This is a genomic window from Campylobacter magnus, assembly GCF_028649595.1.
GTDB lineage: Bacteria > Campylobacterota > Campylobacteria > Campylobacterales > Campylobacteraceae > Campylobacter > Campylobacter magnus.
This window is the reverse complement of record NZ_JAQSLK010000004.1, coordinates 1-57,671: the sequence shown is the minus strand read 5'-3', so window position 1 is coordinate 57,671 and position 57,671 is coordinate 1. Positions and strand designations below refer to the sequence as shown.

Genomic DNA, 57,671 nt, shown 5'->3' with positions numbered 1-57,671 from the left:
TTAGCAAGTGCTAAGCAGATTTTAGCTGATGTGCTAGCAAATAAACCAGAAAAAAACCGCTGGCAAGAAAATCAAATCAGCGAGCGAGGCTTTTACCAAACCGGCGGTTAAAATCTAGAATTCCTAATGTAAAATCTAGAATTTCCTAAGAAATTTTAGCGTAGCTAATTCTAGAATTCCTAACCACTTTAAATAAGAATTCTAGAATTCCTAACTACTTGTGTCATCATTTTTAACTTTTTTTACAAGTTCATCTAAATATTTTTCTAAAATTTTTTCTCTTTTATATAAATCTTCAAATTTATCAATATCTAAATTTAGCGCGAAAGCCTTATATTTATTTTCATCTTTTAAATACACAAAACCTACAATCCAAGCAATTTTTTGCTCATCATTAAAACCTGTTTTTCCAAAAAGCTCTAAATTTTCCATATTTTTTAAATAAATCATTTCCTTAACACTATTCATTGCTTCTTGAGAAAAAGGTAAGCTATTTTGTGAAAGTCTAAAAAGCAAAATTGCTTGTTCTTTAGCGCTTATTTTTAGTGAGTTGTCAAGCCAAAAAGTATCGATCTTGGAAATTTTAGCATTACCATAATGAAGCTTGTTTAAATATTCTTGCATAGTTTTGATACCAATTCTTCTTGCCACTTCTTTAAAAGCAAGAACATTAGAATATTTTATAGCTGAACTTAAATTCATATCTTGCGCCCAAGAAGATAAAAATACTTTTTCACCTCTATAGTGATAAAAAATTTCTTTTTTAGTTTTTATCACACCACTATCAAGTGCAATTAGAGCATTAAAAATTTTAAAAGTGGAAGCGGGAGAGAAAGTCTCCATAGCCCTTGAAAAGTCGTTACTCGCCCAAGTTTTTCCATCATAAAAAACAAAAGTGCCGCTTGTATTATACTCTTTAAACCAATTATTTAATATCTTATCTTGCCCAAACACTAAATTTAAGAAAAGTAAAAATAAAGTTATTTTTTTCATAAAATATCTTTCTATTTAAATAATTTTAAACAAAATACTTTTTAAAGCTTTATTTTATTTAAATATCCTTTAACATGAACTGAAATTTTCTAAAATTGTGACCGGACAATCTCTATAAAAATTCCCCAACTTGCGTATTTTTGTCATCCCCCGACTTGATCGGAGGATAACATCACAGAAAAATTTAGAATTCCTAGGGGCTTTTTGTGTTTATATCATTTAAGAATTCTAGAATTCTAGAATTCCATATAGAGATCCTCGGGTCAAGCCCGAGGATGACACAAGGCAGGCTGGGGGATGACATAGTAGGGAATTCTAGAATTCCCAAGGATAAATTTAGAATTCCTAAGAATAAATTTAGAATTCCTTAAAGATTGCTTCGCTTCGCTCGCAATGACGAGATTTGGGAATTCTAGTTTTGGGAATTCTAGTTTTAGGAATTCTAAATTTAGGAATTTTAGATAAAAAATACCCCCTAACCCCCAAAAAACCTAGGAATTCCACTCTTTACAGCTCTCTAAAATCACGCTTTTTGCGCTCTCAAAGCTTAGTTTTTTAGCACTAAATTGAGAGTTAAAAAAAGTGCGCTGTCTTTTAGCAAGCTGCGCTGTGTGCGTTATAATAAGCTCTTTTAGCTCATTTTCATTTAAAATCTCGCCACGCAAAAACTGCCCACACTCTTTTAGCCCCACTGAATTTAGTGGCTTTAAGCTGTGATCAAAAGAGCCAAAAAGCCCCTTTGCCTCGCCCAAAAGCCCAGAGCTAAGCATTGCGCAAGTGCGCTTTTTAATGCGTTCTTTTAAAAGCTCTTTTTCCCAGCAAAGCTCGTAAATTTCAATATTTTTTATCAAAGGCTCTTTTGTATTTGCCTTTAAAAACTCGCTAGGAATTCTAGAATTCCCCAAACTAGAATTCCCTAAAAAAGAGTAAATATCAAACCACTTTTGTAATCTAAAAGTATCATTTGTGCTGTATTTGGCGCAAAACTCGCTATCACAGCTTTTTGCAAGCGCAAAAATCTCGTTATTTTGCGGATAAAAACTAGCTCTAGGCACTCTCGGCGCAAGCCCTGAAATCAGTGCTTTTAGATAAAAGCCAGAACCGCCTGTGATGATGAGGTTTTTGCCCTGCGCTTTACAAAACTCGGAGGCCCTTTTATACTCGCAAAAAAACTCGCCTGCGCTAAAATCTTCATCCACGCTTTTTAAATCCACGCCAAAATGCTTTATGCTAGCTAGCTCATCAGGGCTTGGTTTTGCTGAGGCGACAGAGATTTCTTTATACACGCATAGCGAATCAAGGCTTAAAATCACAGTATTTAGCAAGGGCGCAAGCTCTAAGGCTAGGGCTGTTTTGCCACTTGCGGTAGCCCCTATTATTGCGATTTGCTTCAAGCATTTCCTTTAAATTTTTGCCAAAATTATACTTAAATATCAAAGAATTTTGCTAAAATATAGGCTCTAAAAGGATAAAAATGACACTAAAAGCCCTAAAAGACACACTAGAACTCATTGTTTTTAAGCATTCTATTTTTGCTTTACCTTTCATCTTTACAGCGATGTTTGTAGCTAGCAAAAGCCTAAATGGTACGGCGTGGTTCGGCTGGCATTTGCTGATTTTTGGCGTACTTTGTGCGGTATCAGCTCGCAACTTTGCTATGGGAGTAAACCGCTACCACGACGCAGCGATTGATGCTCTAAACCCACGCACAGCAAGCCGCCCTAGCGTGGATGGCAGGATTGGCAAGAGCAATATGAAAATCTTTATTGCCATAAACGCCCTTATTTTCGTGCTTAGCTCAGCTTTTATAAACTCGCTTGCTTTTTGGCTGTCTTTCCCCTTTTTGCTAGTTTTGGCAAGCTACTCGTATTTTAAGAGCTTTTCTGCACTAGCGCATGTGATTTTAGGACTTTGCCTTGGGCTCTCGCCTATAGCTGGGGCTGTGGCTGTGCTAGCTGAAATTCCGCTTTGGAGCGTGCTACTTTGCTGTGGAGTGGTGTTTTGGGTGGCTGGCTTTGATGTGCTTTATGCTCTTCAAGACATGGAATTTGATAAAAAAATGGGGCTTTTTAGTATCCCATCTCGTTTTGGGCATGATGCTAGCATGGCAGCAGCAGCCTTGTTTCACGCATTAGCGGTGCTGTTTTGGCTGCTTTTTGCTGCTGCGGCTGGACTGGGGGGCTTTGCTTACGCAGGAGTTTTAGTTTGTGCTTTTATACTTTATAAAGAGCATTTGATCGTGCGCAAGGACTTTAGCAAGATTGATAAGGCGTTTTTTACGCTAAATGGCTGGGTGAGCGTAGCATTTATGGTATTTGTATGGGTGAGCTTATGAATGAGATGAGATTTGTTAGTGCTGAATTAAAGGTGAGTTTTTGCCTTGATGATGGTAGCTTTGAGAGTGAGTTTTCTAGCTCTCACAATGGCCTTGATGAGTGGATGAGTATGCTAAAGGCAAAAGAAGGCGGAGAAAACACCGACCCACTTACACTAAAGGTGCTAACAGAGGTGCTAAGAAAGCTTGAAAACATTGAAAATATGCTTAGTGGCAAGGACAGTTCTGCTAATCTAGGCAATGAAAAAAATGCTAATAAAATCGGCTATGAGGGCTTTGGCTTTGAAAATGCGTGCTTAGAAACTGGCAAAAAATACTTTGCTAGAGTGATGATAGGCGGTTTTGTACATAAAAATATTAAACTCTTTTTTGAGGCTGTGGATGAAAAAACAGCTAAAATCACTCGCATAAGCAAATTTGATGAAAAAGAGTGGGCTTCAAATGTCGCCAGATATGAAATGGGCGCAATAAGAGCCAAAAAGCAAAAGGATAATGATGAGTATTGATTTGCTAATTATGATAAGTTTGGCTCTGTTAATCCTAGCAGGACTTGCGTGGGGCTGGATGACGATACAAGGACTACAAAACAAGCTCTCAAATCACACAAAAAGCTTTGATAAACTAATGCAAATCAACTACCAGCTAAACAAAGAACTAAGCGAGCTAAAAAAAGAGCTAAACTCAGTGGCGATGGCGTCAGCTAGTAGCTCTCGCAGTGGGGCTGCCTTTAGCCTAGAAGAGATCACGCGCCGTATAGATGCTCGCATAAACGAAGCCCTAGCAAGCCGTGTGATGCCTATGCTAGAGAGCCTGCGCCGCTTAGAGAGTAGCGTAGATGACTTTACAAATGACCACGAAGAGCGTATGCTAGACCTTGAAGAGCGCACCAAAAGCATAGGCAAGATAACGCCACCAAGCTTTAGCGCTGAGGAGGATAAGATAGAAAGTCTCTTTAACGCTGGCAAAAGTGCTGAAGAAATCGCTCGTGATATGCACATAACGGTAGGTAAGGTAAATATGGTGCTGAGGTTAAGAAAGCTGATTTAATCTTTGCCCTACGGCGGCTAGCTGCTGGAGCGAGTTTAGAATTCGCTAGTCTTTGTCATCCCCCGACTTGATCGGGGGATCTCCACTCTAGGAATTCTAGAATTCCTAAGGATAAATTTGGAATTCCTAGAGATTGCTTCGCTTCGCTCGCAATGACGAAAATTCTAGAATTCCCTAGTCTTTTAACAGCCGCCACCGCAAAACCCAAAGGACAGCGCGAGTTAGAATTCCCTAGGAATTCTAAAATTCCGTCCAAAATTCCGTCATTGCGAGAGAGAATTTTAGAATTTGGGCATTTGTGTATTTGGTGTGGGCTAAATTCTAGAATTTGGCTTTTTGGTGTTTTGAATTCTAGAATTTCAAAGAAAGTTATAATAGAAAACCATTAGAATAGTGGTTTTTTAAGAGGGAGATATTGTGGGTATATTTCTATTGCCGTTTTTTATTTTTATTTTTGTTTATTTTTTTCCGTATTTTTGGGCGATGGCGATAAGCTCTGCGATGAGCTTAAATATTAAGCTTAAATTCCAGATTTTACTCTCTGTGTTTTTGTTTGTTTTTGTGGGGTTTTGTGCTGTTTATTGTTACGCTATAGATACCGATCATACGCTTTATTTATTGTTTCTGGCTGGATATGTGATAGGTACACCGCTTTGGGTGCTTCGTTTTTATTTAAACGAAAGGACTAGCAAAGTGCGTTTTTATATAGGTTTGGTGGCTACGCTTTTTATCATTTGGGAAATGGAAGTGCCTCAAAGGATACTTTTTCACTCTCTTACAAAAGATAAAACTATGTATGATATAGAGATTGTAGATGAGCTTTTTGATGGTAATACAACTAGTGTGACTTATGGTTATAGTGAAAATAGAAAAAAATGTATTAAAGATATTTTTAGCTGTCCTTTTATGCCACTTCCAAGACAACTACAACATCATTTCTTTACTACAAGAAATGGCGAAAAAATCGTGGTAGCAAATGTATATGCACCTTATTATGGCAAAAGTTTATTTCTAAATTATTTTGAAAATTTAAATACTACACACTCACCTTATAGAGCTTTTTCTTTAAAATCTTTAACAAATAAAGAAGTATTTGAACATTTAAGAAATCTAAAATCTAGCCAAAAAGGAGAAAACAATGGCAACAATTAAAAAAATCAAAATGTTTAACGAAAACGGAAAACCTACACCTGAGGGTCAAATAATTATTAATGATGGTGCGTATTTAGCTGATATGGCGTATAAAAATAGAAAAGAGTTAAAGAAGGTATCTTTAAATCCAGACGCAAAAGATGATGAAATAATTATAATCCAAAACTAGGGGATCTCATCACAAAGAATTTAGAATTCCTTAGCTTTTATTATCGCTACCGCGAAGTTTAAAGGGTAGCAAAAATCTAGAATTCCTTAAAGATTGCTTCGGCTTTTTCAAGCCCCGCAATGACGAAATTCTAGAATTCCCCATAGAGATCCCCCAAAAGGAGCTGGGGGATGACACAAAAAGCAAAGCCCGAGGATGACATAGTATGGAATTCTAGACAACCTCGCCTCTAGGGAATTCTAGAATTCCTAAGCCTATTCAAGCTCGTCGCTATAATCCAAACTTGCTAGGCGTTTTAGCTCTTTGTATCTGCGCCTCGCGTCTTTTTTATTTGCTTCATACAAAGCCGCTGCGTGCTGTGGATTTAGCTTTTTAAGGCTTGCGTAGCGAGTTTCGTTCATCAAAAACTCATCATAGCTATCCCATTTTGGCTCAGGGCTTGTGATTTTTAGCGGATTTTTACCCTCATCAATGAGCCTTGGGTCATAAATATATGTAGGCCAGTAGCCGCACTTTGTGGCTAGCTCGCCTTGTTTGCCGCTGTGGCTAAGACCGCCTTTTATACCATGAGCGATGCACGGACTATAAGCGATGATGAGACTTACGCCATCATAAGCCTCGGCGGCTAGTAGAGCCTTTATCATAGCGCTTTGATTTGCGTTTGAGTTGATTTGAGCGATAAAAACCTTGCCATTACTCATAGCAATTCGCCCTAGATCTTTTTTAAACCCAGCCTTACCAGAGGCGCTAAATTGCGCAATAGAGCCTGTGTGGCTTGATTTTGAGCTTTGTCCGCCGGTGTTTGAGTAGACTTCGGTATCTAGCACTAGGATATTTAGATTTTCGCCACTTGAGAGAATGTGATCAAGCCCACCATAGCCTATATCATACGCCCAGCCATCGCCACCTATGATCCACTGAGAGTTCTTGGTTAAGAAATTTTTAAGCTCAAAAAGCTGCTCACAGGCTTTATTATCCTTATTTGCTTGCAAAAGCGGCACGAGTTTGTCTTTTATTTGGCTAGCTAGCAGGGCGTCATCTTTATTTTCTATCCAGTCGGTAAATAGCGCACTAAGAGCGTTTGGCACGCTATCTTTGCTCTCAAGCATGATATTTTGTATGCGAGCGCGCATGGTATCATTTGCTATTTTCATACCTAGTCCAAACTCAGCATTATCCTCAAATAGCGAGTTTGCCCACGCTACGCCCTTGCCGTTTTGGCTGGCTTTATACGGCATGCTAGGGGCTGAGCCACCATAGATCGAGCTACAGCCTGTGGCGTTTGCTACTATCAAATTTTCTCCAAAAAGCCTAGTTATCGTTGTGATATAAGGCGTCTCGCCACAGCCCGGACAAGCTCCGTGAAACTCAAATAACGGCTCGGCAAACATTGCGCCTTTTACGTTTTCTTTGCTAATGAGATCATCTTTATATCGCACTTTGTTAAATAAATAATCAGCATTTTCTTGCTCGTATTTTTGCTCCTCAAAAGGCACCATGACAAGAGATTTTTCTTTGCTAGGGCAGTTTTGGGCACACAGCTCACAGCCGGTGCAATCAAGCGGACTTACTTGAATTTTGTATTTTAGCTCTTTTAGCTCTTTGCCCTTAGCATCTAAGTAGTTCTCTTTTACGCCTTGCGGTGCTGCTGCCATCTCGTCTTCGTTTATGAGAAATGGCCTTATTACAGCATGTGGACAGACAAAGGCACACTGGTTACATTGGATACAATTTTCTTTTATCCATTTTGGTACCATGACGCCAACACCACGCTTTTCATACTGCGTAGTGCCGCCAGGGAAGGCTCCGTCCTCATATCCTTTAAACGCTGAGACTGGCAGCTCGTCGCCTTTTGCAGCGTTCATTACTTTTGCGATTTTTTCTACAAACTCGCTGCCTTTGTAGGAATTCAAGTTTGCGCTAGTATCATCTAAGCTCGCCCACGCTGGATCTACTGCTATCTCTACTAGCTCGCTAGCACCCTCATCGATTGCTTTGTAGTTCATCTCTACTATATCATCGCCTTTTTTGTGATAGGCTTTAAAGGCGTATTCTTTCATGTATTTTTGAGCCTCGCTGTATGGTATGATATCAGCTAGCTTAAAAAATGCTGATTGCATTATAGTATTTGTGCGACCTTTTAGCCCTATTTGCCTAGCTAATTTGGTAGCATTTATGATAAAAAACTTTGCTTTGCGCTGGGCTAGGATTTTTTTTACGCTATTTGGGATTTTTTCTATGGTTTTTTTAGCATCCCAAATAGAGTTTAGTAGAAAAACTCCACCTTCTTTTATCCCACCTACTACATCATAGATATCAAGGTAAGCTGGGACGCTACAAGCGATAAAATCAGCGTTTGATACTAGATAGGTTGAGCGAATAGGCTTTTTGCTAAAGCGTAGGTGAGAGCGAGTGTAGCCGCCTGATTTTTTGCTATCATAGGCAAAATACGCTTGTGCGTAAAAATCAGTTTTATCACCGATGATTTTAATAGAGTTTTTGTTTGCCCCCACAGTGCCATCGCTGCCAAGTCCGTAAAATAAGCACTCCACGCAATCATCATTTGCTAGGCTGATTTTCTCGCCAAGCTCTAAGCTAGTAAAGGTTACATCATCGTTTATACCTATTGTAAAGTGGTTTTTGCTCTCATTTTTAGCTAGGTTTTCATATACTGCGATGATTTGGTCTGGGTTTACATCTTTTGAGCTTAGACCATAGCGACCGCCTATTATTTTTGGGGCGTTTTGCTTGTTAGCAAATAGAGCACAAACATCAGTATATAGTGGCTCGCCTACGCTGCCTGGCTCTTTGGTGCGATCAAGCACTGCTATGCGTTTTACGCTTTTTGGCAGGGCCTCAAAGAAGTATTTTTCGCTAAATGGGCGGTATAGATGAACGCAGAGAATTCCTACCTTTTCTCCCTTAGCTCTTAGATGATCTATTACTTCTTTTGCGCACTCGCATACTGAGCCCATAGCTACTATTATATCGCTAGCCTCAGGGTCGCCGTAGTAGACAAAAGGAGCGTAGTTTCGCCCTGTAACCTCGCTGATTTTTTTCATATAATCAGCCACAATATCAGGCAAAGCATTATAATAGCTATTTTGTGCCTCGCGCATTTGAAAATAAATATCATCGTTTTGCGCTGTGCCTTTTGTTTGTGGGTTTTCTGGACTTAGAGCCCTAGCTCTAAAATCAGCCACCGCTTGTCTATCAAGCAGTTCATCAAAGACTTTGTAGTCCATTACTTCTATCTTTTGTATCTCGTGGCTGGTGCGAAAACCATCAAAAAAGTGCATAAAAGGCACTCTGCCTTTAATCGCACTTAAATGCGCCACACCAGCTAAGTCCATGACCTCTTGGACGCTGTGAGAAGCTAGCATAGCAAAGCCTGTGCCACGACATGCATAAATGTCTTGGTGGTCGCCAAAAATGCTAAGAGCGTGCGTAGCAAGGCTGCGAGCCGTAACATGCATCACGCAAGGCAGTAGCTCGCCAGCGATTTTATACATATTTGGAATTTTTAACAAAAGTCCTTGAGACGCTGTGTAAGTCGCAGTAAGAGCCCCAGCTTGAAGGCTGCCGTGTACTGAGCCTGCAGCACCGGCCTCGCTTTGCATCTCTACAACCTTTACTGGCATATTAAAAAGATTTTTCATCCCAGCTGCTGCCCAAGCATCCACATACTCAGCAATCGGCGAACTAGGAGTTATAGGATAAATACCAGCAACCTCGGTAAATGCGTAGCTTGCATAAGCTGCAGCCTCGCAGCCATCCATGGTTTTATAAACTTTTTTCATGCAAAAATGTCCTTTAAGTAAACTGTGAATGTATAATTATAGTGAAAATAAAATAAATTTTTGATTATTACAGAAAAAAATTGAAAAAATAATATAAAATCAAAATTTTTTAAATTTTTTGTATATTTTGTTACATTTTTACACAAAGTTATTTTAGCTTAAAAAAATATTAAAAAATTGACTTAATTTTATAATTTAAGTTTTTATGAATTTAATGAATTTTGGCTACTAAGTTACGAAAAGTAACAAAAATTTAAAAATTTTATACTTTTTGTAACAAAACCACTCTAGAATTCCCTAAGTTTATCCTATACTTCGCTTAGCCAAAAAAGGCAAAGTAACAAAAAGGAGTAGCATGACAAGTGCAGGTAAAAAATTTCGCGAAGCGGTAAAAAACAACAACCCACTTCAAATCCTAGGTGTAATCAACGCTTATAGCGCAATACAAGCGCAAAAATCAGGCGCAAAGGCTCTATATCTAAGTGGAGCTGGCGTAGCAAACGCAAGTATCGGTCTGCCTGACCTTGGTATGACAAACCTTGAAGATGTATGTATTGATGTGCGCCGCATCACAGCAGCTAGTGATTTGCCGCTTTTAGTAGATGCTGATACTGGCTGGGGTGGAGCGTTTAATATCGCTAGAACCATAAAAGAACTAACAAGAGCAGGCGCAGCAGCATGTCATATAGAAGACCAAGTAGCCCAAAAACGCTGCGGACACCGCCCAAATAAAGAACTAGTAAGCAAAGATGAAATGTGTGATCGCATAAAAGCAGCCGTAGATGGTCGCATTGATAGCGAGTTTGTGATCATGGCTAGGACCGATGCTCATGCTAGCGAGGGGCAAGCAGCAGCGCTAGATCGTGCAGCAGCGTATGTAGAGGCCGGAGCTGATATGATATTTGCCGAGGCTATTCACACACTAGAAGAATACAAGCAATTTACAAGTGCTATTAAAGTGCCAGTGCTAGCAAATATCACTGAGTTTGGCAAAACTCCGTATTTTAGCACCACAGAGCTTGCTGGGGTGGGAATTTCTATGGTGCTTTATCCACTCTCAGCGTTTCGTGCGATGAATAAAGCAGCGCTTGAAGTATTTAAAGACATCATCGCACATGGTCATCAAAAAGCTAGCATTGAGAAAATGCAAACTAGAGATGAGTTATATGAGATGCTAGGTTATCATGACTTTGAGAAGAAGTTAGATGAGCTGTTTAAGAAATAATAGGCTGTTTTTAATAGGCTAGCGGAGCTCTTACGCCTATTGCACGAAATAAAGGCTTGGACAGCCCAGTCGCTCTGGCAAAACTTTCGCACCGTTTTTCTGCGCTAAGGCTTGAAAAATCGGCACGAAATTTTGCCAGCTGCTACCGCAGACACGACCCCACGGCTAGTCCTGCGCCTTTATTTCGCACACTAGGCGCAAGTGCTGCGCTTTAATTTTAACAGCCACTACCGCGAAGTTTAAAGGACTGTGCGAATTTTAGAATTCCCTAGGGAATTCTAAAAGCGGGGTTTTAGGGGCGGCAGCCCCTAAGGGTTAAGGGTCGTTAGACCCTAAAAAATAGCGAGCTAGGCTAGATTTATCTAGCCTAAAAGCGAGCTAAAAATATCTTAGAATTCCTAGGAATTTTAGTTTAAATCATTTTACTAAAAAAAGGGAGAAAAAATGAGCGAACAACCAAAAAAAGTTAAAACCGGAGGACTTGCTGGTGTAACAGCTGGCAAATCAGCGATTTGTACTTGTGGCACAGGCCATGGGCTAAACTACCGTGGATATGATATCTACGACCTGGCTAAAAACTGCGAGTTTGAAGAAGTAGCGCATTTGCTTTTAATTGGGCATTTGCCAAACAAAGCTGAGCTAAAAGAGTTTAAAGCCTCTTTAATGTCAGCTCGTCACCTAAGCCCAGTTATGCGCGAGACGCTAAAACTAATCCCAAAAGATGCTCATCCTATGGATATGATGAGAACAGGATGTTCTATGCTAGGCTGCTTGGAGAGCGAAAAACAAGAGCTGCCTAAGCACTTTCCTGACCAGCTAAGGGTAGGAATTCGTCTGCTTGGCATTTTCCCATCAATTTTGCTATTTTGGCATCACTGGCACGAAGATGGCAAAGAGCTAGATACAAGCTCAAATCAAGATAGCATAGCAGGCTATTTTTTAGAAAAACTTCATAACAAAGAGCCTAAAAAGCTATGGGTAGATGCGATGAATGTTAGCCTTATTCTTTATGCTGAGCATGAGTTTAACGCTTCAACCTTTACATCTCGTGTGATAACTGCTACTCTAAGCGATGTTTTCTCAGCTATTAGCGGAGCAATAGGCGCACTTAGAGGGCCACTTCATGGTGGGGCAAACGAGGCTGCTATGGAGCTAATCAGTCAGTATAAAAGCCCAGATGAGGCTGAGGCTGGCTTGCGCCAAAAACTAGCAAATAAAGAGCTTGTAATGGGCTTTGGGCATAGAGTTTATACCACACACGACCCTAGAAATGTAGTGATAAAAGAGTGGAGCAAAAAACTAGCTGAGGATGTAGGCGATACGACTTTATTCCCAGTGAGCGAGAGAATAGAAAAAATCATGTGGGATGAGAAAAAACTATTCCCAAATCTTGATTTTTACAGCGCATCAGCGTATCATTTCATGGGCATAAAGACTGAGTATTTTACTCCGATTTTCATTATGAGTAGAATTACTGGCTGGTTAGCGCATATTTTTGAGCAAAGAGCTGATAATAAGCTAATTCGCCCAAGCAGCGAGTACACAGGGCCAGAAAATCAAGCCTTCGTGCCGATTGAGAAAAGAGCGTAACTGGCTGTTTTTGGCTGGCGGGGTTTGTGGGGTTTTTGCCCTGCGGGGCTGTGGCTGGCTCAGCTTGTGGGCGATTTTTTACGCTCACAGCTTGCGCAGCCCAGCAGCTTACGCAGAAGCTTCTGCTTGTTTTCCTTCGGCTTACGCCTTGAAAAACTGTCGCAGAACTTCTGCAAACGCTACCGCTACGCCGCCCCACGGCTAGCGCTGCGCTGCGAGCATAAAAAATCGCTCCACAATCTTGGAGCCTGATTTTTACTGCCGCTACCGCGAGTTTGAGAATTCTAGAATTCCCCATGGAATTCTAGATTAGGGGGTTTAAGGGGCGTAGCCACTAAAAAATAGTGAGCGTGTGTCGCCTTTTGAGGCGACACCCAAAGCGAGCAGAATTTTAGAATTCCTAGGGAATTCTAGATTAGGTTTTACTCACGAAGTGGGTAAATTTTAGAATAGGCGTAGTGTGATTTATTTTGGCTGGGTGCACAGCGTAGATAGAACAGATAGTTCATCGAGCTGTGCGCCCAGACAAAATGAAACGCAATCCGTCACTAATAACAATTTACTAAAAAAAAGGAGAATAAAATGAGTACTGATATGGGCATCTTAGATGCAAAAAGACCGGAGTTCGACGAACTTCTAACAAAAATCGCAAAATACGCTTGCGAGTATGAGATAAAAAGCGATTTGGCGTATGAGACAGCACGCTATTGTCTAATGGACACTATAGGCTGCGGACTTTTAGCGCTTAACTTTCCAGCTTGCACAAAGCTGCTAGGTCCTGTGGTGGAGGGCGCTGAGTTTCGCCCATTAGGCGCAAAGGTATTTGGCACTAGCTATCAGCTTGAGCCTGTAAGGGCTGCTTTTAATGTGGGTGCTATGGTAAGATGGCTTGATTTTAACGATACTTGGCTAGCAGCTGAGTGGGGACATCCTAGCGACAATCTAGGTGCTATTTGGGCTGTGTGCGACTATCTAAGCCGCAAAAATATCAGCAAAGGCAAAGCCCCACTAAGCGTAAAAGACGCACTAACAGCGATGATAAAAGCGCATGAAATTCAAGGTATAATCGCACTTGAAAACTGCTTTAATAAAGTAGGTATGGATCATGTTCTTTTGGTTCGCATCGCTAGCACCGCGGTAGCTTGCGCGCTTCTTGGCGGCAGCTTTGAAGAGGTTCGCAATGCCGTAAGCCACGCCTTTATAGATGGTGGCGCACTTCGCACTTACCGCCACGCACCAAATACTGGCTCACGCAAAAGCTGGGCAGCAGGCGATGCAAGTAGCCGTGGCGTGGACCTTGCCTTAAAAGCACTTACTGGCGAAATGGGCTATCCAAGTGCGCTATCAGCGAAGTTCTGGGGCTATGAAGATGTGAAAATGAAAGGGCAAAAATTAACCATCCCGCAAGAGTTTGGCAGCTATGTAATGGAAAATGTGCTATTTAAAATCAGCTTCCCAGCAGAATTCCACGCTCAAACAGCAGTTGAAGCAGCCCTTGCTTTGCATGATGAGGTTAAAAACCGCCTTGATGAAGTTGAGAAAATCGTAATCACAACCCAAGAAAGCGGGCATCGCATAATCAATAAAACAGGCGAGCTAGCAAACCCAGCAGACCGCGACCACTGCATCCAGTACATGGTAGCTGTGCCGCTAATCTATGGTGAGTTAAAAGCCGAGCACTACGAAGATAGCGTAGCAAAAGACCCACGCATTGACGCTTTACGCTCAAAAATGGAGGTTGAGGTAGACGACCGCTATACAAAAGAGTATTTAGAAAGCGACAAGCGCTCAATCGCAAATGCTGTTCAAATATTCTACAAAGATGGCACAAGTAGCAAAAAAGTAGAGGTTGAATACCCTATCGGTCACCGCCGCAGAAGAAGTGATGGCATTCCACTACTAATAGAGAAGTTTGAGCGTAATATCGCCCTAAAACTAAGCCCTAAAAAATGCGAGCAAATAAAGAAAATTTGCGCCAGCCAAAAAGAGCTAGAAGCAATGCCGTTTAATGATTTTAGTGATTTGTTCGCTTTGTAATTTTTTGGGTTTTTATCGGCTGGCTCAGTCTGCGGACGCTTTTAGCGAATTTTCGCTTAGGCAGCCCAGCTCGTTCTAGCGAAACTTTTCGGGCGGTTTTCTGCGCTCGCCGCTGAATTTGTGGTTTGTGTTACAGCAGCGGCTCGCTTGAAATTCCACCCGAAAATTTCGCTAGCCGCTACCAGCGGACACGGCTCCACGGCTAGCCTTGCGCGAAAATTCACTAAATTCGCCTCGCAGCCTTGGAGCCTGATTTTTACTGCCGCTACCGCGAGTTTTAGAATTCTAGCATAGGACTACCGCGAAGTTTAAAGGACTGCGCGAGTTTGAGAATTCTAAAATTCCTAGGGAATTTTAGATTAGGGGGTTTAAGGGGGCTTGCCCCCTTGGGGTTTAGGGGCGTAGCCCCTTTTAAAGCGTGTGTCGCCTTTTAAAGCGACACCCAAAGCGAGCAGAATTCTAGAATTCCCTAGGAATTCTAGATTAAGGAATTCTAGTTTTATGGAATTCTAGAGTTAGGGAATTCTAGATTCTCGACAGCGGCAGTAAAAATCAGGCTCCAAGGTTGCGAGGCGAATTTTGCTAAACTGCTTGCAGCGCTAGCCGTGGAGCCGTGTCCGCGGTAGCGGCTGGCGAAATTTCACGGCTGAATTTCAAGCGAGCCGCTAACGAGTAAAAATAAAAACGGCTCGCGCAGGAAACTGCCGTGAAAGTTTCGCCAGAACGAGCTGGGCTGCGCAAAAGCAGTTTAGTAAAATTCGCCCGCAAACTGAGCCTGCCGACCTAGAGAATTCCCTGTAAGAAATAAGGTAAAAAATGGACTTTGAAAGAGAATATCAGCAAAAACTAAGCACCGCCGAACAAGCCGCAAAGGTAATAAAATGCGGTGATTGGGTGGATTATGGCTGGGCTGTTACTACGCCTGAAAAAATAGATACTGCCTTAGCAAAGCGAGTGGGCGAACTCCACGATGTAAAGTTGCGTGGCGGCGTGCTAAATAAAATCCCAGCAGCCATTGAGGCTGATCCCACAGGTGAGCATATCAGCTGGCATAGCTGGCACTGCTCTGGTGTGGAGAGAAAGCTAATCGAAGATGGCAGAGGCTTTTATGTACCTATGCGCTACTCAGAGCTACCACGCTACTACCACAAAGTAGATTGTAAGCCAAATGTAGCCATCATGCAAGTAGCTCCCATGGATAAGCACGGGTATTTTAACCTAGGCCCCTCAGCCTCTCACCTACACACCTGCGCAGAGGTAGCAGATGTCATAATTGTAGAGGTAAATCACAATATCCCTCGCTGCCTTGGTGGCTCTGGGGCTGATTTGCATATCTCAATGGTAGATATGATAGTTGAGGGCGATAATCCTGCGCTTTTTGAGCCACCGCTACCAAAAAGCTCTGAGATAGATCTAAAAGTAGCCCAGTATATCGTAAATGAGATAAAAAGCGGCTCGTGCTTACAGCTTGGGATTGGCGCAATGCCAAGTGCGGTAGGCTCTGCTATAGCACAGAGTGATTTAAAGGATCTAGGCGTTCATACTGAGATTTATGTAGATAGCTTTGTAGAGATTGCCGAGGCTGGCAAAATCACAGGAAAATATAAAAATCTAAATAAATTCCGCCAAACCTACGCCTTTGCTATGGGCAGCAAAAAGCTCTATGACTTTTTGGACAATAACCCAGGCTGCCTAAGTGCTAGCGTAGACTACACAAATGATATAGCAAATATCGCTGCGCAAGATAATTTTGTCTCAATTAACTCGGCTGTAGATATCGATCTCTTTGGGCAAGTAAATAGCGAAAGCTCAGGCAAACGCCATATCTCAGGGGCTGGGGGACAGCTAGACTTTGTCATGGGTGCATATCTCTCAAAAGGCGGCAAGAGCTTTATTTGCTGTAGTTCTACTGTAAAGGACAAAAATGGCGAGGTTCGCTCACGCTTTTTGCCAACCTTAAAAGAAGGCTCAATAGTAACAGCCACTAGAGCAAACATCCACTACCTAGTAACAGAGTATGGGATAGTAAATCTAAAAGGCCTTAGCACTTGGGCAAAATGCGAGAAAATCATCTCAGTAGCGCATCCTGATTTTAGAGATGAGCTAATACGAGGTGCTGAGGAGCTAAAAATCTGGCGCAGAAGTAATAAACTAAAATAAGCCAAAATTACCTAGGAATTCTAGAATTCCTAGAGTATCTTGCTAAAAATCTAGAATTCCTAAGCAAATTTTAAACATCAAATCTAGAATTCCTAAGCAAATTACCTAGGAATTCTAGATTTATTTAAAAATTCAGTTATAATTATGCTTATGTTTAGAGTTTTATTATTTTTTATTTTTGCTAGTAGTTCTTTTGGGCTTAGTATCACGCTAAATAACGGCAAAACCGGTGGAAATGACTATTATATTTTGCATATTGAAAATGAAAGAGAGTTTTCTTGCCAAGTAAAAGTCGGCAATAACTACTATCCGCCAGATGCCAGACACGATGGAGCTGAACAAGCAGTAGGCAGAGAATACCACTGCTACATCGAAGGCGCACTAAAAGAAAAGGTAGCCGACCAGCACTTGCCTTTTATGGATATGTACATCCGTGCTAGCATGAATGGTTTTTTGGTTCAAGTCATACCAAAAATTCCATCTCGCCTTGTAAATATAGAAGGGCATTTGTTTAGAAGCAATGATACAAAGCAAGCAGGGCTTTTAAAAAGCACGCACTACACCATAGTAATGGATAAACAAACTAGCATCGCTCTAGCGCATGCTAAGCCTGAGCTTGATTTTCCTATTGTCTATCCAGATCTAGTCTTGCCAAGTATCGGTGCGCTGGATTTTAACAAAGACCCTTTGGCGCTAAAGCGTGAGGGCGATATAACTGAGTATATCACAATAAAAAATCTCTATGATGCAAAGCGCTACGATGATGTAATAGAAGTAAGCACTGAGGCTGCAAAACGCTATCCAAATAGCGTGTTTATGAATGAGTTTAGGCTATATCTTGCTCGCTCGCTATACAAGGCTGATGAGGAGCAAAAGAAAAACACTGAACTAGGCGTACCGCAGATTGATTATAACACTCGCCTTTTAGCAGAGGCTAAGTCATGGGTAAGAAGCTATGCAAGCGACAAGGCTTATCCTGAAATGCTCTTTATGCTAATGCAAGCGTATATAAATAATGACAATAAAAACGAGGCTGATTACACCCTAAGCCTACTTATGACCGAACACGAAAAAAGCCCTTGGATGAAAAAAGCCTTGCTAAGCTATGCTGATAGTATGTTTGCTAGCGATAGAATTATTGATTCTATCAGGCTTTATGAGGATGTTTATTATATGACTGATGAGATTGATATCGCTAGTCTTGCTGGCACTAGGCTAGCAATAGCGCATCTTAGACAAAATCAAAACGAAAGAGCAAAAAACTACTTGCAAAAAATCCTAAGCGCAAATGTTAATTACCTAGCAAATAATAAAGACATCGCACTAAATCTAGCAAATGCTTTTAAGGCTAGTGAGCTAAATGCCCAGGCAAATAAAATCTATAAAATCATCTTTGAGAATACCTCTAAAAAAGACCCAGAGTATGAAATAGCCTTGCGCCAGCTAGCTCTAAGTCCAGATGGTGCCCAAAATAGCGATGATACCTATAGCTATCTTATGCTCTATCAAGTAGATTTCCCAAATAGCGATTATATCTCGCTAATTAACACCGCACTTGATAGAATGTTTTTTAATGTAGATTTAAACCAAACTAGCCAAGCACTTCATGCTAGCTATGCTGATCTTATGAGTAGATACGAGGGCAGCGATATCTACACAAGAGCCCTAAAAGAAGATGTCAAGCTATACTTCAAAGAAGGTGGCTACAAGCAGATTTTAGCCCTAAAAGATAGCATCCGTGATACAAACGACACAGAGACAAAAGCAGTGCTTACAAATGCTGCAATAGAGCTAGCGAACAGCTCAAATCAGCAAAAAAACTGCGCTATGCTAATGTTGCTAATCGACGAGTATGGCGTAGAGCCAAACATAAAAGACCGCTATAAGCTCTATGATTGCTACATGCGCCAAGCTAGGTTTGATGAGGCGCTTGCTACTACTAGCGTAGGCGTAGAAAGTGGCGATCTAAATGTGCGAACAGACTGGCTAAGCAACGCAGCAGCTGCTCTATACTCACTAGGACGCTTTGAAGAGGCGCTAAAAGCAGCTGATGATGCTATATACGAGGCTGCTAGAGTGGCGTATGCTGATCCTAGCAGGGCGATATACTACCGCTTTTACTCTTTGCTTCGCCTAAATCGCTGGCAAGAAGCCCTAGGTGCTACGCAGGGACTAGAAAATATCCGTGGAGCGCATCTAATGCTAATCGAGCTATACGACGCAGCTGCTAAATACGCTGCGGCAAATGGCCTTGATAGCATTGCTCTAAGCTATGCTAAAAAAACCATTGATATGCAAGCTCGCCTTAAAATCAGCACTTATAGCCCTGAGATTGACTTTATCTACATAGACACGCTAAAACGCATAGGCGATGATGAGGCAGCTAGAATAGGCGCATTAAAGCTTTTGCCAAGTGCACTAAGTGCTGATGCAAGGGCAAGGGCGCTATACGCTGCAGCTGAAATAGAGATAAAAAAAGGCCTTATAACAAGCGCAAAAGAACACATCCAAGAGTGTATTTCCATGCCTGTAAATACGCCGTGGAAAGCACTGTGTAAAGAGCAAAACGAGCTTTTAAAAGACTAGGGAATTCTAGAATTTGCTAGGGTTTAAAAGATGAATAAAAGCTTTTCATAGAATTTCCAAAAATAAAAAGGAGATAAAATTTTGGAATTCTATGTGCTTTTAAAAAGGGGAGAAAATTAAAAGTGGTACGCCCTAGAGAATTCGAATCTCTGACCTCTTGAACCGCAATCAAGTGCTCTATCCAGCTGAGCTAAGAGCGCACGAAATAAAAACTGGCATTATAGCCAAGTAAGCTTAAAGTATCATTAAAATAAGAGCAAAATATCTATTTAAGTAAAAATTCAAAAAAATATCATTAAAATATTCAAAAATCAAGGAATTTTAATGGATATTAGAATTTGTAAAGAGTGTGGTTTTATCCTAGGCACTCGCCCAAACTCAAAGGACAAAGACGGAGTATGTCTAGCCTGCCACAACAAAGATAGAAAAAATCAAATCAACTGGCAAGAGAGACAAAACTGGCTCACACAGTATCTAAAAGAGCGTAAAAATCCTAGTTCTAACTACGATGTTGTAGTAGGAGTATCTGGTGGCAAAGACTCTTGTGCTATTGTAAAAAGGCTTATTGAAAATCATGGCGTAGAGCCATCTCGCCTACTGCTAGTTCATGTGATGGACGAGTTTACGCCATCAAAGGCTGGGCTATATAACCTTGATAATCTAGTAAAAACCTTTGATATTGACTTAATAAACTTTCGCCTAGCCCCAAAGACTTTTGTAAAAGAGACTAGAAAAAGCTTTTTTGAAGAGCTTCATCCGCTAAAATGGATAGAAGCCCAGCTCTACGCAAAGCCGCTTGAGGTGGCAAAGGCTTATCAAATTCCTACTGTTTTTATGGGCGAGAACTTTGATTTTGAGTATGGGGTTAGTGAAGAATGCGGTATCTTTCATAGCTCAAGCAGTGATGAGGTAAATGTGATTTTCTTAGGTTCTATTTGGCCTTATTCAAACACAGATTCTCTAAATCAAGCTAGGCAAATCGGCTTTAAAACCCTAAGCGACTTTGATGACTGGCAAAGGCAAGGCAGTGCTGATGACTACACGCAGATTGATAGCATAGGCTACATGATGCAGCACTGGACGAAGTTTATAAAATTTGGCTTTCAGCGCGTAAGCGACCTTGCGTGTAGATTCGTAAGAGAGGGTGTGATGAGCAAAGAACAAGCCTTGCGCCTAATAAAAGATAAAGACTGGGTTTGTGACCCAGCTGCCAAAAAAGACTTTTGCCGCACCATAGGTATAAGCGAAGATGAGTTTAATGCTACTGTGGATAAGTTTGCTAATAAAGACTTATTAGTAAAAGACGAAAATGGTAACTGGCGAAGAAGAGATTTGATTTAGGCTAGGAATTTAGAACTCCCGCATTTACTAGCCCTTAGCACTCGTTTTTTTTATCAAAAGTGCCTGCTAGATTTAGGATTGTGATTTTAAAAGCCTTTGCGACATTTTAGCCAAGCTTTTATTTTGTGAAATTATAAAGAATATTATTAGGAATTCTAGAATTTATTAGTGAATTCTAGAATTTAGTGTAGGAATTCTAGAATTTTTTTGCTCGCTTCCCAGTTGGATAAGCCCAGCTTGCTAGTTTCGTGTGTGGCACGAGAAAGTGGGCAAAAAAAGGGCAAAAAAAAGGGCGGGGTGTAATGGGTGATAACCGCACCTATAAATGCTGTGTGTGGTGGATGCTAGTGATGGTATGAGGGCTGCATATGAGCAGTGTGTAAGTCGCCGCAGGATAAATGAAGTCGCTGGTATAAGTAGTTATATCAAGCAAGCCACCTGCTACTATAGAGTGGGGGAGAATTTATTCTAAGCAATTCTAGAATTCCCTAGAATTTTTTGTAGGGAATTCTAGAATTTATCTAGGGAATTCTAGAATTTTTTAGCGAATTCTAGAATTTAGCCTAGGAATTCTAAATTTTAGTGTAGGAATTCTAGAATTCTTTTTTAGCTCGCTTTGGGGCTAGATAATCCCAGCTTGCTAGTTTCGTGCGTGACATGAGAAAGGGGGTAAGAAATGGAGCAAGGCCCCTTAACCCCCCCCCACTTTTTTTAGTGAATTCTAGAATTCCCTAGAATTTTTTTAGGGAATTCTAGAATTTTAGCCTAGGAATTCTAGATTTTTTCTAAGAATTCTAGAATTCCTTAGAATTTTTATGAGTATTTTAGCCCTTTTCTAGTTTGGCTTTGATTAGTTCTTTGATTGCGCTTGTGTTTATTTCATCTAGGCAGCGGCTTTTTTTACTGCCATTACAGCCATCGCAAGAGCAAGGCACGCACTCCCAGCTAGCTTGAACCACGCTATGCGCTCCCATGTGCTGGATGCCGTTTTTTGCCTTGTAGCCACTATTTGCGCAGGTATTGTCCCAAGGCCCCCAGTTCATAGCAGAACTTGGGCCAAAAAGTGCTACCACAGGCGTATTTACAGCTGCTGCCATATGCATAACAGCAGTATCCACGCCCACAAAAAGTCTAGCTTTTGAGCTTAAAAAAGCTACTTGCTTTAAGCTAAGTTCGCCCAAAAACGCATTTGGCTTGCTTTTTGCTAGGCGCAAGATATTTTCACATCTTGCTATCTCTTTTGCGTCATTTGCGCAGGTCATTACGCATTTAACCCCAAGCTCAAGCTCACAAAAATCAAGCAAATCAGCGATTATTTCATCCTTTGGGCATTTAAAAAGCCACCTACTCATAGGATGAAAATGTATAAAACTAGCTGGCAATTTATCAGCAAAAAACTCGCCATAATCATCAAAAGCTATGCTAATAGTTTTTGTGTGAGGTGTAAGAGATAGCGCGCTAAGCAAGGCTAGGTCGTGCTCTATCGTATGCGAGCCAAAAATATCGCAGTTTTGAGCCACTTTGTGTGTAAGTAGTCTTGAGGCAAAAGAGCCGCCATCAAAGCCTATGCGAGTTTTTGCCCCACTTAAAAAGGCTAGATATGCGCCTCTATCGCCCTCGGTGGCATTTATAGCGATATCAAAATGCTCGCTTTTAAGTTTGGCTAAAAAAGCAAGCTCGGTTTTAATGCGCTTTAAAAAACCTGAGTTTTTTGCGCTAGCTCTGCGATAAATGTGAATTTTATCAATGTTTGCATTGCCTTCTAGCATAGCCTCGCAGCCCTCATTACAAGCAAAGTGAATTTGCGCCTGCGGATATGCTAGGCGCAAGTTAGCAGCTAGTGGCGTGGCTAATAAAGTATCGCCGATATTGCGGAATTTCATTATTAAAATTTTCATTTTTTTCCTTCGTCTTGCGGACATCTGCGCTAAAAATACTCACAAATTTAATCTTTTTTATACTTCCAAAATGTGTATTTAGCATATCCTAGGGCTATTTCAAAGCCTCTTTTTCCTTCTAAAAAACCACCTTTTAAAAAATAAAGCTTAAAAAAGCTCCAAAGCGGGTTTAGTAGCGATTTTAGCGTATTTGGGCGGTGGTTTAGAGAGGCGTAGCGTTTTTGCTTGTTATAAAACTGCTCTAAGTTTTCATAAGCATAATGTATAAAATGCTCTTTAAATACACCTATATTGCTATCACACAGCACTTTTTCGTGTACAACTCTGCCATCAAAGCGAGCAAATCTTCTATCAAAAAACCTAGTAGAATAATCAGGATATAGCCCCATACGCCTAATCTCTTTACCAAAAAAATAATTTAGCCTAGGCACTTTATAGGCTTTAAAAAGTGGATTTTCTAGCGTTTTTAAAATCTCGGCTTTTAAAGGCTCAGTGATGATTTCATCGCTATCAAGGACAAAGATCCACTCGTTTTTTGCCAGATCTACACCAAGCTGCTTCATCGCCCCAAAGCCTAGCCACGCCTGCCTTATAAAACGCACATTGGCAAAAGATATAGCAATTTGCTCGGTATTATCACTACTGCCGCTATCTAGCACGATAATCTCATCAGCAAAAGATGCCGAGCTAAGCACGGCAGCTAAATACTTCTCGCTATTTTTTGTAAGCACTACTACACTAAGCATAGCTATTCTCATAAAAGCACTTGAACTTTTTATGCATCCAAAAATACTCATCTGGCTTTTTGCTTATCTGCGCTGCTGTGGCATCGCTTTGAGCCTGCGTGGCAAGCCTTAGAGCTTCTTCTTTGCTGTGATTTTGGCTTAAAACCTGCATGTCAATGGGCTCATAAAATACGATTTTAAAGCTATCATCTTTACTCTCATCACGCTCTATAAAAGCAGGCACTATAATAGCGCCGCTTTTGCTAGCAAATACGCTAGCTGCGTGTGTGTGCATGATTTTATAAGAAAAAAACTCGCATTCTAGCCCTTCATTTTTGGCTGTATTTTGATCAACTAGAATTCCTAGCAAACGACGATTATTTAGAGCTTTTAGCGCCTGTTTTACAGCTGATTTTTTCTCAATTAGTTCTATATCAAATCTAGTGCGATTTGCACTTAAAATCTCGTTCATTTTAGCGCTATCAAGAGCCCGCCCTATGATGCTAACAGCCCCATAGCGAGCCGCCATCGCAAGGCTAAAAAGCTCCCAGTTGCCATAATGCGCTGTTTGGACGATGATAGGGCGATTTTGGCTTAAAACTGAGTTAAAAAGCTCTTCGTTTTCAAAGGATATTTTGCTTAAAATCTGCTCTTTTGTAGTATTTTGATTTAACAAAAACTCCGCACCAAAAAGCGCAAAATTATAATAATTTTTCTTTATAAGCCTTTCTATTTCATCATCTTTTAAGGTAGCAAAGCACATTTTTAAATTTACTCGCATTATATTTGTGTGCTTTTTATCAAGGTGATAAAAAGCGCTAGCTAGGCTTTTTAAAAAGCCTTTTAGCACGTATTTTGGAGAGAATTTTACCAAAAAGCGCAAAGCATGATAAAGCCCTAAATAAAAATAATCAAGCATCACAAAGCCCCTTTGCCTTAGCTATAATTTGCGCTGGGTCAATGTCGTTTATACAAAAATCGCTTTTATCTATGTGAAAAGCGTCTATTTTGTGCTTTGGTGTGGCTTGGATAATAAGATTTTTTGGCGTAGCAAAGGCGTTTCTAGCCCCGCTTCTATTGCCAAAAAGCGTGATTGTAGCGTAGTTTTGCGCCCAAGCTAAGTGAGTTATGCCGCTATCATTGCCGATAATCAAATCGCAAGTATCCATAAACTCCAAAATCTGCGCCAAATCAAGCGGTGCTAAAAGCGTAGCACCGCTGCTAGCTAGCTTTGTGGCTTTTTCTCTCTCAATCTCGCTGCCAGCTACTAAAAAACACTGCGCGAATTCCTTTGCGCCTTTTATAACGCTAGCAAAATGAGCGTAGCATTTGCTACTTTCGCTAGCAAAAGGAGCGATGAGAATTTTCTTGCTAGAAATTCTAGAATTCTTATTGGGAATTCTAGAATTTTTTAAAAAACACGGCTCTTTTGTTAAAATTTCTTTCTCATCAAAGCTAAAATTAAGGGCAAAAGCGCAAAGTTCTAAATTGCGTAAAATTATGTTTTTGTTGTAGTTACAGCTGTATTTATGAGTGTAGAAAATGCTAGCAAGCCCCTCTTTTGTGCTAAATCTATCAAAGCCAAAGATATTTTTGCCAAGGCTTCTAGAAACAAGTGCTGATTTTAAAAGCCCTTGTAAGTCAATAATAATGTCAAATTGCCCTTGTTTTTGGCGCAAAATGCCAAAGCTTTTTAGAAATTTTTTATCTTTTAAAGGCAGGGCTACAACCTCATCGACGCCAGCTAAAAGCCTAGCAATCTGCTCAAATCTAGCATCGCAAAACCACGATATATGCGCATTTGCTATGTGCTTGCGGATAAACTGAATGGCCACGCTAGCGTGGACGATGTCGCCAAGGGCTGAGAGCTTAATTATTGCGATTTTCAGCGTTTTTCTCCAAAAATTTTGCTATCATTATAGCCAAAATTACGCCCAAAAGGTAAAAATATGAGCGAATATATCTGCGTATTTGACTGCGAAACCCTGCCTGATGTAAAGGCTCTTGTGCGAACTCTGCCAGAGGATTTAGTAAAAAGCGCTACTGATAAAAATGGAAAAATTGATGAAAAAGCCCTAAGCCTGCTAGCTTGCGAAGAACAGCGCAAAAACTCAGGCCAGGCCTTTTTGCCGGTGCTATTTCACAAAGTAGTATGTATCTCGGCTGTGCTGGCTGATAAAAACGGCAAATTTATCAAAGTAAATACAATTGAGGGCAAGGACGAACACGAAATAATCGCAAATTTCTTAAACTTCATTGAAAATCACGCCCCAAAGCTAGTTAGCTACAATGGTCGTGGCTTTGATCTGCCTATGCTGATGATAAGGGCGATGAAATACAATCTAAGAGCCCCTCGCTACTACAACACAAACGATAAATGGTGTAACTACCGCACTCGCTACGATGCTACTTGGGCTATGGATTTGCTTGACTTCATTAGTGATTTTCGCGCTGTCTCTGGGCTAAGGCTAGATACACTCTGTGCTATGCTAGGAATGCCTGGTAAATACGATGTACACGGCGATCAGGTCCTAGAGCTATTTTATGCTAATAAACTTGATAAAATCAAAGAATACTGCGAGAGTGATACTCTAAATACTTATTGGCTGTTTTTAAAATACGAACTACTTCGTGGCAAAATGGGTTATGAGCAGTATTTTTCTAGCTTAGAGGCAATGAGCGAGTTTATCGCTAGCAATAAAGCTGCGATGAGCTACACTAAGCCTTTTTGCGAGTGTATAGAAAAAGAGATAAAAGACTTTAGCTACCTAAAAAACGAGCTTAAAACTGAAAAATAGAGAATTCTAGAATTCCTAAAATCAAGGATAAAAAATGACTAATATAAAAATCGCAATCATAGGTCTAGGCTATGTTGGTATGCCACTAGCAGCTGCTTTTAGTAGTAAGTTTAAGGTCTTTGGCTTTGATCTAAACAGCACTAGAATAAATGAGCTAAAAAGCGGCTTTGATCGCACCTTAGAGCTTGATGAGAGTGCGATGAAAAAAGTGCTTGAAAGTGGCATGAGTTTTAGCAGCGAACTTGATAGTATAAAAGAGGCGAATTTTTTTATAGTGACTGTGCCTACGCCTATTGATGAGCACAAAAACCCTGATCTAAGCCCGCTAAAAGGCGCTAGCACAAGCGTGGCAAAAGTGCTAAAAAAAGGCGATATAGTAGTATTTGAAAGCACAGTTTATCCAGGAGCTAGCCAGGAGTTTTGCGTGCCGATTTTAGAGAGCGTCTCAGGGCTAAGGCTTGGAGTGGATTTTGAGATAGGCTATAGCCCTGAGCGTATAAATCCAGGGGATAAAGAACACACAGTAACAAAAATTACAAAAATAGTCTCAGGCAGCTCGCCAAAAGCGCTAAAAACTATAAAAGAAGTTTATTCTAGCGTGATAGAAGCAGGTATTTTTGAAGCTAGTAGCATAAGGGTAGCTGAGGCTGCTAAGGTTATAGAAAATACACAAAGAGATATAAACATAGCCTTTGTAAATGAGCTAAAAATGATCTTTGATCGCATGGGGATTGATACTATGGAGGTGCTAAAAGCAGCTAGGACAAAGTGGAATTTCTTGCCTTTTGAGCCTGGGCTTGTTGGAGGGCATTGTATAGGTGTAGATCCCTACTATCTAACTCACAAAGCAGAGGCTGTTGGCCACAATCCTGAAATCATCCTAGCAGGCAGACGCATAAATGATAATATGGGAGCCTACCACGCCAGCCAAATCGTAAAAAAGATGATAAAAAATGGGCTTAGAATAAAAGATGCAAAGGTGCTGATCTTAGGTATTACCTTTAAGCAAAATTGCCCTGATATCCGTAACTCAAAGGTGCTAGATGTGGTTAATGAGCTTAGTGAGTTTGGCTGCGCTGTATCTGTGTGTGACCCATGGGCTAGAGCTGATGAAGTAAAGAGCTTTTATAATCTAGAACTATCTACACCAAAAGATGCTAGTGGCTATGAGTGCGTGGTACTAGCAGTAAATCACGAGCAGTTTAGAAGCTTTGATTTTGGCTCAGTTCTAAGATATGATATAAGGAGCTTTTGATGAGAGTTTTGGTTACTGGAGCGGCTGGATTTATCGGCTTTCACCTAGCACTTGCGCTTGCTAAAGAGGGATATTTTGTGCTGGGGCTTGATAGCATAAATGACTATTATGACGCAAACTTAAAGCTTGCTAGGCTAAAAGAACTTGGCATTGATGATGCTAAGGCGCAGCTTTGGAGGCAAAGGGTAAAAAGCAAAAGCTATGAAAACCTTGAGTTTATTCGCTTGGATTTGTGTGATGAGGATGGGATAAGATCTCTTTTTAGCGAGTTTAGTCCAAAAATCGTAGTAAATCTAGCTGCCCAAGCTGGAGTAAGATACAGCCTAGAACACCCTCAAAGCTATATAAAAAGCAATATAGAGGGCTTTTGTAATATCCTAGAGGGCTGCCGTCACCACGGAGTAGAAAATCTAGTTTATGCAAGCTCAAGCTCTGTTTATGGGCTAAATAAAAACCTACCTTTTAGCGAAGCTAAAAGCACCGAACATCCTATTAGTCTATACGCAGCTAGCAAAAAGGCAAATGAAATGATGGCGCATAGCTACTCACATTTGTTTAATCTACCTGCTACTGGGCTAAGGTTTTTTACTGTTTATGGGCCTTGGGGTAGACCTGATATGGCGTTATTTAAGTTTGCTAAGGCTGCTTTTGAAAACACTAGCATAGATGTTTATAATCACGGCGATATGCAAAGAGATTTTACTTATATTGATGATATTATAGCTGGCATTATGCTTTGTATCAAAAATCCTGCTAAGCCAAGTAGAGAGTTTGACCCCACAAACCCGCAAAGCGATATAAGCTCCGCCCCATACCGCATCTATAATATCGGCAGAAGCAAGCCAGCAAAACTGCTTGAATACATAGCTGCTATAGAGCGTGAACTAGGCAAAGAAATCAAAAAAAACATGCTACCTATGCAAGCAGGTGATGTAGCTGCCACGCACGCTGATACTAGCGCACTAGAACTACTTGGCTACAAGCCAAAAGTCAGCATTGATGAGGGCGTGGCAAAGTTTATTGCGTGGTATAAAAGCTATTTTAAGATTAAGGCGTGATGATAAGGCAGCTGTTTTTAGGGAATTCTAAATTTCTATTGCTTTTTGGGGGTTAGGGGGTATTTTTAAGCCTAGAATTCCTTTAGGAATTCTAGAATTTAGCCTAGGAATTCTAGAATTCCAGTTGTTTTTTTAGAGAGAATTCTAGATTTTAGTCCTAGGAATTCTAGAATTCCAGCTGTTTTTTAGAGAGAATTCTAGAATTTAGCTTAGGAATTCTAGATTTTAGCCTTAGGAATTCCCTTAGAAAATTCTAGAATTCCAGCTGTTTTTTTAGAGAGAATTCTAGATTTTAGCCCCAGAATTCCCTTAGAGAATTCTAGAATTCCAGTTGTTTTTTAGAGAAAATTCTAGAATTTAGTCCTAGAATTCTCTTAGGAATTCTAGAATTCCAGCTGTTTTTTAAAGGGAATTCTAGAATTTAGCTTAGGAATTCTAGAATTTCTAAGCTAAACTCAAAGTCCCTCAAAAATTTTCAAGCAAGATTTTCTTTTGTTGCAAATTTCTGCGTATTCATTTTGTGCTACGCTATCATAGACTATGCCTGCGCCTGCGCCGATATAGACATCGTTTGAGCCATTTTTACTAGGCACAAACAGACCTGAGCGGATGAGAATTGCCATTTGCATATCGCCGCTAAAATGCCAAAATCCTATACCGCCACCATAAATGCCCCTAGCGTGAGTTTCAAGCTCGTTGATTATTTGCAAGGCCCTTATCTTTGGGCTGCCTGAGAGCGTGCCAGCTGGGAAAATCACGCGCAGGGCATCAAAGCTGCTGCGTTTCTCATCAAGCGTGCCATAAACCTCGCTAACTATGTGCATAACGCTCTCAAAACGCTCAATATGCATGAGATTTTTGACTCTTACCGAACTAGCTTTGGCAAACTTACCCACATCATTTCTTGCTAAATCTACTAGCATTTTGTGCTCGGCGATTTCTTTTTCATCGCTTAAAAGCTCTTTTGCAAGTCTTTCATCGTGATTTGCATCCACTCCCCTTGGGCGTGTCCCAGCAATTGGCGCTACAAAGATTTCACCCCTTTTAATTTGCATTACAAGCTCAGGGCTAGAGCCAGCTACTACGCCAAAAGGCGTTGGGAAATAAAACATATAATTGCTAGGATTTGCCTTTTTTAGCCTTTCATAAAAGCTAAGTGGCGCAAGATTTGAGCGCAAATGCAGTGTTTTGCTTAGCACGATTTGAAAGGCATCACCTGAGCAAATATACTCTTTTGCCCTCCTGGTGGCTTTTTCAAAATCTGCTTTTTCAGCCTCTAAATCGCTTAAAATTTCATAAGAAAATCTAGAATTCCCAGCCTTATTTTCTGCTTCATTTTCGCGCCACTCATCGCTTAAAAACTCAAAGTACTTATGCTCGCCAAAGTATGAATATAGCTTGCTTTGCTTTTCGTAATATAAATAGCTTTTTGCGTTTGCGTAGCAAAATGTTGGAAACTCATAAAGCCCAGCTTTTTTCTTGCCGATTTTCTCAAAGCTATAAACGCTCTCAAAGCTAAGCACACCAAAAAGCCCAGCAAACCAGCTCTGCGCTGTCTTTGCGCCATTTTCTATCTCACGCTTTAAAAGAGCAAAATCATCGCCACTGATATACGCACAATCAATGCCTATGATGATTTGCTCGCTATCTTCTGCTAGGTATGAGTTTGGATATTTTTCTAGAATTTGCTTAAAGTAAAATAAAGGCTCTTTTAGTAGCATTTTTTCTCCGTTTTTTGGCGCAATTTTAACATACTTTTGCTAGAATTCATAAGCTTTATATACAATTTGGTGGAAAAATAAATGATAAAATCGTTTTTTGCGGATAAAAAATGGGCTTTGTGGGCGTATGGCGGACTGCTTACGCTTATTATTTCGCTTGTTTTTCAAACTCAGCTAAATGTGATGATAAATGAGTGGTATAAAAGCTTTTATGATTTAGCGCAAAATGCCGCTGATTACAGCAGCTATGAAGATCTCTTAGCTTGTGAAGAAACAGCCCAAAAAAACGAGCAAAACGCCACGCTAGCTTGCGCCCAGCTTAAAAGCGCAGCGCAAAGTGATAAGGTCTTGCAGTTTTGGGAGCAGATTTTTCGCTTTTTAGCTATTGCTATGCCTTATGTGATTATTTACACGCTTACAACTTTTTTTGCCTCTCACTGGTGCTTTCGCTGGAGGGAGGCTATGACTTTTAGCTATCTTAGCGCGTGGAGAGCGTGCAAAAGCGATATAGAGGGTTCTAGCCAGCGTATGCAAGAAGACATTTACCGCTTTGCTAAGATTACTGAGAGCTTGGGACTTGCGGTTTTAAGGGCGATTATGACCTTGGTGGCTTTTATACCGGTGCTTTGGACGCTTAGTTCTGGGGTGGATTTGCCCTTTATCCGTGATGTGAGTGGTAGTTTAGTGTGGATTGCTCTTGCGGTTAGCCTTGGAGGGCTTGTTATTTCGTGGTTTGTAGGAATTAAACTGCCAAAACTAGAATATAACATCCAAAAAAGCGAAGCCGCTTTTCGCAAAGAGCTTGTATTTGCTGAGGATGACAAGCTGCATTTTGCCTCTCCTGCTGCTGTTTTATCGCTATTTACTGGCGTGAAGCTTAGCTTTTACCGCCTTTTTTTACATTATGGGTATTTTAACATTTGGCTTATTTCGTTTTCGCAGTTTATGGTGATTGTGCCTTATATGATTATGGGCGTGGGGCTTTTTAGCGGTGTGATTACGCTTGGCATTTTGGTTCAAGTTAGCAATGCCTTTGCGCAAGTTAGAGAGAGTTTTAGCGTGTTTATTGATAACTGGACTACCATAACTGAGCTTCGCAGCATTCATAAGCGGCTAAGCGAGTTTGAGGAAAATATCGGCTATAAGGGGTAAAAATGATAGAGATTTTTAATGGGGCTTTAAACGAGCGTGAGATTTTTGCGCGTTGGGACGAGATAGCAGCAGCGCAAAACTGCGGAGCTCTTGCGCTTTTTGTAGGACTTGTGCGAAGTGGCGAAGAGGGCGAGGCACTTAGCTTTGATATTTATGAGCCCTTGCTAAAAGGCTGGTTTAAAACTTGGGAAAATAAGGCGCAAAGCCACGGCGCAACCTTGCTAATGGCTCACTCAAAAGGCGATGTGCCTGCTGGCAAATCAAGCTTTATAGCAGGTGCCATAAGCCCTCACCGCAGAGCTGCTTTGGAGCTCTTGGATGAGTTTGTAGAGGATTTTAAAGCCTCTGCGCCTATATGGAAATATGATGTAAAAGCAGGAGAAAGGCTCTATGCTCGCTCTCGCTCAAAGGCTATTGCTGGGGCTGGAATTTTAGGCTAAATCTAGAATTCCTAAAAACTAAAAGTTTTAACCAGGTGGTAATAATGTCTTTATTTCATATAAAATGTGAATGCGGAAATAAAATAAGTAAATTTGGCTGGAGATTAGAAAAAAGAAAAGATGGTAAATTAGAATATACAAATATTTGTAAAAAATGTGGAAATAAATATATTAAAAGTAATAACATATTTTTAAAATGGTTTGGCGAAGGAATTCTTAGTTTTAATTTAGCTGTTGTTGTTACTTTTTTTTCATCTATTTATATTAATGGTATTTTGAATATTTTTATTGTCTTTTTTATTTTTTTAATTTTATTTATTTTCTTAGAAATATTGATTGCAAATATAGGTTACAAAAAATATCTTGAAAAGGAGTAAAAACGGATATTGTAAAACATAACAAACTGATGCACCAAAAGAGCCAAAACTTATAATATATAATGATGACGAGGCTGCTGGATTTAGGGGGACAGTGTTTAAAGACCCAGTAAGTGGCGAATACACCATAGCTTTTCGTGGTACTGAGATAGGTAATGGAAAAATAAGTGCTTAAATTCTAGAATTTAAGGAATTTTAGAATTTAGGCATTTATGTATTTGGTGGGGGTTAAATTCTAGAATTTTAGAATTCTAAAATTTAAATAAATAAAAACTAATAAAATTTGTTTTTTAAAAAGGAATTATTGTGTTTGTTTTATTTTTTTTAATTATAACAATCCCGCTTATTTTACTTATAATATTTTATAAAACAAAATTTGCTTATATTTTTTGGATTATCTTATTTTTAGCTGCATTATATGTGCCAATTATGCTGTTTTTAATGCCATTTGGTCATTAAATTGTATTTGACAAATTTCAATTCAAGGAGAAAAAATGAATGATTTAACAATTTTAGGTGCTTTGCAAGACATAGCAAAAGATATTACAGAGCCTTAACCTAGGTTAATTATATATAACGATATAGTTGGTGTGCCACATACTTTTATCGGTTTGCTGGATGAAGGTGGAAATGAAATACTAAGAGGTTTTGATTTTAGTGTGGATACAATACAAAGAAATATACTTGATGATACAGATGGAATTCTAGAATTCTTAAATGATATAAACGCAAAAGCCCCCTAGGAATTCTAAATTTATTTGTGATGAGATCATTGGGTCAAGTCGGGGGATGACACAAGGCTAAGGAATTCTAGAATTTGCTTAGGAATTCTAGAATTTTCTAGGAATTTTAGATTTAAGAATTCTAGAATTTATTCTAGTAATTCTAGATTTAGGAATTCTAGAATTCCCTAGCAAATTTCAAAGTGAATTCAAGTTTAGGAATTCTAGAATTCCTAGGTAAAAAAATACCCCATAACCCCAAAAAAACACCCCGAATTCCCTAGCTTTTTCTAAGCTCTTCTATGCTTACTCCGCCTATGCCGTAGTTTTGGCACTCTACTTCGTTGATTACCACCACGCAGGTTTTATCTCCACGCCCCACGACATCTACAAATGCGTTTGTTAGCCCTGAGATTAGCTTTTGTTTTTGCGCTTTGCTTAGGCCGCCATTTTCTTTTGTCATCGAGACTGAAATTACTGGCATTTTTGTCCTTTTAAAAATTTATTTGTATTTTAGCTTTAAAAGCTAAAAATTTGTTATAATTCAAGCAAAAAAGAGCAAAAAAATGAAGTTTAGCGATATCCCAACGCCTGCGTATGTCTGCGATACTGGCGCACTTATGCGTAATTTATGCATTTTAGATGAGATTGAGGTAAAAAGCTATGCAAAGGTGCTTTGTGCCTTAAAAGGCTTTTCTTTTAGCCCTGCTATGCAGATGGTAGCAGAAGCGCTCTCAGGGGCAACTTGCTCTGGGCTATACGAGGCAAAATACGCCAAAGAATGCGGTTTTAGGCACATTAGCACCTTTAATCCAGCCTATAAAGACAGCGATATTGATGAAATAATCGCACTTAGCGATGATGTGATTTTTAACTCTCTTAGTCAGCTTGAACGCTTTGGCGGTAAAGTAAAAGCAAGGGGTAAAAGCGTGGGGCTTAGAGTAAATCCAAATGTGAGTTTTAGCCCCACAGATGCGTATAATCCATGCTCTGCTGGCTCTCGCCTTGGCGTGCTGGCTAGCGAGCTTGAAAATGCTAGCGGCGAGCTTTTAAGGCTTGTAGATGGACTGCATTTTCACGCACTTTGCGAACAAGGCGCAAGCGAGCTTGAAAAGGTTTTAGATGTTTTTATGCGTGATTTTGATAGCGCGATTAAAAAGATTCGTCCAAAATGGCTAAACCTTGGCGGCGGTCATCATATCACAAAAAAGGGCTACGACACTGAACTTTTGGTAAAAATCCTGCGTGAACTTGGCCTGCGCTACATGGCGCAAGTTTTTATAGAGCCTGGCGAGGCTGTGGGCTGGGAGGCTGGATACCTAGTAGCTAGTGTGCTTGATATAGTTGAAAACGGCGTAAAAACTGCTATAATAGACGCCTCGGCTGAGTGCCACATGCCAGATACTGAGCTTATGCCTTATCGCCCAGCGCTTCGCTCTGAGGTTGCTAGCGATACACAAAATGCGCATAAATACCGCTTTGGTGGGGCTACTTGCCTAGCTGGTGATGTAGTGGGACTTAGGGCTGGGCAGCCTGATTATTATTTAGCCTGCGAGCTAAAAGTAGGTGATAGAGTGATTTTTGAGGATCAACTCCACTATACGACTGTTAAAAACACGACCTTTAATGGTACGCCACTACCTGCTTTTGTGCTTGAAAAGCACGGAGAGTTTAGTATAGCAAAAGAGTTTGGCTATGAGGATTTTAAGTGTAGAAGTTAAACAATCAAAGGAGAAAAAATGGAATTTAAAGAGGCTTTAGCGTTTCGTCACGCTTGTAAGGTATTTGATGAGTATAAAATCATAGAAGAAGATGATTTTAGCGATATTTTAGAAGCTGGGCGTTTAGCACCTAGTAGCTTTGGGCTTGAGCACTGGGAGTTTGAGATAATCCGTGATAAAGAGCTAAGAGCAAAAATCCGCAAAGCGTGCTGGGATCAGATTCAAATCACATCTGCAAGCGAGCTAATCGTAATTTATGCAAAAATCGCTGACCTTAATCCAAAGAGTGATTATGTAAAATCAAGCTTTGCTAGAAAAACTCACCACGACGCAGTAGCCATTGAGGCCTACACAAACGCCTTTGCTGGCTTTTTTGCTAGATTTAAAGACGAGCGTGATGTATATGGCTGGAGCAAGGCTCAGTGCTTTTTAGCTGCGCAAAATATGATGATGCAAGCAGCAATTTTGGGCATTGATAGCTGCGCTATTGAAGGATATATTGAAAGTGAGCTAAATGAGGTTTTAGGCATTGATCCATCTAAAAAGCGTGTGGCAATGCTGCTGCCTTTTGGATATAGAATAAAAGAGCAAAGCCCACAAATCCGCCAAAGTCTGCATGATATCGTGCGCTACCGCTAGGGGCAAAAATGCTAAGAGTTTTCGTGCTTGCCCTGCTAGGCTGTGCTTTTAGCCTTTCCAAGCCACTAAGCGAGGTTATAAAAGACATAGAAATAAGTGGCGAGGCAAGATACTGCTTTAAGAGCAATAGCTACAAAAAAGAGCGAAATAAAAAGATTTTACAAGATACTCTAAAAAAAGAATCTTGTAATTAAACACTAGGAATTCTAGATTCTAAAATCTAGAATTCCTAGCGATAAAATCTAGAATTCACAAAGCCTTTTGCTAAAATCACTAGAAATTTTGCTTAAATTTAAATAAAAATAGCAAAAATTTGCTATAATTACCGCCCAAAACAAATTTTTAATTTAAAGGAAAACATTGGATTCCCAGACCATCATCGGCATTGTTTTAGGTGCCATTTTCATCGCCCTTAACGGCTTTTTCGTTCTTTCAGAATTTTCACTAGTTAAAATCCGCAAAACACGCCTAGAAGAGTTTATCAAAGAAGGTCGCTCTAATGCGCGCCTAGCTCTTCGTATGTCAAATAACCTTGATACCTATCTTTCAGCCACCCAGCTTGGTATCACGCTTGCATCCCTTGCGCTTGGTTGGATCGGTCAGCCAGCACTTGGTGCGCTTATTCAGTGGCTCTTAAAACTCTTTGCTATAGAGGCGCCTGAGGACTCTTTTGGCGTGGATGCTTTGGCACTTGCTGTGGCTTTTGTGATTATTACCTTGCTACATGTGGTGCTTGGCGAGCTAATACCAAAGAGTGTGGCTATAGAAAAAACAGATCAAATGGTGCTGTGGATAGCTAGGCCGCTGCATCTTTTTTGGATACTGCTTTTTCCTGTGATTCGTACCTTTGATTTTATCGCAGGACTTGGGCTAAAAGCACTAGGAATTCACCGAAACAGAAATACAGACGCTGCTCACTCAGAAGAAGAGATAAAAATCATCGTAAATGAAAGCCTAAAAGGCGGCGTGCTTGATAGCACTGAGAGTGAGATTATCCAAAATGCCATTGACTTTAGCGATACAGTTGCAAAAGAGGTGATGACCCCACGCAAAGAAATGGTCGTGCTAAATGCCAAATGGAGCCTAGAAGAAAACCTAGCTGTGATAAAAGATAGCAAATTTACTCGCTTTGCTTATGTAGATGGTAGCAAAGATAATGTACTTGGCATGGTTCATATCCGTGATATCATGCAAGCAGTGCTTGCTAGCAAGCAAATAGATTTGGCTGCTAATCTACGCAAGTTTATCATCGTGCCTGAAAACTGCTCGATTTCTACTATACTAAATAAAATGAACGCCGAGAATACCTACGCAGCACTTGTGATGGATGAGTATGGCGGCACGGCTGGTTTTGTGACGCTTGAAGATATCGTTGGCGAGGTCTTTGATGAGTTTGAAGAAGAGGATAAAAATCTAGATTACAAATGCCTAGAAGATGGTAGCTTTGAGTTTAATGGTCGCTATGAGCTAGAAGATGTTAGCGAGGTCATCGGCTTTGATATAGATAGCGATAGCGAGCAAGTTACTATCGGCGGCTATGTGTTTAATCTATTTTCATATCTACCAGAAGTAGGCGAGAGCGTAAATGACGAAAACTGCATATACGAAGTAACTAGCGTCTCAGCCTCAGCCATAACAGGCGTAAAAGTAATACTAAAAGAAAAAGAATAAATTTATCTAGTGAATTCTAGAATTCCCTGAATTTAGAATTCCCTAGAACTTTTTAGAATTCCCTAGGAATTTCTAGGAATTCTAGAATTCCCTACTATCATCCCCCAGCCCCTTTGGGGGATCTCTATATGGAATTTTAGATTATTTGCGATGAGATTGTCCGGTCAAGCCGGACAATGACACAGTGCTAAGAAATTCTAGAATTCCTGTTATCCCCCCTCCAGCCCCTTTTGGGGGATTTCATCACAGAGAATTCTAAAATTCCGTCATCGCGAGGAGTGAGTGAAACGAACGACGAAGCAATCTCATTATTTAGCCTTTTTATTAAGATTTGAATGAGATTGCTCCCTCTGCTTTGCTCCCTCGCAATGACGGAATTCCGCAATGACGGAATTTTAGAATTCCCCTTTGATTTTCGCACTCCACTCAGCTAGGGTTTTTTCAAAGGCAATTAGCTTTGGCTTGTAAAACCGCGTGCCCAAAAGCGCATCAGGCAAATACTGCTGCTTCACCCAGCCGCCAAAATCATGTGGATACAAATAGCCTTTATTCTCATCTGTGTGGTTTATGATCTGCTTTGGTATATGGTGAGTGCTAGCATCCTTACACGCTTCTAGCGCTTCATCGATTGCTAAGTAGGCTGAGTTTGACTTTGGGCAGTTTGCTAGGTAGATTATGGTTTGAGCTAAAATAATTCTAGCCTCTGGCATACCGATTTGCAAGACTGCGTTCATACAAGATACTGCTAGATTTAGCGCATTTGGGTTTGCGTTGCCTATATCTTCGCTAGCAAGTATCACCATGCGTCTAGCTAAAAATGCAGGATCTTCGCCAGCAGCAAGCAGCCTTGCTAAGTAGTAGATACTAGCATCCGCATCACTTCCACGCACACTTTTTATCATAGCTGAGATGATCTCATAGTGGGTATCGCTACTCTTTGCTCCCTCGCCAACAAAGCCCCCTCGCAGGGTCATAAGCACTTCAAGGCTGATATCAGCACTGATTATAAGAGCGTAATCAAGCAAGTTTAGCATAGACCTAGCATCACCTCCGCTACTGCGAAGTAGATATTCTCTTGCCTCGGGGCTCATAGAAAAGCCAATTTGGGCTTTTACTCGCTCTAAAAGCAAGCTAAGATCATCACTGCTAAGTGGCTCAAACTCAAAAATCATCATACGAGAGCGAATTCCAGATGAGATGCTAAACTTTGGATTTTCAGTCGTAGCACCAAAAAGCAAGCACTCGCCGTTTTCTACTGGGATTAGCAAGGCTTCTTGCTGCGTGCGGCTTAGGCGGTGAAACTCATCTATAAAAATCAGTGGCACAAAAAGCGGATTTTTGCCTATTATGCTGCGGATTTGTTCGGTTTTAAAGTTTGCTCCATCAAACTCATAAAACTCAGCACCAAGCGTGCTAGCAATGAGTCTAGCTAGGCTGGTTTTGCCACTACCTGGCGTGCCAAAAAACAGACTATGTGGCACTCTTTTTTCTTTAAGAAATTTTTTAAATACCTCTACGATTTTTTGTTGACCTATCATCTCATCTATATTTGTAGGGCGAAATCTGCTTGCTAAGTCCATTTTTTGCCTTGAAATTTTCTAGGGAATTCTAGATGAATTTTAGCGAAATTTTCTAGGGAATTCTAGAATTTACTAGGGAATTCTAGAATTCCTACTAGTTTAGAAGTTCGTTACGCTTATACTTTTGCCATTTAGTCCAGAGCTAAGATCAAGTGGCTCATCGTCTTTTGAAAGCTTTAAAAACTCTTGGTAGTATTTGTAACCCTCTATAATCTCAGGTTTGTGCCTGCGAAGCAATAACAAATGCTGCTTCATGATAAAACTCATAACTTGGCGCATTTTTGGATATTTTTCAAACCACGCTAGAACATCGTTTTCTTTGAATTTTTTAGTATTTTCAATTTTCGCCTGTTTTAGTAGAGCCTGGCTTAAATCCTTTATGTATATTTTGATTTTTGCTAGCAGCCCCGGGGATTTGAGTAGTTTTAGAGCATCTGCCTCGCTCTCAATTAACACCGCAAAAACAGGATCAGCAAGCTCAAAAAGCGAGCTAATATCAAGCTCAGGCAAGATATAAAGCATGCCATCAAAGCGAGTAGTAAGTGTGATTTTAATGCTATTTTCTACTAATTCTTTGTTCATTTCTGGCGCTTTGCTGTTTTGCTCAGTGTAGAGCGGGCAGCGCTCGTTAGCGTAAAGAATCATAGGTGTTAGGTGCTTTAAGTCACTTACTCTTTGCTCAAAAAGCCATCTATCACTCTGCTTTGGCCTCTCAAAGCCAAAATAATCAGCTAGCTCGCACATGCTCTCAAAGCATTTTTCTCCAACAAAATCCGTAGTTTGTTTTAGTTTTATATTTTTTAAACTAGGTGCTAGAAGCTCATACATAATGCCATCATGAAATGTCTGCTCGTAGTTTAAAAGCCACCATTCAACGCTGTTTATATCAGGCAAAAAGTCCATTTCTTTGCCTTCGCCAACACCGCTTTGTTTATCTGTGTTCATAGTAAGTCCGTGGTTCATATAAAAAATATGCTTGCTAAAATGAGCAAAAGGGTCTTGGTGCAAAAACATACCAAAAGGTAGAAGATCCTCGCTACCCTCTACCTTCATAAGCTCGGCTCTATGCGGACATGCAGCCACGCCTTTTAGCACGCTGATAGGATCACGGACGATGTGTAGAGCGTTGCTAGCATCGATTAGAGAGTAGAATTTCTTTGTATCATCATCAAGGACAAGGTCGCTAAGCTGTAAATAAAAGTGCTTTATGTATCCAGCTTGTTTTAGTTTGTTATAGCTTATAATTTCTTTAAACATGCGCTCATAGTTATCTTGTGAGCTTGCATCTGTTAAATTTGCTGCTGCTAAATTTGCTGCTCCCCCCCCCTAAGAGCCATGACCTTTCTAGTAACGCCACAAAGTGCGAAAAAACCTATCATCGCACCATGAAGCCCCACAGCATGCGAGCCAAAAACTAAGAAGTTATAAAAAGCTGGTAAAGGCAGATTTAGCACCCAAGCATGAGTGGGGTCTGAGCCTTCATAATCAAGCTTTGCTGGATTTATTAGAGGTGGGAATTCTTTTTTAACATAGTTAGTTTTAAACTCATCTGAACTAAGCCAAGGAATTATATAATCTTTGTATTTATTGATTATTGCTATATTTTCATCATTTATTTTTACTTTGCCGATTTGGCAGATTTGCTCTATTGTCATTTTAAGCCTTTTAGGGAATTCTAGATGAATTTTAGCGAAATTTTCTAGGGAATTCTAGAATTCTATAAGGAATTTTAGAAATTACTAAGCAATTCTAGAATTCCCGCTAAGGAATTCTAGAATTTTCTAGGGAATTCTAGTTATGGAATTCTAAAATTGAATTTAAAATAAAAATGAAAGGTGCGGTACTTGAGTACCGCTGTGCGCTGCAGATAGAATATACAATTTATCAAAGCACACAGCAGCTGCGATAGCTCCACCAGCAAAATTTCAGCAAAACCACGCCAGCAAAAAGGCTAGGATTGCAAGGCGATTTTCACAGAAACTTCGTTTTGGCTAGCGCGCGCCGAAGATAGAATACTTAATTCATCAAGGCGCGCGGTAGTCAAAGGTGTCCGCAAGCTGAGCCTTTATTTGGCTTGATCTACTGCGCCTACATATAGCTGTCTTGGGCGAGTGATTTTAACCGGTGCGTTTTCTTTTTGCTCCATCCATTGAGATAGCCAGCCTGGCACACGACCCATAACAAAAATCGCCGCAAACATCTCATTTGGAATTCCAAGTGCTTTTAAAATGAGGCCTGAGTTAAAGTCCACATTTGGATACAGCTTACGAGATACGAAATACTCATCATTTAGAGCGATTTCTTCAATGCGTTTTGCTACTTTTATAAGGTTTGTATCAATGCCGATTTCATCAATTAGCTGATCTCTTAGCTTGCCAAGAACCTTAGCTCTTGGATCAAAGTTTTTATACACTCTGTGACCAAAGCCCATTAGGCGGAATGGATCGTTTTTGTCTTTTGCACGAGCGATGAACTCATCTACTCTCTCAGGTGTGCCGATCTCTTCAAGCTGGCGTATAACGCCCTCGTTGGCGCCACCGTGAGCATGACCCCATAGTGCGCCGATACCTGCTGAGATAGAGGCGTATGGGTGAGCGTGAGTGCTGCCTACTGCGCGAACTGTTGAGGTGCTGGCGTTTTGTTCGTGGTCAGCGTGCAGTAGTAAAACTGCTTCAAATGCTTTTACTTCAATAGGCTTAAGATCTACTCTATCGTGTGGGAAAGCCCTTAGCATATATAAGAAATTTTCTACAAATCCTCTATCTAGATCTGGATAAATTTGTGGAAAGCCACGCACATGGCGGTAGTAAAATGCGATGATTGTAGGAATTTTAGCTACTAGGCGTTTTGCTAGCTCCATAAAATCGCTAATATCATCGATATTCATATCACGCTTGTAATACGCACTCATCATTGCAACAGTGCTTTGAAGTGCTGCCATAGGGTGAGCTTTGTCAGGCAAAGCATCAAATAGCTTTAGCATTTTTTCATTTATATAGCTTCTTTGTTTAAGCTCTAAGCGAAAGCTCTCTAGCTCTTCTTTGCTAGGTAGTTTTTTGTAAAGCAAAAGATAAACTACATCTAGGAATTTTTTGTTCTCAGCTAGCCATGCGATATCGTATCCACGGTGCATAAGCTCGCCTTTTTCGCCGTCTATGAAAGTGATTTCACTTTTGCAGCTTGCTGTGCTTGTATAGCCTTGATCAAAGGTAAACATACCAGTTTGGCTGTAAAAACTGCCGATATCTACGACATCTGGACCTTTTGTACCGCTAAGAATGGGAAACTCCCAACTCTTACCAGTGCGGTTGTCAGTCATGGTCATTGTATTTGCCATGTGTTGCTCCTTTTTGGTTTGTTGAATTTTGTTATTTTGCCTAAGAATTTTAAATTTATTAGCAAGTTTTTATTAAGTTTTTATAAAATGAGTAAATTTTACACAGCTTTTTAAAATTCTAAAGATTTTCTAGCCAACTCTAGAGTAGGGAATTCTAGAATTGGCTAAATTTTATTTTGTTAATGGCATTACTTTTTTGGCTATATATTCTAACTCTTCTTTCATATTAGCACATTGTATGATTAGTAGATTTAGCCCAGCTTTTTTATACTCATTGATTTTAGCGGCTACTTGTTCTGGGGTGCCTATTAGCCTTGGGCGAAGACCACGATTTGATACGCTATATTCTTCTTTGCTGATTTGCACATTTAGGTTTGAGTTGCCAGTAAAGTCCTTGTATGAGTTTTCATATTCTTCGTAGTTTTTTATTTTTGTGATACGCTCATACTCGGCCCATGCCTCTTTTTCATCATCACGCACTATCATATATACAGCCATTCCGTAAGCTTTAAAATCTTCTTTGTCTAGGGCTTTGCGCCTTTTTTTCATATCGGCGATTTTTTCTGTGATTTCATCTAGTGTGCCTCCGTGCATCACATACACATCAGCAAAGCGTGATATAGCCTCTCTGCCTTGTTCGCTCTCGCCACCTGCATATACTAGCGGCATTTTTTTTGGTTTTGGCTCATTATATGAGTTATAGAAGTTAAAGTATTTGCCACTATGACTAAAAGGACTCCCTGTCCAAAATCCCCTTAAAACATCAGTATATTCATGTGTTAGCGTATATCTATCATCGTGGCTTTCAAAGCTTATGCCATATTGCCTTGCTTCTTCTTCCCACCACGCTGAGACCATATTTATGCTAAATCTATCGCCACTCATCTCAGCTATGGTGGCAATTTGCTTGGCTGTGGTGGCTACTTGGTGGTATTGTGGGCGAAGGGCTGCTAGAATTTCTATGCTATTTGTAGTGTTTGCTATACCAGTAGCTATCGCCCAAGCATCAAGTGCTGGTGCTTTGTGTCCTTTTATATCATTTAGATATAGCTCAGGCACCAAAGTTAGCTCATAGCCCCAGCGCTCAGCATTTTGCGCTAGGTCTTTTATGTAGCTCCATTCGCCTTTTGTGCTGTCATCATCTGTATTTCTTAGCCACGAGCCAAAGACAGGCGTCCAGTATCCATATTTCATATTTACCCCCTTAAAGTGTTTAAAAACTCAACTACCTTATCGCTTGCGCCTTGTTTGCCACTTGTTCTTAGCTTTTCTTCTACTGCGCTATTGTAGTTGGTATTTGTGTTTATATCATATACAATGATATTATTATTTTTATCTTCTATAAACTCAATTCCTGCGATTTTTATCTTATGTTTTTCTAGGAATTCTCTTAGGTTTTTTACTATTTTGCTATCTTTTGTGATATCTTCTCTTATGCTAAACTTAGAAGCAGAGCCTACTTCACAAGCAGCCCCAGCTAGAACTGGCTTTATCTGGCAAGCATCAGCAGGGCAAAGCTCAAAGCTTCCAGCACTAGTATCAACCCTAAGAGCATAAACAAACTCCGCGCCCACAAACTCCAAGCGAGTAATAAAAGTTTCTTTGCTAGCGATGTATTCTTGAAGTAGAGTGATGCCATCAACTGGCTCTTCATAAGAAGAGCTATTAACATAAGCTTTAAGCTCGCTGTGATTTTCAAAGTATTTTACTCCAAGTCCTTTGCCACCTTGATTGTGCTTTGTGATAAATGGAGTTTTAAAACTGCTAGAAAAAGATATCAAATCCTCTTTGCTAAAAGCTGCTATTGTCTTTGGCACTCTAAACTCGCTATTTTTAAAATGCTCGCTTAAAGCTAGGTATTGCTTTACCTTGCTTACTTCTAGCTCTAGCACATTACTACCATTTACCACCACTCTACCATAGTTCTCAAGCCAAGCAAGAACGGCTCTGCCATATTCTTTTGAGTGGGCGTGATCTCTTGTATGGCTTGATGCGCTTAGTCTGCTTAAAAACACACCTTTTGGTGGTTCTTTGCTTAGATCTATACCACCAGATGTTAGCAAAATCTCGCTAAAGCTCACCCCAGCCCTAGCAAAAGCCTTAGCAAAAGGCTCTATCCACTCTGGATTTTCGTGTAAAATAAAAATATTTTCTTTTAAATCATTATATAGCATAGTCTTGCTCCTTTTTGTGTTTAAATCTACCTGTGCTAGCAAAATCGTTTATGGTGCTTTTGCTGCCACCTACTCTATACTGCGAGCCTATATGCGAGCTAGGCAGACGGTCGCCTGCGCCAAAGAGCTTGTGCCTTAGGCTGCCTTGTCTATACTCGTGCTTGTATGAGCCCCTGATTTGTAGCTCAGGGACGATAAACTCTACAACATCAACAAATGTACCAGGCGTGGTAGCATAAGCAAGATTAAATCCATCAGCCCCACTATAAGCGATAAACTCTTCAAGCTCATCAGCTACTTTTTTTGCTCCACCTACAAACTTAATCCCCTGTGCGCCTATGCCAGTAAGAGCTAGCAAATCACGCAAAGTCCACTCATCTCCGCTTTTTGTAGTAGAGTTGCTTAGAGCCTCAACTTGTGCTAGCATTGCGTTTGATTTTATATTTGTTAGCTTATCATCTAGCTCATAGCGTGATAAATCTACCCCTAGCCAGCCAGAGTTTAGCACCAGCGAACCCTCTGTGCTAGCATAGCTTAGCAAGTCTTTGTATTTAGCCTGCGCTAGAGCATCACTTGCATCTGTGATGATAGTAGCAAGCACATAGATTTTAGCTGAGTTTGGCTCTCTATTTGCTTTTACTAGCTCATCTCGTATTTGCTTGACTGCAATTTTTGCATATTCTTTGCTAGGTGGAGCGATGAAAATAGCCTCTGCGTGCTTAGCAGAAAACTTCCTGCCCATAGGCGAGTTTCCAGCTTGAAATAGCACTGGCGTTCTTTGAATACTAGGTTCGCACAAATGAATGCCAGGTACATCAAAATACTTGCCGTGATGGGCGATATGATGAATTTTAGCTGGATTTGCAAAATCACCGCTTAGCCTATCTAAAATCACAGCATCATCCTCCCAACTCCCTTCAAGTAGCTTGTAAATCACCTCCATATACTCATCAGCTAGCTCATAGCGCTCATCGTGAGGTAGCTCGGTGCTACCCATATTGCGATTTGCGCTTGGGAGGTAGCCTGTTACTATATTCCAGCCGATGCGACCTTTGGTTAGATGATCAAGTGTGCTAAGACGCCTAGCAAAGGCAAAAGGATGCTCAAAAGGTACTCCAGCAGTAATGCCAAAGCCTACATGCTCGCTAGCACCTGCGCCAATAACAGCTAGGCTTAGTGGGTCATTTACTGGCACTTGAAGAGCGGTTTTAAGTGCACTTATGTCATTGCCTTTATACTGTTCGTAAACACCTAAAACATCGGCTATAAAAACAGCATCAAAAAGTCCCTTTTGGGCTATGCGAGCTATGTTTTGCCAATATTCCATGTCTTTATAACAAAGAGCTTTATCATTTGGATATCTCCAAAGACCAGGGCTTAGATGAGAGATACAATTCATCTCAAACGCATTAAAAGAAATTTCTTTTTTCATGTTTTCTCCTTGTTATAAATTTATTTTGGGATATTAACAAAAATCTTTTTTAAAGTCAAGTATTTTTATAAAATTTTTAATTATTATATAATAAAGTTTTATAATATAATATACTTTTTTACTATATTTTATTTACAGAATTTTAGAGAATTCTAGAGAGAATTTTAGTTAAGAGCAGGGAATTTTAGAATTCCTTAGAATTTTTATTTTACAAACGAGCAGTTGAAACTAAGGTGGGTAGAATATTTAAAATTTAGTTTTGATAATCTAGGGAATTCTATAAGGAATTCTAGTGTATGGAATTCTAGAATTCCCTAGGAATTCTAGATTAAGATTTTATCCACGAAGTGGCAATCAAAATAAAAGCGTGGCACGCTAGGGAATTCTAGAATTTTTACTTTATGTAGGTAGTAAATTTTAGCAATTGTGCGTAGTGTGATTTATTTTGGCTGGGTGCACAGCGTAGATAGAACAGATAGTTCACCTAGCTGTGCGCCCAGACAAAATGAAACGCAATCCGTCACTAATAACAATTTAAAGAAAATCACACCGGCATTATGCGTATATTTGGACTTAGTGTAGTTGTAAGCATATTCTCAATCGCTATTAGCGTGCCACCGCCAGCACCTCCATGCGAACAGCCAGAACACGCTCCCATATAGCGGATATACACATCTATCTTGCCATCATCTGCTTTTTGTATGTCGATGACCTCCATATCGCCACCATCCATTTGTAGCATAGGACGGATATTTTCATCTATTAAAGCCTCGATTGCTTTTAGCTGTTTAATCACAGTAAGCTCTTCAAATGCTAGATCACTCTCTAAGCCAAAGGCACCAACCTTAGCATCAGCCACAGCTTTCATGCGCTCAGCCTCCATCTCAGCCCTAGTCTCAGCTAAAATATCCACTAGATAATACTCTCTTTTCTCATGTCCGCCAGGCTTTATACAGCTTTTACAAAAAGCACCTGCTTTTGTGTATTCTGTGATTTGCTCCACGGTTTTTAGATCATTTAGCTTGATTACTTCTTTTATCGTGCCAAGACTGATTCTAGCGCACTCGCACACGATGATTTGATCTTCAAAATGCTCAGGATCTACTCCCATGTACTGAGATGCTGCTCGCTTGATTACATCATAAGCCATAACCGAGCAGTGCATTTTTTGCGGTGGGACAGCTGGGGTGTCTGGATCATCACGCATAGCCCTTTCAACATCAAGGTTTGTGATTTTTACCGCTTCTTCAACCCTTTTGCCACGGCAAAGCTCAGCCATGTAATCACTGCTTGCTATCGCTGTTCCACAGCCGAAGCTTTTAAACTTTGCTTCTTTTATAATATCGGTGTTTGGATCTACCGCCCAGTATAGACGCACCGCATCACCGCAGGCCTCTGCACCAAAATCAGCTACTATTAGCTTGCAGCCCATCGCCTCAGCTTGTTCTTCTGTTATTTCACCCATATTGCGTGGATTATTCATCGAATCTTGGACTTTCTTTGAATACTCAGCCCAGATATTTTGATTTATTAGATTATTTTTTGCCATTTTTTATCCTTTATTACATCATTCCAAAAAGCAGGTATCTAAATCTCTGGCCGATACCAGCAGCCCTTGCGTAAAAATCATCTGCTACTTCATCAGTGTAAAGCTCATTTAAACTTTCTTTAAAAAGCCCTAGCCAAAAATCAAACATTTCAGGCTTAAAGGGATTTTCTTCCATTAAATCAGCATGCGCTCTCATAGGATTTCCAGCGAAATTTCCACTGCCAAGCATCATACCATACCAAAAATTTGCAATTTTTGCCTTGTGAGCTTTCCAGCTCTCATCATCTGTGCCGATTTTAGCATTAAAAATCTCACCTAAGCCACGATCATCTTCACGGATTTTTTCATAAAAAATCTCCATTAGCTCATCAATTGAAGCTTCTGTAATTTTGTCATATTTCATTTTTATTCCTTTTAGCAATTCTAGAATTCTTACAAACCGCTTTTGTGCCAGCTTGGCGCATAAGAAAACGAGCTTGATATCGCTCTTAGGCGATTTGTGGCTTTTTTTATCACTTCTATTGCATAGTCTATCTCAGCCTCAGTTGTAAAGCGAGAAAGGCTAAGGCGAAGTGCGGTGTGAGCTAGCTCAGCATCTGCGCCTATTGCTTCCATTATAGGATTGCTCTCCAAGCTCTCGCTAGCACAGGCTGAACCCGTGCTAGCTGCTATGCCAGCTTGGTTTAGATCCCATAGCATTGCCTCGCCCTCTACGCCTTTGATTGATGCTAGTATGGTGTTTGGCACGCGAACCTGGCGATCACCTACTACATAAGTATCGCTCATTTCTAAAATCGCATCTTCAAGCTTATCTCTTAGTCTGCGAACTTGGCTGCGTTCAAAGTCTAAAAACTTAACTGAGTTTTCAAGTGCCTTGCCCATAGCTACGATGCCAGCGACATTTAGTGTGCCTGATCTGCGTCCACCCATGTGCTCTCCACCATGAAGCAGTGGGGTTAGCTCACGGCTATTTTTGATATATAGACCGCCTACGCCTTTTGGGCCGTGGAATTTATGCGCTGAAAAGCTTAGAAAATCTACATTGCTCTCTGCAACATTTACAGGGATTTTGCCCACTGCTTGAACAGCGTCTGTGTGAAAAAGTGCGCCATAAGCATGAGCGATTTCAGCCATGCTTTTTATATCAAAGATAACGCCAGTTTCGTTATTTGCGTTCATTACGCTTACTAATGCAACATCATCGCCGATCACACTTTTTAGCGCCTGCGGGCTTACAAGTCCGTTGTTATCAACATCTAGCCTAGTAACCTCTACGCCAAGACTTTCTAAAAAAGCAGCTGTTGCGCCTACAGCAGGGTGTTCTACGCTACTTACGATTATGCGGTTTTTGCCGTTTTTTTGCTCTTTTAGTATGTCAAAATACACGCCTTTTAGCACCCAGTTGTTGCTCTCAGTAGCACAGCTAGTGACGACTATATCGTCACTATCCTTTGCGCCTATGCCAGCGTAGAGCTGATCCATCGCGCGGCCTAGTGCTGCGTGAGTAGCATTTCCGTAGCTATGAAGTGAGTTTGGATTGCCAAAATTCTCGCCTAAAAACGGCAGCATCGCCTCATAGGCCTCAGGGTCAATCATCGTGGTTGCGTTGTTGTCTAAATACACTTTATTCATTGTTTCTTCCATTTAAGATAAATTTTGTGCGTAATTGTAATCTAAGATATTTAATCTAAATTCTAAATAAGTTAAATAAATTATTTTAAATCTAGAATTCCCTAGGCTTTTTTGGGGGTGCGGGGTATTTTTTACTTTAGGAATTCTAGATTTTGGCTTGGGAATTCTAGAATTCCTGTGTGATTTTTCTAGGAATTCTAAATTCTAGGAATTCTAGATTTTTACTTAGGAATTCTAGAATTCCTAGAATAAATCACGCTTTGCTAGCTTTGATTAGATCAATAAAGCTCTGCACTTGCCAGCTTGCTGAGCCTACTAAAACACCTGCGCAGTGCGGTATTTGCGTGATACTAGCGATATTACTAGCATTTACGCTGCCGCCATAAAGCAAAGGCGCTTTTGTTTTTAAACTAAGAAATTTTAGAATTTCAGCGATTATTTCAGGCTTTGCGCTTTTGCCTGTGCCTATTGCCCAGATTGGCTCGTAGGCGATTATAAGTTTTTCGTAAGCTAAATCAATGCCTTCAAGCTGGCTTTCTAAAAACTCGCAAGTGTTGCCGTTCATATGAACGATATCATCTTCGCCCACGCAAAGCACTACACGCCAGAGTTTAGCCTTGGCAAATTCAAACTTTGCCCTTATAAACTCGTCATCTTCGCCCAAGGCTCTGCGCTCGCTGTGTCCTACTAGCACAGAGTTTATACCAAACTCGCTAAGCATATCAGCACAGATCTCGCCTGTAAATGCGCCGTTATCTGCTGGATAAAAGTTTTGCGCTCCAAGGCTGATTTTCTCGCCTCTTAAAGCACTGCCACAAAAGGCAGAAAAGGGCGGAAAGATTATTATTTCATCATCTTTTTTATCAAACTCGCTCCAAAAATCGCCTAAAATCCCAGCATATTCTTTAAAGCTAGCTCTGCTGTGATTACACTTGAAATTCGCCGCAAATATCATTATTCAAAGCCTTTTTTAAGTAGCACTCTAACGCCAGGTAGCTCCTTGCCCTCGATTAGCTCTAGCGATGCGCCACCACCGGTGCTAATAAAAGTTATCTCATCAGTATCGCCTGCTCGCTCGACAACATCAGCTGTATCACCACCACCGACTACTGTAGTAGCGTAGCTCTCGGCGATTGCGTGGCTCATTTTTATGCTACCTTTGTTAAACTTATCCATTTCAAACACGCCCATAGGTCCATTCCACCAGATGGTATGCGCATCTGCAATCGCTTCTTTAAAGAGCCTCACACTCGCTGGCCCGATGTCTAGTCCCATCCAGCCTGCTGGTATTTCTTGGACTGGGACATATTTTATCGCGCTATCGTTGCTAAAGTTTTGAGCAGCCACCACATCAACTGGCAAGTAGATTTTTACGCCTAATTCTTTGCCGCGAAGCAAAATATTTGCTGCTTCTTCAACCAAGTCTTCTTCTAAAAGTGAATTTCCTATATCAATTCCAAGGGCTTTTAAGAAGGTAAAGGCCATACCACCGCCGATTATTAGCTTATCTACTCTTGGTAGCAAGTTTGTTAGGGCTTGAAGCTTGCCACTTACCTTTGAGCCCCCAGTTACAGCTACAAAGGGGCGGCTAGGATGGCGGATTAGATTTTGTCCAAACTCTACTTCTTTAATAAGCAAAAATCCAGCTGCCTTATGCTCATCATCAAAGCACTTTGTAATAGCATGAACGCTAGCATGCTCTCTATGACATACGCCAAAGGCATCATTTATATAGTACTCAGCCATACTAGCAAGCTCGCCAGCAAGCTTTTCATCATCTTTGGTCTCGCCTTTTTCAAAGCGAAGGTTTTCTAGCATCATTATATCGCCGGCTTTTAGGTTTGCGGCTTTTTCTTTGGCGTCTTTGCCTACTACATCTTCTGCTAAAATTACCTCTCTATTTAAAAGCCTGCTCATGCGCTTTGCTATTGGCAAAAGCGAGAGTTTGTCATCCCAGCCGTTTTTTGGTCTGCCTAAGTGGCTAGCTAGGATAATAGAGCAGTTTTGATCTAGCAAATAGCGGATTGTAGGGATTGCGCTTGAGATTCTGCGATCATCTGTGATATTACAAAACTCATCCATAGGGGTGTTAAAATCACAGCGCATAAGCACTCTACTACCGGCTTTAAAATCTAATTCTTTTATTGAAACGATTTCGCTCATTTTATTTCCTTTTTTGATTTGGTTTTTAAAATACTTGCTAGGATGGCTATGCTTACGCAAGATATTAAACTTAACATAAAAAGCAGACCTAGTGTGTGAAAACTCATTTTTTTTAATTTTCTGGTTTATTTGGCTTTATGTTTGCGGTACTAAATATAGCCCAAAAAAATATAGCAAATGCTACAGCAACCATGCTTAAAACGCCAATTTCATGTGAGATCATTTTATCTCCTTATATTGTCTATTTATCAAAAATTTCAAAGAAACAATAGCAAAAAACACACCAACTAATACAAAATAGCTTGCATTATACATAATGCTACCATCATTGTCTTTTGTCCAAATATATCCTATAATCCCAAAAAACGCAGTTATCGCACTAACTAGCCAAATTCTAAGCTCAGCTAGTTTTTCTTTTACTAGATCGTTCATTTTAAGCGCTTTATATCTCCCACGCTTTTTGCTCCAAAATAAAACGCATCCTCATTAACTTCGCTAAAGTTTATCACTACTCTTTCTTTTGCCTTGCCAAGGCGTTTTACAAAAACCTCTGTGATTTCACTTGCAACTGCGTCTAGTTCAGCCTTGCTAGGCAATTTACCTGCCATTTTTACGCTAATTACTGGCATTTTTACTCCTTATTTGCTTTAAGTTCAGCTAAAAACTTTTCTATATCATACTTTGCTCTATAATTTGCACTCATTAAATGAATAATAATATCACCTAGATCAATCACGCACCAATCATCGCTCATTTCAGTCCCTAAAAACTTCTCGCCTGCTGGCTTTAGCCCTCTTGCTAACTCATCAGCTAGGCTAAAAGCATGGCGAGAGTGAAGCGTGGTTGCGATTATCACATATTTTGCGATATACTCACGACCGCTCATGTCTATGGCCTCTACATCCTCAGCCTTTTTATCATCTAGAATTCTTATTATTCTTTCAATTCTGCTTAACATAAATTCCCTTTACTTCATCTGCTATTTTGGGCGAAACTGCGCTAAAATCTAAACTTTGCCTTATAAACGATGATGATATATTAGCATTTATTTCTAGTTTTTTCAAGGCTTTAAAGCTATCTTTGATTAAAAAATCTTTTCTTGTAGCAATTACAAATTCCACCATTTTATCTAACTTTTCAAATTCTTTCCAAAGATGCAGACTTTTTAAGCAATCAGCGCCTATTATAAGGTATATTTTGCTAGGATTTAAAAGCTTTTTAAAATGACGGACGCTTGTAATGCTAGCTGTGGGCTTATCTTTTTTTATCTCAAAATCGCTAATGTAAACTCTAGAATTCCCTACCCAAAGCTCTTTGCACCACTTTAAGCGCAGAGCAGGCGAGGCGCAAAAACTATCTTTAAAAGGTGAGCAAAAAGTAGGTATGATGATGAGTTTATCGATATCTAAAGCATTTAGCGCAGCTTTTACAATCTCATCGTGCCCAGCATGCGGCGGATCAAACGATCCTCCAAAAATAGCGATATTCAAAGAATTTTTCTCCATTTTAAATAAAATTTTGCTAAAATCACGCAAAATTATACCAGAAAAAAGGATAGACAATGGCACTAAAAATCGCAATTAACGGCTTTGGTCGCATAGGACGCTGCGCAGCTCGCATCATAGAAAATGACCCAAACTACGAACTATGCATCATAAACGACACCGCAGAGCGCAAAGTAACTCGCTATTTGCTAAAATACGACACAGTTCATGGCGAGTTTAACAAAGAAGTAGAAGTGCTTGATGATGATCACATCGCAATAGACGGCCGCAAAGTGCGAGTATATAGCACCAGAAATATTGAAGATTTGGATCTTAGTGGTATTGATGTGGTGCTTGAGTGTACTGGCAAGTTTTTAACCACCGAAAAATGCGAAGCCTACCTGAAACAAGGCGCAAAAAAAGTAATAATGAGTGCGCCAGCAAAAGATGATACTCCAACTTTCGTTTTAGGTGTAAATACAAATACTTACGCTGGGCAAAAAATCATCTCAAATGCAAGCTGTACCACAAACTGCTTAGGCCCAGTTACAAGGGTGCTAGAAGATAACTTTGGTATAGAAAAAGGCTTAATGACCACGATCCACGCCTACACAAACGGCCAAAGCCTAGTTGATGTCAAATGCCGTGATCTGCGCAGAAGCCGTGCTGCAGCGCAAAATATAATCCCAACGACCACTGGCGCTGCAAAAGCAATGAAGCTAGTAATGCCAAGCTTAGAGGGCAAACTTCACGGACAAAGCGTGCGTGTGCCTGTGCCAAATGTCTCAATGGTGGATTTAACAGCAGTTTTAGGCAAAAAAACTAGCAAAGAAGAGCTAAATGAGACTTTTGTAAAAGCTAGTAAAGAAAGCCTAAAAGGCATTATGCTAGTGGATTTTGACGAAAGAGTTAGCACAGATTTTATGAGCTGCGCTTATAGCTCTATCGTGGCAGCTGACCTTACGCAAGTGATTTGTGGCGATATGATAAAGGTAATGGCGTGGTATGATAATGAATGGGGCTACTCAAAGCGCCTAGTAGAAATGGCAGGCTTTATTAGCAAATAAGCTAGCAAAACTAGAATTCCTAGTAAGAATTCTAGTTTTGGGAATTCTAGTTTTAGGAATTCTAGATTTTAGGAATTCTAGTTTTGGGAATTCTAGTTTTTGGGGGTTAGGGGGTATTTAAGCCCTGGGAATTTTAGAATTCCTTGTAGAATTCTTACGATCTAGAATTCCTAGAATTTTGCTTAGGAATTTTAGATTGTGTTCTAGGAATTCTAGATTTTCTAAAAAAATTCTAGAATTCCTTAGCCAAAAAATAAGCCGTTTTTCAAAGAAAAATCGCTAGAATTTCTAGCAATAAAACAAGTAAAAAAGGGCTAGAAATTGAACTACACGCATTTACATTTACATACCGAATACTCACTACTTGATGGCTTTAATAATATAAAAAAACTAGCCAAGCACTTAAAAGCAATCGGCGCTCACTCTTGTGCAATTACAGATCATGGAAATATGTATGGCGTTTTGGAGTTTTACGAGACTTTAAAGGCCGAGGGCATAAAGCCCATTATCGGCATGGAGGCTTATATACACGATTTGCCAAATATAGAAGATAAGCCAACCAAACGCCAAAGCCCCTATCATCTGTGCCTTTATGCTAAAAACGAAACTGGCTACAAAAACCTAATGTATCTAAGCTCAATGGCTTTTATCAAAGGCTTTTATAACCGCCCTAGAATAAACAAAAATATCCTAAAAGATCACGCCGAAGGTCTTGTTTGTAGCTCAGCCTGCCTTGCTGGCGAGATTTCACGCAATCTAAATGTAAACTCAGCTTGGGCGCATAAAACAAACCCCCAAGGCTATGATTATGCTAAAAACGCAGTGCTGTGGTTTAAAGAGGTTTTTGGTGATGATTATTATATAGAAATCATGCGCCACGGACTAAAAGATGAGCTTAGCATAGATGATGATTTAATACGCATAGCAATGGAAACTAACACCAAGCTCATCGCCACAAACGACGCTCATTATCTTACAAAAAACGAGGGCTTTGATCAAAAATTAGCTATTAAGATAAACACCGCACGCTTTGATGATGATATTGATGAGGGCGATGACATGAGCGCGAAAATTCCTGCCGATGAGCGGATGAAAAAGCGTCTTTTAAACGAATTTTATGTAAAAAGTAGCGAAGAAATGCTTGAAATCTTTGCTGATATCCCAGAGGCTGTTGAAAATACAAATGAAATCGCTGATAAGTGTAATTTAGAGCTAAAACTAAATAACGCTACACCGCCAAATTTTAAATTCACTCGCAAAGTAGCCAGTGAAATCGGTCTATCCTTGCCAGAGAGCGAAAATGAGTATAGCCTAGCAAATGATAGCGTGCTTTTTGAGAAAATGTGCCGTGATGGCTTAGCTGAGCGTTTAAAGTTCATTGACGAAGCTAAGCATGGTGAGTATAAAGCACGCTTGGAGCGTGAAATTGAGACTATAAAAAATATGAAATTCCCAGGCTACATGCTAATCGTGGCTGATTTCATACAATATGCTAAAAAGCAAGGAATTCCAGTTGGCCCAGGGCGTGGGTCAGCAGCAGGCTCGCTTGTAAGCTACGCTCTAAAAATCACCGACCTTGACCCACTGCCTTATAACCTACTTTTTGAGCGTTTTTTAAATCCAGAGCGTATTAGTATGCCTGATATTGATGTGGATTTTTGTCAAGACCGCAGAGGTGAGGTCATCGAGTATGTAGCCAAGCGATACGGCGAGTATAATGTAGCGCAGGTGGCGACATTTGGTAAAATGCTAGCAAAAGCGGTGGTGCGTGATGTAGCTAGGGTAATGGAAGTGCCGTATAATGAGGCAAATGACTTTGCTAAGCTAATCCCAGATGAGCTAGGCATCACTCTCATGGCTCATAAAAACAAAAAAGGCGAAATCGTTGATGGCGCCTATGAAAAAGAGCCAAAAATCGCAGAAAAAATAGAAAATAATCCACTTTTGAAAAAAGTGTGGCAATACGCCTGCGAGCTTGAAGGTCTTAATAGAAACGCTGGCACGCACGCAGCAGGCGTGGTAATCAGCAATGAGCCGCTATGGCTAAAAACCCCGCTTTGGCAACCCACCAAAAACAAGCCGTGGCAGCACGCAACGCAGTATAGCAAGGACTACCTTGAAAAAGTAGATTTGATCAAATTTGACTTTTTGGGCTTAAAAACGCTAACTGTGATTGATAATGCTAAAAAGCTAATTAAACGCGCTTATGGCGTAGATATTATCTGGGAGAAGACCAACTTCAACGATCCAAAGACTTATGAGACAATCCAAGGTGGCGATACGCTAGGCATTTTTCAAATAGAAAGCGATGGTATGCAAGCTCTTGCTAAAAAATTAAAGCCTGATTGCTTTGAAGATATTATTGCGATGCTAGCACTTTACCGCCCAGGGCCGCTTGGATGTGGAATGGTAGATGAGTTTATTGACATCAAGCACGGCAGAAAGGAAATGAGCTTTGCATTTGAGAGTTTAAGGCCGATTTTAGAGCCTACTTATGGGGTTATTGTCTATCAAGAGCAGGTTATGCAAGTAGTCCAAGAAATAGGCGGATTTAGCCTAGGTGGGGCTGATCTTGTTCGTCGTGCGATGAGTAAGAAAAAAGAAGATGAAATGTTAAAGCTCAAAACGCAGTATTTAGAGGGCGCAAAAGCTAAGGGCTATGATACGCAAAAGGCTGATGAGCTTTTTGAGCTTATTATGAAGTTTGCCGAGTATGGATTTAACAAATCTCACTCGGCAGCTTATGGGCTAGTGTGCTTTCAAACTGCGTATCTTAAGACATATTATCCAGCTGAGTTTATGGCAGCACTAATTACTAGTGAGAGCGGAAATATAGATAAAGTCGTAAAATACAAAGAAGAAATAAACCGCATGGGATACGCTATGCTAGCGCCTAATATCAATAAATCTTACAAAGACTTTGCTACTACAAAAGACGCTAGTGGCAAGCAGGCTATTATTTATGGGCTTGCTGCGATTAAGGGGCTTGGAGAGGGCGTTATTGATAGCATTGTAGCTGAGCGTGAGAGTAGGGGAGAGTTTAAGAGCTTTGAGGACTTTGTAGAGCGTAATGAGGGAGTTGATAAAAAAGCTTATGAGGCGATGATAAAATCAGGCTGCTTAGATGAGTTTAAAATCCCTAGGCAAATGCTTTTTGAAAATGTTGATCCTATTTTAGAGGCTGCAAGGCTGTCTAAAAAAGCCAAAGAAGAGCTAAGAGAATCGCTATTTGCCGATGATTTAAGCTTACAAGAAAACACGCTAAAATTCCCACAGCTAAAAGAATATCCAGAATATAGCAAAAGCCAAATGCTAGGGCATGAAAAAGAGTTTATCGGCTTTTACATCAGCGGACATCCACTTGATGAGTATAAAGACAAGCTTGAGAGCATCGCACACACGACTAGTGCGCATTTTGATGAGTGCGAGGATGGCAGTGAGATACTAGCTATTGCTACACTTGAAAAATACGATATGAAAATCACAAAATCAGGCAATAAAATGCACCTTTTAAGCTTGCTTGATGAGGCTGGAAGCTTTGAGCTAACGGCATTTGATGCCTATGAGAAAGTAGAGAATAAAGACGAGATAAAAAATAACAAACCACTAGCCTATAAGCTAAAGGTGCGCCATGAAGGTGATGAACTTAAGCTTAGCTTAATCGAGGCTTATAGCCTAGAAGAGGCAAAAAGCGTAAAACTCAAAAAAAATAAAATTACAGAAGATGAAATAGAAGCAAACAAAGAGCTTTTTAACTTGCCACATAGCGTGATAAAAGACATCGCCACCGCAAAAACACAACTACTTTTAATCGCCAAAATCACTTCATTTAGCATAAAAACTAGCAAAAATGGCAATGAATATGCGATGATTAACATAACTGATGAGAGCGGAAGTGGTGAGTATATCGCCTTTTCATCGCTAGTGCCTAGGCTAAATGAAATAAAACCTGATACGCTCTATGGCATAGCTATAAATCCAGCCAAAGATGCAAACTCAAAGCCTAGTATACAAGAGATTTTAGATAGCGAGCAAATCGCTGATTATCAGCCAAAGAAATTTGCTCGCCCAAAAAGCGAGAACTCCGCCTATAACGCAAATATAGCAAGCAGCGCAGAAGCTAAGCAAACAGAGATCAAAATCACAGGCGAGGTTTGCGTAGAACTAAACTTAGCTAGCCTAAACCACGATATAATCACGCAGATTCACACCCTAGCAAACTCGCAAAAGGGCGATAAAAAGCTCGTTTTGTCCGTGCTAGATAAAGAACTTGGCAGACGCCTAATCTACCGCACAGACTATAACATACCAGAAGAACTAGCTAAACGCATACAAAAACTAGCTTAGAAATTCTAGAATTCCTAGTAAATTCTCTTAGGAATTCTAGAATTTGCCTTGGGAATTCTAGATTTTAGCGGGGTTTTAGGGGCGGCAGCCCCTAAGGGTTTTTAGGGCGGCAGCCCTAAAAACATTTGCGGGGCTAGGGGCTTGCCCCACAAAAGCGAGCAAAAATCTAGAATTCCCTAGAATAAAATCTAGAATTCCCTAGAATAAAATCTAGAATTCCCTAGAATAAAATCTAGAATTCCCTAGAATAAAATCTAGAATTCCCTAGAATAAAATCTAGAATTCCCTAGAATA

At 40.3% G+C, this 57,671-nt stretch carries 53 protein-coding genes and 1 tRNA gene (1 of these 54 running past the window's edge); 28 read left to right on the top strand and 26 right to left on the bottom strand.

The window, feature by feature from the left end; all coding sequences use genetic code 11:
• Nucleotides 1-111 carry the 3' end of a GTP 3',8-cyclase MoaA gene (gene moaA / locus PTQ34_RS05805; RefSeq protein WP_273932586.1) on the top strand. 849 nt of this gene lie to the left of the window's left edge, so 111 of the gene's 960 nt are visible here — the last part of the coding sequence; its start codon lies off the left edge, out of view; its stop codon occupies nucleotides 109-111.
• A gap of 99 nt (nucleotides 112-210) precedes the next feature.
• Here the strand turns inward: moaA and blaOXA are convergent, their stop codons facing one another.
• On the bottom strand, nucleotides 211-993 hold the full coding sequence (blaOXA, locus tag PTQ34_RS05800) for an OXA-61 family class D beta-lactamase (protein ID WP_273930992.1): 783 nt from the start codon (nucleotides 991-993) through the stop codon (nucleotides 211-213).
• A 491-nt stretch (nucleotides 994-1,484) separates the two neighbouring features.
• The gene (gene miaA / locus PTQ34_RS05795) at nucleotides 1,485-2,387 is read right to left on the bottom strand and encodes a tRNA (adenosine(37)-N6)-dimethylallyltransferase MiaA (protein WP_273932584.1); all 903 of its coding nucleotides are present in this window, start codon (nucleotides 2,385-2,387) and stop codon (nucleotides 1,485-1,487) included.
• Nucleotides 2,388-2,467: 80 nt separating this feature from the next.
• Between miaA and mqnP the strand changes: the two genes are divergently transcribed.
• The 5 genes from mqnP to PTQ34_RS05770 all read left to right on the top strand — a co-directional run bounded on the left by mqnP (nucleotide 2,468) and on the right by PTQ34_RS05770 (nucleotide 5,696).
• Nucleotides 2,468-3,328, top strand: a complete 861-nt coding sequence (gene mqnP, locus PTQ34_RS05790) for a menaquinone biosynthesis prenyltransferase MqnP (protein ID WP_273932583.1) — start codon at nucleotides 2,468-2,470, stop codon at nucleotides 3,326-3,328.
• On the top strand, nucleotides 3,313-3,834 hold the full coding sequence (locus PTQ34_RS05785; RefSeq protein ID WP_273932582.1) for a hypothetical protein: 522 nt from the start codon (nucleotides 3,313-3,315) through the stop codon (nucleotides 3,832-3,834). Before mqnP ends, PTQ34_RS05785 begins: the two co-directional genes overlap by 16 nt.
• Nucleotides 3,824-4,375: a hypothetical protein gene (locus tag PTQ34_RS05780; protein ID WP_273932581.1), complete on the top strand. Its 552-nt coding sequence runs from the start codon at nucleotides 3,824-3,826 to the stop codon at nucleotides 4,373-4,375. Before PTQ34_RS05785 ends, PTQ34_RS05780 begins: the two co-directional genes overlap by 11 nt.
• 417 nt (nucleotides 4,376-4,792) lie before the next feature.
• Nucleotides 4,793-5,527 carry a hypothetical protein gene (locus PTQ34_RS05775; RefSeq protein ID WP_273932580.1) on the top strand — a complete coding sequence of 245 codons (735 nt, stop codon included), beginning with the start codon at nucleotides 4,793-4,795 and terminating at the stop codon, nucleotides 5,525-5,527.
• Entirely contained in the window at nucleotides 5,514-5,696 is a 183-nt protein-coding gene (locus PTQ34_RS05770; protein ID WP_273932579.1) for a hypothetical protein, read from the top strand. Before PTQ34_RS05775 ends, PTQ34_RS05770 begins: the two co-directional genes overlap by 14 nt.
• A gap of 254 nt (nucleotides 5,697-5,950) precedes the next feature.
• Here PTQ34_RS05770 and nifJ read toward each other — a convergent pair whose 3' ends face one another.
• Nucleotides 5,951-9,496, bottom strand: a complete 3,546-nt coding sequence (nifJ, locus tag PTQ34_RS05765; protein WP_273932578.1) for a pyruvate:ferredoxin (flavodoxin) oxidoreductase — start codon at nucleotides 9,494-9,496, stop codon at nucleotides 5,951-5,953.
• Nucleotides 9,497-9,851: 355 nt separating this feature from the next.
• On the opposite strand from nifJ, the gene prpB reads away from it, so the two are divergent.
• The 7 genes from prpB to PTQ34_RS05730 all read left to right on the top strand — a co-directional run bounded on the left by prpB (nucleotide 9,852) and on the right by PTQ34_RS05730 (nucleotide 19,094).
• A complete protein-coding gene (gene prpB / locus PTQ34_RS05760; protein WP_273932576.1) occupies nucleotides 9,852-10,721 on the top strand; it encodes a methylisocitrate lyase in 870 nt (289 codons plus the stop codon).
• A gap of 56 nt (nucleotides 10,722-10,777) precedes the next feature.
• Nucleotides 10,778-10,936 (top strand): hypothetical protein, encoded by a 159-nt coding sequence (locus tag PTQ34_RS05755; protein WP_273932575.1) that lies wholly within the window; start codon nucleotides 10,778-10,780, stop codon nucleotides 10,934-10,936.
• A gap of 229 nt (nucleotides 10,937-11,165) precedes the next feature.
• Entirely contained in the window at nucleotides 11,166-12,311 is a 1,146-nt protein-coding gene (gene prpC, locus PTQ34_RS05750) for a bifunctional 2-methylcitrate synthase/citrate synthase (RefSeq protein ID WP_273932574.1), read from the top strand.
• Entirely contained in the window at nucleotides 12,295-12,516 is a 222-nt protein-coding gene (locus tag PTQ34_RS05745) for a hypothetical protein (protein ID WP_273932573.1), read from the top strand. The genes prpC and PTQ34_RS05745 overlap by 17 nt, the downstream gene beginning before the upstream one ends.
• A 377-nt stretch (nucleotides 12,517-12,893) precedes the next feature.
• A complete protein-coding gene (prpD, locus tag PTQ34_RS05740; protein ID WP_273932572.1) occupies nucleotides 12,894-14,348 on the top strand; it encodes a 2-methylcitrate dehydratase in 1,455 nt (484 codons plus the stop codon).
• An 816-nt stretch (nucleotides 14,349-15,164) separates the two neighbouring features.
• On the top strand, nucleotides 15,165-16,508 hold the full coding sequence (locus tag PTQ34_RS05735; protein ID WP_273932570.1) for a butyryl-CoA:acetate CoA-transferase: 1,344 nt from the start codon (nucleotides 15,165-15,167) through the stop codon (nucleotides 16,506-16,508).
• A gap of 150 nt (nucleotides 16,509-16,658) precedes the next feature.
• The gene (locus PTQ34_RS05730; RefSeq protein WP_273932569.1) at nucleotides 16,659-19,094 is read left to right on the top strand and encodes a tetratricopeptide repeat protein; all 2,436 of its coding nucleotides are present in this window, start codon (nucleotides 16,659-16,661) and stop codon (nucleotides 19,092-19,094) included.
• 123 nt (nucleotides 19,095-19,217) lie between these two features.
• Here PTQ34_RS05730 and PTQ34_RS05725 read toward each other — a convergent pair.
• Nucleotides 19,218-19,294, bottom strand: a tRNA-Arg gene (locus PTQ34_RS05725).
• Nucleotides 19,295-19,418: 124 nt separating this feature from the next.
• Here PTQ34_RS05725 and PTQ34_RS05720 point away from each other — a divergent pair.
• Both PTQ34_RS05720 and PTQ34_RS05715 read left to right on the top strand, forming a co-directional pair.
• Nucleotides 19,419-20,435 (top strand): adenine nucleotide alpha hydrolase family protein, encoded by a 1,017-nt coding sequence (locus PTQ34_RS05720; RefSeq protein WP_273932568.1) that lies wholly within the window; start codon nucleotides 19,419-19,421, stop codon nucleotides 20,433-20,435.
• A gap of 325 nt (nucleotides 20,436-20,760) precedes the next feature.
• A complete protein-coding gene (locus PTQ34_RS05715) occupies nucleotides 20,761-20,907 on the top strand; it encodes a hypothetical protein (protein ID WP_273932567.1) in 147 nt (48 codons plus the stop codon).
• 352 nt (nucleotides 20,908-21,259) lie between these two features.
• On the opposite strand, the gene rfaQ is transcribed toward PTQ34_RS05715, so the two are convergent.
• The 4 genes from rfaQ to waaC are packed head-to-tail and all read right to left on the bottom strand — an operon-like array spanning nucleotide 21,260 to nucleotide 24,932.
• On the bottom strand, nucleotides 21,260-22,333 hold the full coding sequence (rfaQ, locus tag PTQ34_RS05710) for a putative lipopolysaccharide heptosyltransferase III (RefSeq protein ID WP_273932565.1): 1,074 nt from the start codon (nucleotides 22,331-22,333) through the stop codon (nucleotides 21,260-21,262).
• Nucleotides 22,334-22,380: 47 nt separating this feature from the next.
• On the bottom strand, nucleotides 22,381-23,079 hold the full coding sequence (locus tag PTQ34_RS05705; RefSeq protein ID WP_273932698.1) for a glycosyltransferase family 2 protein: 699 nt from the start codon (nucleotides 23,077-23,079) through the stop codon (nucleotides 22,381-22,383).
• Entirely contained in the window at nucleotides 23,072-23,977 is a 906-nt protein-coding gene (locus tag PTQ34_RS05700; RefSeq protein WP_273932697.1) for a lipid A biosynthesis lauroyl acyltransferase, read from the bottom strand. The genes PTQ34_RS05705 and PTQ34_RS05700 overlap by 8 nt, the downstream gene beginning before the upstream one ends.
• The gene (gene waaC, locus PTQ34_RS05695; RefSeq protein WP_273932696.1) at nucleotides 23,970-24,932 is read right to left on the bottom strand and encodes a lipopolysaccharide heptosyltransferase I; all 963 of its coding nucleotides are present in this window, start codon (nucleotides 24,930-24,932) and stop codon (nucleotides 23,970-23,972) included. Before waaC ends, PTQ34_RS05700 begins: the two co-directional genes overlap by 8 nt.
• A gap of 75 nt (nucleotides 24,933-25,007) precedes the next feature.
• Between waaC and PTQ34_RS05690 the strand changes: the two genes are divergently transcribed.
• Genes PTQ34_RS05690 through PTQ34_RS05680 form a run of 3 tightly spaced genes read left to right on the top strand, consistent with a single transcriptional unit; the run spans nucleotide 25,008 to nucleotide 28,169 of the window.
• A complete protein-coding gene (locus PTQ34_RS05690) occupies nucleotides 25,008-25,856 on the top strand; it encodes a 3'-5' exonuclease (RefSeq protein WP_273932564.1) in 849 nt (282 codons plus the stop codon).
• Nucleotides 25,857-25,890: 34 nt separating this feature from the next.
• Nucleotides 25,891-27,111 (top strand): nucleotide sugar dehydrogenase, encoded by a 1,221-nt coding sequence (locus tag PTQ34_RS05685; RefSeq protein WP_273932563.1) that lies wholly within the window; start codon nucleotides 25,891-25,893, stop codon nucleotides 27,109-27,111.
• Nucleotides 27,111-28,169: an NAD-dependent epimerase gene (locus PTQ34_RS05680; RefSeq protein ID WP_273932562.1), complete on the top strand. Its 1,059-nt coding sequence runs from the start codon at nucleotides 27,111-27,113 to the stop codon at nucleotides 28,167-28,169. Before PTQ34_RS05685 ends, PTQ34_RS05680 begins: the two co-directional genes overlap by 1 nt.
• A gap of 455 nt (nucleotides 28,170-28,624) precedes the next feature.
• Here PTQ34_RS05680 and PTQ34_RS05675 read toward each other — a convergent pair whose 3' ends face one another.
• Complete coding sequence (locus PTQ34_RS05675) at nucleotides 28,625-29,890, bottom strand: anthranilate synthase component I family protein (RefSeq protein ID WP_273932561.1); 1,266 nt, start codon at nucleotides 29,888-29,890, stop codon at nucleotides 28,625-28,627.
• Between the two features lie 81 nt (nucleotides 29,891-29,971).
• Here PTQ34_RS05675 and PTQ34_RS05670 point away from each other — a divergent pair, with 81 nt between their 5' ends.
• The 4 genes from PTQ34_RS05670 to PTQ34_RS05655 all read left to right on the top strand — a co-directional run bounded on the left by PTQ34_RS05670 (nucleotide 29,972) and on the right by PTQ34_RS05655 (nucleotide 32,602).
• On the top strand, nucleotides 29,972-31,042 hold the full coding sequence (locus PTQ34_RS05670) for a putative transporter (protein ID WP_273932560.1): 1,071 nt from the start codon (nucleotides 29,972-29,974) through the stop codon (nucleotides 31,040-31,042).
• Nucleotides 31,043-31,047: 5 nt separating this feature from the next.
• Nucleotides 31,048-31,482: a molybdopterin synthase catalytic subunit gene (locus PTQ34_RS05665; RefSeq protein ID WP_273932695.1), complete on the top strand. Its 435-nt coding sequence runs from the start codon at nucleotides 31,048-31,050 to the stop codon at nucleotides 31,480-31,482.
• Nucleotides 31,483-31,526: 44 nt separating this feature from the next.
• Nucleotides 31,527-31,859, top strand: a complete 333-nt coding sequence (locus tag PTQ34_RS05660) for a hypothetical protein (protein ID WP_273932559.1) — start codon at nucleotides 31,527-31,529, stop codon at nucleotides 31,857-31,859.
• Between the two features lie 590 nt (nucleotides 31,860-32,449).
• Nucleotides 32,450-32,602 carry a hypothetical protein gene (locus PTQ34_RS05655; RefSeq protein ID WP_273932558.1) on the top strand — a complete coding sequence of 51 codons (153 nt, stop codon included), beginning with the start codon at nucleotides 32,450-32,452 and terminating at the stop codon, nucleotides 32,600-32,602.
• Between the two features lie 259 nt (nucleotides 32,603-32,861).
• On the opposite strand, the gene PTQ34_RS05650 is transcribed toward PTQ34_RS05655, so the two are convergent.
• Nucleotides 32,862-33,065 (bottom strand): tautomerase family protein, encoded by a 204-nt coding sequence (locus PTQ34_RS05650; RefSeq protein WP_273932557.1) that lies wholly within the window; start codon nucleotides 33,063-33,065, stop codon nucleotides 32,862-32,864.
• 82 nt (nucleotides 33,066-33,147) lie between these two features.
• Here PTQ34_RS05650 and nspC point away from each other — a divergent pair, with 82 nt between their 5' ends.
• From nspC to PTQ34_RS05630, 4 genes are all read left to right on the top strand, one after another.
• Complete coding sequence (gene nspC, locus PTQ34_RS05645) at nucleotides 33,148-34,302, top strand: carboxynorspermidine decarboxylase (RefSeq protein WP_273932556.1); 1,155 nt, start codon at nucleotides 33,148-33,150, stop codon at nucleotides 34,300-34,302.
• An 18-nt stretch (nucleotides 34,303-34,320) separates the two neighbouring features.
• Entirely contained in the window at nucleotides 34,321-34,941 is a 621-nt protein-coding gene (locus tag PTQ34_RS05640; RefSeq protein ID WP_273932555.1) for an NAD(P)H-dependent oxidoreductase, read from the top strand.
• A gap of 8 nt (nucleotides 34,942-34,949) precedes the next feature.
• Entirely contained in the window at nucleotides 34,950-35,135 is a 186-nt protein-coding gene (locus PTQ34_RS05635; RefSeq protein ID WP_273931022.1) for a hypothetical protein, read from the top strand.
• Nucleotides 35,136-35,301: 166 nt separating this feature from the next.
• Nucleotides 35,302-36,612 (top strand): hemolysin family protein, encoded by a 1,311-nt coding sequence (locus PTQ34_RS05630; protein ID WP_273931023.1) that lies wholly within the window; start codon nucleotides 35,302-35,304, stop codon nucleotides 36,610-36,612.
• A 395-nt stretch (nucleotides 36,613-37,007) separates the two neighbouring features.
• On the opposite strand, the gene PTQ34_RS05625 is transcribed toward PTQ34_RS05630, so the two are convergent.
• The 16 genes from PTQ34_RS05625 to nadD form a co-directional block, all read right to left on the bottom strand.
• Nucleotides 37,008-38,192, bottom strand: coding sequence for a replication-associated recombination protein A (locus PTQ34_RS05625; RefSeq protein ID WP_273932553.1), 1,185 nt, complete (start codon nucleotides 38,190-38,192; stop codon nucleotides 37,008-37,010).
• 99 nt (nucleotides 38,193-38,291) lie between these two features.
• Nucleotides 38,292-39,449 carry a DUF2972 domain-containing protein gene (locus tag PTQ34_RS05620; protein ID WP_273932552.1) on the bottom strand — a complete coding sequence of 386 codons (1,158 nt, stop codon included), beginning with the start codon at nucleotides 39,447-39,449 and terminating at the stop codon, nucleotides 38,292-38,294.
• 47 nt (nucleotides 39,450-39,496) lie between these two features.
• On the bottom strand, nucleotides 39,497-39,847 hold the full coding sequence (locus tag PTQ34_RS05615) for a hypothetical protein (RefSeq protein WP_273932551.1): 351 nt from the start codon (nucleotides 39,845-39,847) through the stop codon (nucleotides 39,497-39,499).
• 410 nt (nucleotides 39,848-40,257) lie between these two features.
• Complete coding sequence (locus PTQ34_RS05610; protein ID WP_273932550.1) at nucleotides 40,258-41,529, bottom strand: citrate synthase; 1,272 nt, start codon at nucleotides 41,527-41,529, stop codon at nucleotides 40,258-40,260.
• 171 nt (nucleotides 41,530-41,700) lie between these two features.
• Nucleotides 41,701-42,723, bottom strand: a complete 1,023-nt coding sequence (locus tag PTQ34_RS05605; protein ID WP_273932549.1) for an LLM class flavin-dependent oxidoreductase — start codon at nucleotides 42,721-42,723, stop codon at nucleotides 41,701-41,703.
• Between the two features lie 2 nt (nucleotides 42,724-42,725).
• Nucleotides 42,726-43,703: an ATP-grasp domain-containing protein gene (locus PTQ34_RS05600; RefSeq protein ID WP_273932548.1), complete on the bottom strand. Its 978-nt coding sequence runs from the start codon at nucleotides 43,701-43,703 to the stop codon at nucleotides 42,726-42,728.
• The gene (locus PTQ34_RS05595) at nucleotides 43,693-45,135 is read right to left on the bottom strand and encodes an LLM class flavin-dependent oxidoreductase (RefSeq protein ID WP_273932547.1); all 1,443 of its coding nucleotides are present in this window, start codon (nucleotides 45,133-45,135) and stop codon (nucleotides 43,693-43,695) included. The genes PTQ34_RS05600 and PTQ34_RS05595 overlap by 11 nt, the downstream gene beginning before the upstream one ends.
• A gap of 544 nt (nucleotides 45,136-45,679) precedes the next feature.
• A complete protein-coding gene (locus PTQ34_RS05590; RefSeq protein ID WP_273931029.1) occupies nucleotides 45,680-46,684 on the bottom strand; it encodes an iron-sulfur cluster assembly scaffold protein in 1,005 nt (334 codons plus the stop codon).
• A 13-nt stretch (nucleotides 46,685-46,697) separates the two neighbouring features.
• Nucleotides 46,698-47,087: a group III truncated hemoglobin gene (locus tag PTQ34_RS05585; RefSeq protein ID WP_273932546.1), complete on the bottom strand. Its 390-nt coding sequence runs from the start codon at nucleotides 47,085-47,087 to the stop codon at nucleotides 46,698-46,700.
• A 29-nt stretch (nucleotides 47,088-47,116) separates the two neighbouring features.
• The gene (locus PTQ34_RS05580) at nucleotides 47,117-48,316 is read right to left on the bottom strand and encodes a NifS family cysteine desulfurase (RefSeq protein ID WP_273931031.1); all 1,200 of its coding nucleotides are present in this window, start codon (nucleotides 48,314-48,316) and stop codon (nucleotides 47,117-47,119) included.
• Between the two features lie 253 nt (nucleotides 48,317-48,569).
• Nucleotides 48,570-49,271, bottom strand: coding sequence for a triose-phosphate isomerase (locus PTQ34_RS05575; RefSeq protein ID WP_273932545.1), 702 nt, complete (start codon nucleotides 49,269-49,271; stop codon nucleotides 48,570-48,572).
• The gene (locus tag PTQ34_RS05570) at nucleotides 49,271-50,479 is read right to left on the bottom strand and encodes a phosphoglycerate kinase (RefSeq protein WP_273932544.1); all 1,209 of its coding nucleotides are present in this window, start codon (nucleotides 50,477-50,479) and stop codon (nucleotides 49,271-49,273) included. The genes PTQ34_RS05575 and PTQ34_RS05570 overlap by 1 nt, the downstream gene beginning before the upstream one ends.
• A 219-nt stretch (nucleotides 50,480-50,698) precedes the next feature.
• Nucleotides 50,699-50,911: a hypothetical protein gene (locus PTQ34_RS05565; RefSeq protein WP_273932543.1), complete on the bottom strand. Its 213-nt coding sequence runs from the start codon at nucleotides 50,909-50,911 to the stop codon at nucleotides 50,699-50,701.
• Nucleotides 50,908-51,108 (bottom strand): tautomerase family protein, encoded by a 201-nt coding sequence (locus PTQ34_RS05560; RefSeq protein ID WP_273931035.1) that lies wholly within the window; start codon nucleotides 51,106-51,108, stop codon nucleotides 50,908-50,910. Before PTQ34_RS05560 ends, PTQ34_RS05565 begins: the two co-directional genes overlap by 4 nt.
• Nucleotides 51,109-51,110: 2 nt before the next feature.
• Nucleotides 51,111-51,437 (bottom strand): ribosome silencing factor, encoded by a 327-nt coding sequence (rsfS, locus tag PTQ34_RS05555; RefSeq protein ID WP_273932542.1) that lies wholly within the window; start codon nucleotides 51,435-51,437, stop codon nucleotides 51,111-51,113.
• Nucleotides 51,421-51,969 (bottom strand): nicotinate (nicotinamide) nucleotide adenylyltransferase, encoded by a 549-nt coding sequence (gene nadD, locus PTQ34_RS05550; RefSeq protein ID WP_273932694.1) that lies wholly within the window; start codon nucleotides 51,967-51,969, stop codon nucleotides 51,421-51,423. Before nadD ends, rsfS begins: the two co-directional genes overlap by 17 nt.
• Nucleotides 51,970-52,040: 71 nt before the next feature.
• On the opposite strand from nadD, the gene gap reads away from it, so the two are divergent.
• Nucleotides 52,041-53,030 carry a type I glyceraldehyde-3-phosphate dehydrogenase gene (gene gap, locus PTQ34_RS05545; protein ID WP_273932541.1) on the top strand — a complete coding sequence of 330 codons (990 nt, stop codon included), beginning with the start codon at nucleotides 52,041-52,043 and terminating at the stop codon, nucleotides 53,028-53,030.
• A gap of 321 nt (nucleotides 53,031-53,351) precedes the next feature.
• A complete protein-coding gene (dnaE, locus tag PTQ34_RS05540) occupies nucleotides 53,352-57,377 on the top strand; it encodes a DNA polymerase III subunit alpha (protein ID WP_273932539.1) in 4,026 nt (1,341 codons plus the stop codon).
• The last annotated feature ends 294 nt before the right edge of the window (nucleotides 57,378-57,671 follow it).

Coding starts and splice junctions, on each gene's coding strand:
- PTQ34_RS05585 (WP_273932546.1), bottom strand. CDS start 47,087: ATGAAATATGACAAAATTACAGAAGCTTCAATTGATGAGCTAATGGAG.
- prpB (WP_273932576.1), top strand. CDS start 9,852: ATGACAAGTGCAGGTAAAAAATTTCGCGAAGCGGTAAAAAACAACAAC.
- PTQ34_RS05575 (WP_273932545.1), bottom strand. CDS start 49,271: ATGATATTTGCGGCGAATTTCAAGTGTAATCACAGCAGAGCTAGCTTT.
- PTQ34_RS05565 (WP_273932543.1), bottom strand. CDS start 50,911: ATGAACGATCTAGTAAAAGAAAAACTAGCTGAGCTTAGAATTTGGCTA.
- PTQ34_RS05685 (WP_273932563.1), top strand. CDS start 25,891: ATGACTAATATAAAAATCGCAATCATAGGTCTAGGCTATGTTGGTATG.
- PTQ34_RS05595 (WP_273932547.1), bottom strand. CDS start 45,135: ATGAAAAAAGAAATTTCTTTTAATGCGTTTGAGATGAATTGTATCTCT.
- PTQ34_RS05700 (WP_273932697.1), bottom strand. CDS start 23,977: ATGCTTGATTATTTTTATTTAGGGCTTTATCATGCTTTGCGCTTTTTG.
- PTQ34_RS05600 (WP_273932548.1), bottom strand. CDS start 43,703: ATGCTATATAATGATTTAAAAGAAAATATTTTTATTTTACACGAAAAT.
- PTQ34_RS05705 (WP_273932698.1), bottom strand. CDS start 23,079: ATGCTTAGTGTAGTAGTGCTTACAAAAAATAGCGAGAAGTATTTAGCT.
- PTQ34_RS05615 (WP_273932551.1), bottom strand. CDS start 39,847: ATGACAATAGAGCAAATCTGCCAAATCGGCAAAGTAAAAATAAATGAT.
- PTQ34_RS05570 (WP_273932544.1), bottom strand. CDS start 50,479: ATGAGCGAAATCGTTTCAATAAAAGAATTAGATTTTAAAGCCGGTAGT.
- PTQ34_RS05770 (WP_273932579.1), top strand. CDS start 5,514: ATGGCAACAATTAAAAAAATCAAAATGTTTAACGAAAACGGAAAACCT.
- PTQ34_RS05625 (WP_273932553.1), bottom strand. CDS start 38,192: ATGGACTTAGCAAGCAGATTTCGCCCTACAAATATAGATGAGATGATA.
- PTQ34_RS05610 (WP_273932550.1), bottom strand. CDS start 41,529: ATGGCAAATACAATGACCATGACTGACAACCGCACTGGTAAGAGTTGG.
- PTQ34_RS05720 (WP_273932568.1), top strand. CDS start 19,419: ATGGATATTAGAATTTGTAAAGAGTGTGGTTTTATCCTAGGCACTCGC.
- rsfS (WP_273932542.1), bottom strand. CDS start 51,437: ATGTTAAGCAGAATTGAAAGAATAATAAGAATTCTAGATGATAAAAAG.
- PTQ34_RS05715 (WP_273932567.1), top strand. CDS start 20,761: ATGCTGTGTGTGGTGGATGCTAGTGATGGTATGAGGGCTGCATATGAG.
- PTQ34_RS05635 (WP_273931022.1), top strand. CDS start 34,950: ATGCTAAGAGTTTTCGTGCTTGCCCTGCTAGGCTGTGCTTTTAGCCTT.
- PTQ34_RS05670 (WP_273932560.1), top strand. CDS start 29,972: ATGATAAAATCGTTTTTTGCGGATAAAAAATGGGCTTTGTGGGCGTAT.
- PTQ34_RS05580 (WP_273931031.1), bottom strand. CDS start 48,316: ATGAATAAAGTGTATTTAGACAACAACGCAACCACGATGATTGACCCT.
- rfaQ (WP_273932565.1), bottom strand. CDS start 22,333: ATGAAAATTTTAATAATGAAATTCCGCAATATCGGCGATACTTTATTA.
- PTQ34_RS05650 (WP_273932557.1), bottom strand. CDS start 33,065: ATGCCAGTAATTTCAGTCTCGATGACAAAAGAAAATGGCGGCCTAAGC.
- PTQ34_RS05560 (WP_273931035.1), bottom strand. CDS start 51,108: ATGCCAGTAATTAGCGTAAAAATGGCAGGTAAATTGCCTAGCAAGGCT.
- nifJ (WP_273932578.1), bottom strand. CDS start 9,496: ATGAAAAAAGTTTATAAAACCATGGATGGCTGCGAGGCTGCAGCTTAT.
- PTQ34_RS05780 (WP_273932581.1), top strand. CDS start 3,824: ATGAGTATTGATTTGCTAATTATGATAAGTTTGGCTCTGTTAATCCTA.
- PTQ34_RS05660 (WP_273932559.1), top strand. CDS start 31,527: ATGTCTTTATTTCATATAAAATGTGAATGCGGAAATAAAATAAGTAAA.
- PTQ34_RS05640 (WP_273932555.1), top strand. CDS start 34,321: ATGGAATTTAAAGAGGCTTTAGCGTTTCGTCACGCTTGTAAGGTATTT.
- PTQ34_RS05675 (WP_273932561.1), bottom strand. CDS start 29,890: ATGCTACTAAAAGAGCCTTTATTTTACTTTAAGCAAATTCTAGAAAAA.
- gap (WP_273932541.1), top strand. CDS start 52,041: ATGGCACTAAAAATCGCAATTAACGGCTTTGGTCGCATAGGACGCTGC.
- PTQ34_RS05730 (WP_273932569.1), top strand. CDS start 16,659: ATGTTTAGAGTTTTATTATTTTTTATTTTTGCTAGTAGTTCTTTTGGG.
- PTQ34_RS05620 (WP_273932552.1), bottom strand. CDS start 39,449: ATGTTTAAAGAAATTATAAGCTATAACAAACTAAAACAAGCTGGATAC.
- PTQ34_RS05680 (WP_273932562.1), top strand. CDS start 27,111: ATGAGAGTTTTGGTTACTGGAGCGGCTGGATTTATCGGCTTTCACCTA.
- blaOXA (WP_273930992.1), bottom strand. CDS start 993: ATGAAAAAAATAACTTTATTTTTACTTTTCTTAAATTTAGTGTTTGGG.
- prpC (WP_273932574.1), top strand. CDS start 11,166: ATGAGCGAACAACCAAAAAAAGTTAAAACCGGAGGACTTGCTGGTGTA.
- PTQ34_RS05735 (WP_273932570.1), top strand. CDS start 15,165: ATGGACTTTGAAAGAGAATATCAGCAAAAACTAAGCACCGCCGAACAA.
- PTQ34_RS05605 (WP_273932549.1), bottom strand. CDS start 42,723: ATGAAATATGGATACTGGACGCCTGTCTTTGGCTCGTGGCTAAGAAAT.
- prpD (WP_273932572.1), top strand. CDS start 12,894: ATGAGTACTGATATGGGCATCTTAGATGCAAAAAGACCGGAGTTCGAC.
- nspC (WP_273932556.1), top strand. CDS start 33,148: ATGAAGTTTAGCGATATCCCAACGCCTGCGTATGTCTGCGATACTGGC.
- PTQ34_RS05590 (WP_273931029.1), bottom strand. CDS start 46,684: ATGGCAAAAAATAATCTAATAAATCAAAATATCTGGGCTGAGTATTCA.
- mqnP (WP_273932583.1), top strand. CDS start 2,468: ATGACACTAAAAGCCCTAAAAGACACACTAGAACTCATTGTTTTTAAG.
- PTQ34_RS05785 (WP_273932582.1), top strand. CDS start 3,313: ATGGGTGAGCTTATGAATGAGATGAGATTTGTTAGTGCTGAATTAAAG.
- PTQ34_RS05690 (WP_273932564.1), top strand. CDS start 25,008: ATGAGCGAATATATCTGCGTATTTGACTGCGAAACCCTGCCTGATGTA.